The organism is Plantibacter elymi (nom. nud.) (assembly GCF_900177795.1).
Lineage (GTDB): Bacteria > Actinomycetota > Actinomycetes > Actinomycetales > Microbacteriaceae > Plantibacter > Plantibacter elymi.
The window spans coordinates 1-55810 of the sequence record NZ_FXWJ01000005.1; the positions used below are offsets into that span (position 1 = coordinate 1).

Genomic DNA, 55810 nt, shown 5'->3' on the forward strand with positions numbered 1-55810 from the left:
GTGGAGTACACGTCGACACCGGTGGAGACCTGCTCGGAGAACTCGCCCTTCAGGTGGTGCGCGAGACCGGTCGCGAACTCCACGACCTCCTGCCCACGGGTGATCTCGCCCAACGCGTCGGACACGACCTTGCCGTGCTCTTCGGTGATGATCTCCGCCAGCTCACCCTTCTTCGCCTCGAGCAGCTCACGGAACTTGAACACGATCTGCTGACGCTTCGCGAGCGGCAGGTCGCGCCAGGCGGGGAATGCCGCGGCGGCGGATGCGACGGCGTGGTCGATCTCCGACTGGTCCGCGAGCGCGACGTTCTTGGTCGCGACACCGAGTGCCGGGTCGTAGACCGGGGCGGTGCGACCCGAGGTGGACGGGGCCTCGGCTCCGTCGATCCAGTGCGGGACGACCGGCAGCGAACCGGCGTCGGTGGTGGGGGTGGTGCTCGTGGCGGTGGTGGTCATGCGGAGGGCTCCTGGGCGTCGTGGGGTGCAGGGGTGCTGGGTGCTGGTCGTGCCGGGACGGGTGCCGGGAGTCCCGACACCGAGTCCCAGAACGAGTCCGGGTCGCCGCTCATGCGCGCAGCTCGTCGAGGGCGGCATCGATGATTGCGATGCCCGAGGCGACCTCGTCGGCGGTCACGACGGCGGGCGGGACGACGTGGATGCGGTTCTCGCTGATGAACGGCAGGAGGCCGGCCTCGAGCAGGTATGACTTGAACCGACCCATCGCCGCCGCATCGAGCGGTGCGCGGGTGTCGCGGTCCTCGACGAGCTCGACCGCCCAGAACACGCCGCTGCCGCGAACCTCGCCGATGAGCTCGTGGCGCTCGGCGAGGGAGCGGAGCGCGGGCCCGATGTGGTCGGCGCCGATCGCCTTGGCGTGTTCGACGACGCCTTCCTCAGCCATCGCGGTGAGCGTCGCGACGACACTCGCGGCGGCGAGCGGGTGGCCGGAGTACGTGAGCCCACCGGGGAACACCTGCTCGTCGAAGACGCGGGCGATGTGCTCGGAGACGATGACGCCACCGAGCGGCACGTAGCCGGAGTTGACGCCCTTCGCGAAGGTGATGAGGTCGGGGCGCACGTCGAACGCGTCGAACGCGAACCACTCACCGGTGCGGGCGAAGCCGGCCATGACCTCGTCGAGGATGAGCATGATGCCGTAGCGGTCGGCGATCGCGCGGACCCCCGCGAGGTAGCCGGGCGGCGGGGTCAGGATGCCGGCGGTGCCCGGAACGGTCTCGAGGAGGATCGCGGCGATCGAGGTGGGGCCTTCCGCCTGGACGGTGCGCTCGAGGTGGCGGAGGGCGCGCTCCGACTCCTCCTCCGGCGTCGTCGCCCAGAACTCGGTGCGGTAGAGATACGGGCCGAACACGTGCACGTGACCGCGCGCGTACTCGTTGGGGATGCGGCGCCAGTCGCCCGTCGCCACGATGGCCGCGCCCGTGTTGCCGTGGTACGAGCGGTAGGTCGAGATGACCTTGTCGCGGCCGGTGGCGATGCGCGCCATGCGGATCGCGTTCTCGTTCGCGTCGGCGCCGCCATTGGTGAAGAAGACCTTCTCGAAGCCCTCGGGCGCACGCTCGAGGATGAGCCGCGCCGCCTCGGCACGGGTCGCGTTCGCCGCAGCGGGCGCGATCGTCGTGAGCTGCGCCGCCTGCTCCTGGATCGCCGCGACCACCTTCGGGTGCTGGTACCCGAGGTTCACGTTGACCAGCTGGCTGGAGAAGTCGAGGTAGTGGCGTCCGTCGTGGTCCCACACGGTGCTGCCGAGCCCACCCGCGATGGGGAGCGGCTTGAGCGTGCTCTGGGCGGACCAGGAGTGCAGCACGCGCTGGGTGTCGGCGTCGCGGACGCCGGCGTTGTCGAGGCCGGAGAGGAAGTCATTGATCACTCCTGCAGCCTGGCAAGCGACGCGACCGATGTACATGGCGGGATCGGTGATAGCTTCGGCACATGTCCACCACTTCAGTGATCGCTGGCGAGGTCGGCCGTGCATCCTCCAACGTGTCCCTGCGCACGCTCATGGCCGAACCGGTCTTCAAGCTCGGCCTCGTCGTCGCAGGAGACGCCGACGTCCTCGACCGCGACATCGCCTGGGTGCACAGCTCCGACCTCGGCGACCCGACGCCCTGGCTGGAGCCCGGTCAGCTACTCCTCACCGACGGCATGCAGTTCACCGGCGAGATGAGCGACGAGCTCGCCGACCGCCGCGCCGACGAGTACGTCCGCCGCCTCTCCGCCCGGGGCGTGCTCGCGCTCGGGTTCGCCACCGGGATCATCCACGCCGACATCCCGCAGCGGCTCGTCGAGGCATGCGAGCGTCACGGGTTCACTCTGCTCGAGGTGGGGGAGCGGACCCCGTTCATCGGCATCATCCGGTTCGTCGCCGACGCAGTCGCAGCCGCGCGCGTGGCGTCGCTCGAGTGGTCGCTCGCCGCCCAGCGTGCGGTCGCGAGGGCGGCGCTCCGACCCGACGGCCTGACGGCGATCCTCGCGGAACTGGGGCAGCAGCTCGGCTGCTGGGTCGCGCTCTACGACGCGCTCGGCAACCGGGTCACCACGAGGACGCGCGAGCCGGTGCCGGAGGGCGTGGAGGCCGCTGTCGCCGAGGTGCTGCGCCGCGGATCCCGAGCCGGCCTGCACCTCGCGGACGGAGCGGAGGGCGCGACGCTGCTGACGCTCGGTCGCCGGGGCGAGCTGCGGGGCATCCTCGCCGTCGGCTCCAGCGTGCCGCTCGACCACGCCGAGCACGACCTCGTCTCCAGCGTCATCGGCCTCGCGAGCATCGCCCTCGAGCAGCACAGCGCCCTCGACCTCGCACGCCGGCAGCTGCGCTCCGGGCTCCTCGAGCTGCTGCTCTCCGGGGACCGCGCCGTCGCCGAGCGCACCGCCCAGCGGCTCTGGGGGCCGCTGCCGCCCGACCCGATCCGCGTCGCCGTGGTCGACATCCCCGTGGGTGAGCTGGGCTTCCTCTCGGAACTCGACGTGCAGGCCGCGGCGCATGGCGGCAAGCTGTTCTTCGCCGAGCAGGACGAACGGATCGTCATCGTGTCGAGCGACGCGGACACCGGACTCTGGGACGCCGTCGTCGGCCGCCACGGGCTGTCGGGTGGGGTGTCGGCGATGACGAGCTGGGAGGGTTTGCGGAACGGGCTGGCCGAGGCGGAGCGGGCGCGCGCGTCGGCCGGGGAGACGCCGCGGCTCGTGCGATACGAGGCGCTCGCCGAGCAGGGGTTGCTCGGGTTGCTGAGCGCCTCGGGCGGGTCGGTGCTGGCGAACCGGCTGCTGGAGCCGTTGGGCGGGCTCGGAGCCGAGGCTCGGGCGGTCCACGTGGAGACGGCCCGGGCGTGGTTGGAGTCGAACTGCGTGACCGATCAGGCTGCTGGCCGACTCGGGATCCACCGGCAGACCCTCCGCGCGCGCATCACCACGCTGGAGTCGCTGCTCGACCTCGACCTCTCGCGCTTCGGCGACCGCGCCGAGCTGTGGAGCGCCCTCCAGCTCACCGACGGCTGACGGATTCGCGCGTCGTGCACCCTCGTTCCCAGAGCCACCCCTTCGGTCCCTGAGCTTGTCGAAGGGCGGTGGTCATCGGGGCGCGACTGCACTTCGACAGGCTCAGTGACCGGATGGGGCTCAGAGAGCGGGGGAGGGCCTCGGTGGGGGCTGTTGATCGACGAGCGTCAGTGCACGAGTTGGCTCACACGTTGCACTGAGACGCCGAAGACGGCCGCGGCGTCGCTCTGGCTGGCTCCCTTGGCGATGAGGCTCAGGACGGCCTCGCGGCGCTTCCGCGCTGCCTCGCGCACCTGCTGGCGTGCCTGCTCTTCAAGGGTGTTGGATTCGCTCCAGAGACCGACCGCCTCGTCCCGGACCGTCACAACGACGTCCCCGTCATAGTCATCGAGATCGAGCCACAGTGCCGCGACGTCGCGGGCCGCTGCAGCGATGTCCTTGAACCGCTTCGCTGAGCCCATGGCGACGATCCGGTGTCCCGCGCCTCGGGGGGAGTCGGTGGTGAGCGCGGGGATCTCGAACGTCCACCACTTGCCGTCGAGGTAGGTCACGACGTCGAGCGTCTTGGTCACGGTTGCTGCGGTCATGCGCGGGCCTCCTGATTGTCTGTCGGGGCGGTCGAGCGGTGCGGTGCTCTACTTCCACCCGCTCGGCGCATCCGGGAACATCTCGATGAGCTGCTTCACGATTCCGGCCGACGCCTCGTGATGTGGAATCGTCAGGTACTCGCGACCGTTCTCGGGATTCCCCCATTTCTCGTGGGAGCCCTTCTGCTGCCGGAGCAGCACCCAGCCTTTCGAGCTGAGGAACTTCACCACATCGCGGTACTTCTGTGGCCTCGGTATGATCGTACTCAAGCCCCCCATTGATTTCAAGATGAAGAGGGGTCTAGAGAGTTGATGCCACCGACGCAACTCGACCGTGCCCCAGACTGACGAGCCTCGCCCTCCTCGAAAGGCTAGCTCGCGACGTCATCGCACCTGATCGGGTGCGCACGCCCTGTGGACAACGGGAGTGATGCACGCCCTGTGGCGGACGTTCGGTTACCGAGCACAGCGCGGACACCGAGCTTGTCGAGGTGCGTACGAGGCACTTCGACAAGCTCAGTGTCCGGAAAGCGTTCCGCGGGTGAGGAGCGCGGTGAGCGGGTGCACCGTGTCCCGGTTTTCGCGCGCACCCCATTCCGGTCCCTGAGCTTGTCGAAGGGCGGTCGACATGGGGCGGGACCGCACTTCGACAGGCTCAGTGACCGGATGGCGGCGTCAGTGACCGGATGGCGGCGTCAGTGGCCGGACGGGGCGTCAGCGACCGGTGGTGCGAGCTCAGCGACCGGGGCCGACGCACCTACGCGATGCGGATGAGCTTCTTGTTGACGAACTCGTCCATCGCGGGCTTGCCCATCTCGCGGCCGGTGCCGGAGCGCTTGACGCCGCCGAAGGGCAGCTCCACCGCGTCGCCGAGGACGAGGTTGATCCACACCATGCCGGCGTCGATCCCGTCCGCGACCCGCAGCGCCTGCTCCTGGTCGGTCGTGTACACGTAGGAGCCGAGACCGAACGGGGTGTCGTTCGCGAGGCGCACGGCCTCCTCCTCGGACGCGACCCGGTACAGCGAGGCCACGGGACCGAAGAACTCCTCGTGGAACGCGTCCATCTCGGGCGTCACGTCGGTGAGCACGGCCGGCGGGAAGAAGTTCCCATCCGGTTCGCCCGATGCCAGGATCGTCGCGCCCTGCGCCTTCGCGCGGCCGAGCTGCTCGCCGAGTCGCTCGGTCGCGGCGGCCGACGACAGTGGGCCGAGCTGCGTGCTCTCCGCCATCGGGTCGGCCGGCGCGTTCGCGGTGAAGACCTCGGTGAACTTCGCGGCGAAGTCGTCGAACAGTTCGTCGATGATGATGAACCGCTTAGCGGCGTTGCAGGACTGACCGTTGTTGTCGATGCGGGCGTTGACGGCGTCCTGGACGGCGGCGTCGAGGTCGTCGGTCGACAGCAGGATGAACGGGTCGGACCCGCCGAGCTCGAGCACGACCTTCTTGAGGTGCTTGCCGGCCAGCTCGGCGACGGCGGAACCGGCGCGCTCCGAACCGGTGACCGAGACGCCCTGCACGCGCGGGTCGGCGATGACCGTCGCGATCTGGTCGTTCGTGGCGAAGATGTTCACGTACACGGAGTCGTGGGCGCCCAGCTCGGCTTCGGCGTCGTCGAAGATCTGCGCGATCGCCAGCGCCGACTCGGGGCACTGCGGGGCGTGCTTGAGGAGGATCGTGTTGCCGTTGACGACGTTCGGCCCGACGAACCGCGCCACCTGGTAGTACGGGAAGTTCCACGGCATGATGCCGAGCAGCACGCCCAGCGACGCACGACGGATGAACGCCGAGCCGGTGCCGTCGGACAGCTCGATCGGTTCGTCGGCGGAGAACGCCTCGCCGTTGTCGGCGTAGTACTGGTAGATCGCGGCGGCGAAGTCGACCTCACCGAGCGCCTGCTCGTAGGTCTTGCCCATCTCGCGGACGGCGATCTCGGCCAGCTGCTCGCGACGCTCCGTGTGCAGGGCGGCGACGCGGGCGATGAGCGCAGCGCGGTCGACGACGGGAGCGCGACGCGACCACTCCTCGTGGGCGGCGGACGCGGCGGTGATCGCCTGCTGCAGCTCCTCGTCCGTGATCGTCGGGTAGTCGCGGAGAGTCTCTCCGGTCGCGGGGTTGACGACGGCGTAGTCGCTCACTGGTGTGCTCCTTTGTCTGAGGTGCTGCTGGTGCGGTGCGGTGTCCGTTGCGGGCCGACGCGAGCTGTGCGGGTTCGACGTGAGCGGGACCACCACCTGCACCGTATCGAACCAGGCTCCGCCTGTCATGGGTTGGACTGCGGCTCCTGCGTCGAAACCCGGCTCAGGAGTCGAAGCCCAGCCCGACGGCGTCCATCGTGCGGAGCCAGAGCCCGCGCTTGCCCTCGTTGCGGTCGGCCCGGGCCATCTCCGACAGCGAGATGCGCGCGCCGATGAACGCGAGCGGGTCGGGCGGGAACGGCGTCGGCTTCTTCTGGACGAAGTCCATCGTCGTGCGCTCGGTCGGCGTGCCGGCGAGGAGGTCCAGCATGACGTTCGCGCCGTACCGCGTCGCCCCGACGCCGAGGCCGGTGAACCCGGCCGCGTGCGCGACCTTGCCGCCGTGCGCGGTCTCGAAGAAGGAGAAGAACCGCCCGCAGGTGTCGATCGCGCCGCCCCACTTATGGGAGAAGCCGAGGTCGGCGAGCTGCGGGTAGGTGTGGGCGAAGTGGGCGGCGAGCTTGAGGAAGGACTCCTCGCGCTGGTCGAACCGCGGCTCGACCCGCCCGCCGTAGTTGTAGACCGCGTCGTAGCCGCCGTACAGGATGCGGGTCGAGCCGTTCGCGTCGGTCGTGAGCCGCGAGTAGTGGAAGCGGTTGTCGAGGTCGGAGATGCCCTGCCGGCCCTTCCAACCCAGGCTCTCGAGCTGCTCGGCGGAGAGCGGGTTCGTCATGAGCGCGTAGTCGTAGACCGGCACCGTGTACTTCCGGGCACTCGGGATGAGGGCCTTGAAGACGTTGGTACCGAGGGCGACGTGCTTCGCGACGACCGAGCCGTGCGTCGTCGTGAGGGTGACCGACGTCGCGTCCGACCGGATCGAGCGGACGTGCGTGTACTCGTGGATCTCCACACCCAGGTCGAGGCAGACGCGTCGCAGCTCCCACGCCAGCTTGGCCGGGTTGACGAGCGCCGCACCGGTGGGCTCGAACAGGCCGGCCTGGAAGATCGGCGAGTGGACCTCCGCTTGCATCGCCTCGCGGTCGAGGAACCGGGCGCCGTGCTCCTCGGCGCTCTCCCGCAACCAGTCGACGTGGTGTGGGGCCGTCGCCGCCTGCAGCAGGCCCGTCTCCTCCCAGTCGCAGTCCATGCCGTACCGGGCGATGGTCTCGCCGATCTCGCGCAGGTTCTCGCGTCCCCGCTCCTCCAGGCGGTCGAACTCGTGCGGCAGGCGGCTCTTGCCGTTCGACGATCCGTGGGTGAGGCTCGGCTCGCAGAACCCGCCGTTGCGACCGGACGCCGCCCACGCGATGCGCCGGCCCTCGAGGAGCACGACCCGGCGGTCCGGGTCGCGCTCCTTCGCGAGCAGGGCGGTCCACAGGCCCGAGTACCCACCACCGACGATCGCCAGGTCCGTCTCGACGTCCGCTTCGAGGCGGGGGAGCGGAGCGGGCCGTGCCGGGTCGTCGAGCCAGTACGGCTCCGGTTCGGCCGACGCCAGCTGCTCCCGCAGGTGTGCGGTGTCGGCGAGCTCTTCGGCCAGTTCGTAGGTGGTTCTCATGGTGGGTCCCCTGTGGTGCGTGGTTCGGTGCGGTCGCGTGGTGCGCGGTCAGTCGGTGCGGGCGGCGTCGGTGCGTTCGGCGTCGGCACGCGGGGTTCCGGTGGATGCCCCGCCGGTCCCGAGCCCCGCGTCGCGCTTGGTGCTCCGCTGCACGAACAGCCAGATCACGACGCCCAGCGCGAGCAGCCCGAGCGCGATGCCGAGCTCGAGGAACCCGCCGTACCCCGTCGTGGAGAACCCGGTCGCGCCGACGATGAGGATGATCGCGAGGATGACCGACAGCACGACCGACAGCGGCACGAAGAAGCGCGGCAGGCGGATCGGGCGGACGGCGTCGGGGCGGTCCTTGCGCAGCAGGAAGAAGCCGGAGACGGCGAAGAAGTGCGTGAGGATGTAGCCGAGGTTGCCGGTCACGATGATCGCGAGCGGGTTCTGCAGCACGACGAGGATCACGACGTTCATGACGAGCATCACGTTGAGCGAGCGGAACGGCACACCGCGACGGTTCAGCACGCCGAGTGACGGGACGGTGACGCGCTCCTTGCCCATGTTGAACAGCACGCGCGAGGCGTCGGCCACCGAGGTGGTCATGATGAGCAGCAGCGAAGCGATGAGGCAGAGGACCATGACGTCCGCGGCGCCACCGACGAGCGAGGCGAAGCTGGCGACGAAGAAGGTCGCCGGGTTGTCGGCGATCGCCGCTTCACCCGCGTAGCCGCCGAGGGTCAGCGGGATGACGAAGAAGACGCCGAGGCAGAAGAGGACGGAGGCCTTGATCGCCTTGGTCGTGTCCTTCACCGAGTCGCGGTACTCCGGGGCGAAGGTCGCGCAGACCTCGATGCCGAAGGTGGTCCACGCCATGATGTACAGCCAGACGATCGCGGTGTGCAGGCCCTCGATGCCTTCGAGCTTCCAGGTGAGGTCGAGCGGTGCCCAGTCGGCGCTGAAGAGCGGGAAGACGATGAACACGAACAGCGGGATGAGCAGGATGCCCGCCGTGATGTAGACGAACGCCATCGTGACGCGGACGCCGATGACGTTGATGAGGTACATCACGCCGATGACGCCGAGCCCGACGAGGATCGGGAAGGTGATGGAGATCGGGCCGAGCTGGATCACCCAGTCCTCGTTCGGGAACCACTGCGCCTGGATGAGTGCACCGGTGACCGCACCGTAGGTGGCGAGGTTGGTGCCCCAGGGGAGCCAGTAGCCGACGCCCGTGATCGGTGCGACCCAGGGTGCACGCGACTTCCACGCTTCGGCCGCGTAGTGCGCGATGCCGCCTGAGGAGTTCGGGAACATGGTGGCGAGCTCGGTGTAGATCCAGTTCACGCCCATGGCGAGGATCATGGAGATCGCCCACAGGACGGCGGCCCCCCAGCCGCCGAGGCCGGTGATGGAGGCGCCGAGGGTGGCGATGAGCGCGGCTGGCATGGTCATCGCCATGGCGAAACCGTCGAACCAGCGCATCCGTTTGGGCAGGTGCGTGGTCTCGTCGGTGCTGGTGACGTGTTCGGTCGACATGGGCTCTTCTCGATTCGTGGGGACGGGACGTCGCTGTCTCGCTGCTGGTGCACTCAATGTGCCGAAGAATTGTTGTGACGACAAGATCGTGGCGGTCTCGTTGTTGTAATCGTAACTTTGACGAAACAATACTGCTTGTTCGAGGAATCGCAAGGTCCTAGGCTGATCCCACATTCTCCCGACGACATCCGCACGACGCTGTTCGGCGTCGTCGGCCCAGCCACGACACCAGGAGGTCCGGAATGACCACGTTGCCGACACCCACTCGCACCCAGCTCTTCATCGCCGGCGAGTTCACCGACGGATCCAGCTCGGAGCGCTCGGAGGTGATCAGCCCCGTCACCGGTGACGTCATCGCGTCGATCCCCGTCGCCGGCGCCGCCGAACTCGACGAGGCGGTGCGACGTGCGCACGAGGCGCAGCGGGAGTGGCGCAAGCTCGGCGTGTTCAAGCGCGCGGAGATCTGTCACCGGGTCGGCGACGCGATCAACGCCCGGGTGGAAGAGCTCGCTCGGCTGCAGACGCTGGAGCAGGGCAAGCCACTCGCCGAGTCGATCGCCGACATCGCCGAGGCCGCGCAGCTCTTCCACCTCCACGCCGAGGACGCCCTCCGCCTCTACGGCGAGACGCTGCCGTCGAGCGACATCGACAAGCGCATGTTCACCTGGCGCGCACCGGTCGGCGTCTGGGGCATCATCACGCCCTGGAACTTCCCGCTCCTCATGTTCAGCGAGTTCGTCGCCCCGGGCCTCGCGACCGGCAACGCCTGCATCGTCAAACCGCCGAGCAACACGCCCCTCGCGGTCCTCGCGGCGATGGACTGCCTCGTCGAGGCTGGCGTCCCGGCTGGGCTCGTCAGCGTCCTCCCCGGCGACGGCGCGTTCGGTTCGGAGCTCGTCTCCCACGACGGCATCGACGCGATCGGCTTCATCGGCTCGTCCGCCACCGGCGCGAAGATCGTCCGCACCGCCGGCCTCAAGCGCTCGCTCATGGAGTGCTCCGGCAACGGCCCGATCGTCGTCCTCGAGGACGCGAACATCGAACGCGCCGCGAAGGCCGCGGTCGACTCCGCCTTCTACAGCGGCGGGCAGGTCTGCTGTGCGACCGAGCGGCTCATCGTGCACCACAACGTCCACGACGCCTTCGTCGATGCGGCCCTCACCTACGCGAAGGCCACCGTGCGACTCGGCAACCCGTTCGACGAGGGGATCAACCTCGGCCCGCTCAACAACGAGGGCGTCGCCGCGAAGATGGACCGCCACCTCGACGAGGCCCGCGCGCTCGGCTTCGACATCCTGCTCGGCGGCGGTCGTGCCGCGGGCCACCCGACGGACCTCTACTACGACTTCACGATCGTCGACGGCGTCTCCGAGGACAGCCTGCTGTCGCGCGAGGAGTCGTTCGGTCCGGTCCTCCCCATCCTCACGGCGCAGGACGACGACGACATCCTCCGCATCGCCAACGCCGACGCGCTCGGCCTGCAGTCCGCGGTGTTCACCGAGAGCCTCTCGAAGGCCTACCGCTTCATGGAGGAGCTCGAGACCGGCCAGGTCATCGTGAACGACTCCAACGGCTGGTGGGACATCAATATGCCCTTCGGTGGCGCGGGCGGCAAGGGCACCGGCTGGGGTCGGATCGGCGGCATGTACACGCTGCACGACATGACCGACCTCCGCACCGGCGCGATCCACGTCCGCTAGTCGGACCGATCCGCCGATCGGTGACCTCCCTCGGTCCGCTCGATCGGCGACGCCTCGGTCGACCGCCCGCGTTCGGGTCGGTCGGTCGGTCGGGGCTCGTGGCTCGGGTGGGGCGGACACCGCACCCGAGCCGCACGGCTTCCCTCGCTACGCTTGCCAGATGACCATCCGCCCGCTGCCGGAGGAGCCACATGAACGACCTTGACGACATCGACCGTCGGCTGATCGCGATCCTGCAGCAGGACGGACGGAAGGCGTTCTCCGAGATCGCCACCGAGACCGGGCTGCCGGCGTCGTCCGTCCGCTATCGGATCCAGCGACTCGAGGACACCGGGATCCTGCAGATCGTCGGCATCGCGAACCCGCTGTCGATCGGCTTCGACCACCTGGCGCTCATCGGCATCCGCTGCGAGCCGGGGAGGGCGCGCGGGGTGTGCCAGGAGCTGTCGAAGCACGCGGAGACGAGCTACGTGGTGCTCACGAGCGGCGGCTTCGACGTGATGGTCGAGGCCGTGTGCCGCGACATGGACCACTACAAGACCTTCCTCCTCGACACCCTGCAGCCGACGCCCGGGGTGCGGTCGACCGAGACGTTCTTCGTGCTCGAAGCCCACAAGCTCGCCTACGGCTGGGGCGTCGGGTAGGTCGTCGGGCTGTGCCGACCCCGCTCGTCTCCGTCCTGCTCAGAGAGGTACCTCATGACCGACCATCTGCTCGCCCCCAACGCGGCGCTCCAGGGCGCCGACGTGGCGCTCGCCGACAACCCGCTGGCGCCCGAGGACGTCGTCTCGGGGTCGCCGCGCAGCGGCATCGTGTCGCTCGCGGCCGTCGGTGACACCGAGGTCGGTGTCTGGGAGCTGGGTGTCGGCGTCGTGCAGGACACCGAGATCGACGAGGTGTTCGTGGTCCTCTCGGGCGAGGCGACGGTCGACTTCACCGACGGCACCCCGTCGCTCGAGCTCCGTGCCGGCTCCATCGGCCGACTCGCCGCCGGCGCTCGCACCACCTGGACGGTCCGCGAGACCCTCCGCAAGGTCTACGTCGCCTGACCCGCCCGGCGCGGTCCTCCGGTCCCCGAGCTCAGCCTTCTCCGGTCCCTGAGCTCAGCCTTCTCCGGTCCCTGAGCTTGTCGAAGGGCTCCGGGCTGGCGTCTGCACGTCGGGTGATGTTCTCCGTGTGCACTTCGACAGGCTCAGTGACCGGTGGAGGGCTCAGTGACCGGGGTGGGTTCTCCGATCGGGTGTCTTCCTTCGGTCCCTGAGCTTGTCGAAGGGCCCCCGTGGTGGCCTCTGTTCGCCGGGTGGCGTTCTCCGTGTGCACTTCGACAGGCTCAGTGACCGGTGGAGGGCTCAGTGACCGGGGTTCGTTCTCCGATCGGGTGGCTTCTTTCGGTCCCTGAGCTTGTCGAAGGGCTCCGGGCTGGCTTCTGTTCGCCGGGTGGTGTTCTCGGTGTGCACTTCGACAGGCTCAGTGACCGGGGCTCCTTCTTCGACCGGGGTCCGTCACCGCGGCCCCAATAGGCTTGTCGCATGAACCTGCGCACCGTCGAGCTCGACCACACGGACCACGCCGCCCTCGACCTCTGGTGGGGTGCAGCGTCCCGCGGCTTCCTCTCGAAGCCCGAGACCGACGTGGCGGTGCGTGCCGAGCGGCGTCAGCTCCTCGTCGGCAGCTCGATCCTCGGGGTCTACGACGACACCGCGGCCGAACCGCTCGTCCCCGTCGGCACGCTCGGCTCCTTCCCGACCGCCCTGTCGATCCCTGGCGGCACCGTCCGTGCCCTGGCCATCACCGAGGTGACCGTCTCCACCTCCCACGAACGTCGCGGGATCGCCCGATCGCTGATGGAGAACCGACTTCACCACGCGAAGGCCACCGGTGCCGCAGTCGTCGCGCTCACCGCGAGTGAGGCGACCATCTACGGCCGCTACGGCTTCGCCCCGGCGACCTGGGAGTTCACGCACGAGGTCGACCCCAAGCGCGTCGCTTGGCGGGGTGCGCCGCCCGCCGGCCGCGTCCACACGCTCGACCCACGCTCGCTCGCCACCGTCGCACCCGGGCTGTTCGAGCGCTCCCGCGGCACCGGCGACATCGACCGCGGGGTCGCCTGGTGGAAGCAGGCCCTCCGTGAGGTGACCATCCGTCACTTCAGCCACGGTGAGGGTGACACGCTCGCCCTCCGCTACGACGACGCCGACGGCGAACCGCAGGGCTACGCGCTCTACCGCGTCGGCGAGGAGTGGGGCACGATCGTCGTCGACGACCTCGTCGCCACCACCCCGGAAGCCCGCTACGCGCTCTGGCGGCATCTCACCGGGATCAGCCTCACCACGAAGGTCACCTTCAACCAGGCGCCGACGGTCGAGGCCGTCCAGTGGCGACTCGTCGACCGTCGCGCCGTCAAGACCACCGCGCGAGCCGACTCCCTCTGGCTCCGCATCGTCGACGTGCCGACCGTGCTCGGTGCGCGCCGGTTCACCGTCCCTGGGGCGTCCGATCCTCGCGAGCACCTGCTCGACGTCGAGGACACCCTCGGGCTCGCAGGCGGTCGGTTCGCGCTCCGCATCGACGAGCACGGTGCCGCGGTCGCGGAACGCCTCGGCGACGTGCCGGAGTCGACCGACGACAACGACGCTGTGCGCCTCACCGTCAACGAGCTGTCGGCCGTCCTCCTCGGCGGCCCGCGCGTGTCGGCGCTCGCCGAAGCAGGGCTCATCACCGGGTCATCGGAGGCGGTCCGAGCGCTCGACCTCGCCTTCGCGACAGAGCAGGCGCCCTTCCTGCGGACGCACTTCTAGGGAGATCCTCGCACCGATTCCTCTGGTCGTTCAGGGCGCGATCGCTCAGGGCGCGGTCGCGCTGAGGAAGATCGCAGCGGCGGGGAGTCCGAGCAGGACGAACCAGCCGGTGATGAACGCGCCGACCAGGCCGGTCGCGAGTATGAAGCCGCCGATGGTGGCGGCTAGGGTGCGGAAGAGCTGGCGTTGCTCGGCCGGGATACTGCGGCGCAGGGTGCGGGGGAGTGCCGCGAGCTGCGGGCGTGGGGTGCGGATGGAGCCGGTGGAGGCAGGGTGCTGCAGGGTCGTCATCGGGGTCGGGTGGTTCCTGGTCGGGTTCGGGCGGGAGGTGCGTCTCGGTGTCCTGACCCGTCGGCGAGGATCTGCATCTCGAGGTGCAGATTTGTTATACACCGCGATGTGACCGCGTGCAACTCAAGCGGCGCCGCGCCTCGCCGATAGAGTGACATCCGTCGAGCAGAGGGGAGTGTCGCATGAAGATCGTCGTCGCAGGAGGCAGCGGGATGGTCGGGCGACACGTCGTCTCGGTAGCCCAGGAGCGCGGACACGGGGTGGTCGCGCTGTCGCGTGGCACCGGGGTCGACCTCGCCACCGGAGCCGGGCTCGCCCAGCAGTTGGAGGCCGCCGACGTCGTCATCGATGTGACGTCGACGGCCACGCAATCCGCCCAGCAGTCGCGCCAGTTCTTCGGGGCGGTCACCCGCAACCTGCTCGAGGCCGAGGGCACTGCCGGCGTGCCCCACCACGTCGCGCTGTCGATCGTCGGAAGCGACAAGGCGCCCTTCGGCTACTACGCGGGCAAGGCGCTGCAGGAGGAGCTCGTCAGCACCGGACGCATCCCGTGGACGATCCTCCGGGCGACGCAGTTCCACGAGTTCGCGCAGCAGATGGTCGAGCGGTTCCGCTTCGGGCCGGTCACGATGGTGCCGACGATGACCTCGCAGCCGGTCGCCGCGCGCGAGGTCGCCGAGCGCCTGGTGGAGCTGGCGGAGGGCGAGCCGCAGGGTCGTCCGGCCGATCTCGCGGGCCCCGAGGAACTGCGGATGACCTCGATGGTCAAGACCTACACGGCGGCCACGGGCATCCATGGCCCGGTCGTGCAGATCCCGCTGCCCGGCGGCTTCGGCAAGGCGATGCGCGACGGCACGACCATCGCCGGGCCAGATGCGCAGCGCGGCGTGCAGACGTTCGCGCAGTGGATCGACGGGATCAGCGCGACTCGCTGAGTCGCAACTGTCTGTCGGGCTCGATGGAGCGCTGCGGCCCGTAACCAGCTAGGAAGCCGGGCTGTACCAGTCGACCTGCGACCGCACTGACAGGGGATACTTCGCGTCGAGCTGCGGGTCGACGACGGCCCGGACGAGACCGTTGAAGAACGCCCCGCCGGCACCCCAGTAGGCGGGGATGATGAGCCAGCCGAGCCAACCGAATGCGCTGAGGGCGCCGCTCAACATGAGTGCGACCGTCCCGAAGGTGACCAAGATGCCGATGCCCCGGAACGCCAGCACGTAGCCACGCGCGGTGTTGTCGCGTCGCTCCTGCTCGTCGCGCTTGCGGATGTCGAGTCCATCCACGGACTCCTCGAACGATTTGGCCTGGACTCGGACGAACAATTCGCCGACGGTGACACCGAGTGCGTCCGCGATGAGCGCGATCGTCTCCAGGCTCGCGTCGTTGCCGGCTTCGAGTCGTTGAATGGTGCGTGCGGTGACACCGCTCTCGGTCGCCAGTCGCTCCTGCGTCCAACCCTTGGCGCGCCGGAGCTCTCCGATTCGTGTCTCGTTCATGTGCAGTCCTTTCCTGGAGGTCGATGAAGTAACCGTAGGAAGCAGTCGACGGACAGCACCACGACATCGACCCGACGATCACCCGACATCGACCCGACAGTTGAATTGCGAGAGGACGTGAGGCTCCTACGGCCGCACTCCATGCGACCTCAACAAAATATAACACATGTTGTATTTCAGATGTTTGGCGGCGATCGGGGCTCAGTGCGGCCTGCTGGCGTCAGCTCCGCTGAGCCGCCCGGATGTCCTGCAGGAGTCGAGGCGTACGCCACTCGCCGATCCGCTTGAACCACACGGACGGTGGGTAGGCGAGCCGGATGACGAAGTAGTTCACGTATTCGATGACGCCGAAGAGCCAGACGAACGGGATGCCGATGGCCGCGAAGGGGTGGGTGGGGAACCAGACGATGATGCCGACGAGTCCGGCGAGCAGCAGTGCCGCGTCGAGCACACGGAAGCCGCGATAGGTGGCGGCCAGTCCAGGAGGCATGGTGCCCTGCTTGACCCACCGCCGGGCGAGCAACCAGTAGACGCCGGCCTGCACGAGGATCACCAGCAGCGGTACGAGGGCCGACCAGAACGCGAGCGCATCGGTCGGCTGTTCGAGCAACGGGAGCGCCGAGACGAACGCGACCCAGATGAACACGACGGCGGCGAACAGCTCGCCGAGTCCGAGGCTCAGGTACCGGCCCCGGAGGGTCGTCCGGCGATCGTCGGTCATGTCACCAGCCTAAACACGGTGTGCCGGGCCGGTCGAGTGGGCTCGACAGGCCTTCAGGCGTTTAGAACGTGACGGTCGGCAGCGTCATGATCTCAGCGCCGTCCTCGGTGATCGCGATGGTGTGCTCGCTGTGGGCCGTGCGGCTGCCGGTCACGCTGCGGAGGGTCCAGCCGTCGGCGTCGGTGACGAGCTTGTCGGTGTCGGCCATGACCCACGGCTCGATCGCGAGGAGGAGGCCCGGGCGCAGCTTGTAGCCGCGGCCGGCGCGACCGTCGTTCGAGACGTGCGGGTCCTGGTGCATCGTCGTGCCGATGCCGTGGCCGCCGAACTCCATGTTGACCGGGTAGCCGGCGCCACGCAGCACGGTGCCGATCGCGAAGGAGATGTCGCCGATCTTCGCACCAGGCTTGGCGGCGGCGATGCCGGCGGCGAGGGCCTCCTGGGTGGTCTCGATGAGCGCGAGGTCCTCGGGAGTCGCCGAGCCGACGACGAAGCTGATGGCCGAGTCGGCGGCGATCCCGTCGAGCAGGACGGCGAGGTCGAGGGTGAGGAGGTCGCCGTCGGCCAGCGTGTAGTCGCGGGGGAGGCCGTGGAGGACGGCGTCGTTGACGGCGGTGCAGATGTAGTGGCCGAAGGGGCCGCGACCGAAGGAGGGGGCGTAGTCGACGTAGCAGGAGACGGCGCCGGCCTCGAGGATCATCGCCTTCGCCCAGCGGTCGATCTCCAAGAGATTCGTGCCTACCGTCACGCGGTGCTTGAGCGTGTGGAGGATGTTCGCGACGAGCTCGCCGGTGCGACGTGCCTTCGCGACCTCGGTGGGGGTGAAGATCTCGATCATGCGGGGCCCTTCCATCGGCGTGCTGCGTTCGTGGTGCGGTGGTGTTCGTGCCGCGAACGGCGCTCGACCAATAACTATACCGGTCAAACTATCCCGTACTACACTGGGCGCATGGTCCGCCTCCCGCTCACCCCCTCCGATGTCGAACGCGGTCAGCGCCTCGGTGCGCTCCTGCGCGAGGCCCGCGGTGAGCGATCGATGCTCGACATCGCCCTCGATGCCGGCCTCTCGCCGGAGACGCTGCGGAAGATCGAGTCCGGCCGGGTCGCGACGCCGGCGTTCTCAACGATCGCCGCCATCGCCGAGGTGCTCGGCCTCTCCCTCGACGAGGTCTGGGCGACGATCAGCCCGACCCGGCGGGACGCTGCCCCGTCCGGCGAACGCCTGCGCGAGCGACTCGTCTCCTAGGTCTCCGGTCGCTCCCGCTCCCTGAGCCTGTCGAAGGGCCCACGCAATCCCGCGGCAGTATCCGCCCGACGTGCCGCGCCGGTCCCTGAGCCTGTCGAAGGGCCCACGCAATCGCGCGGCCGTGTCTGCTCGACGCACCACACCGGTCCCTGAGCTTGTCGAAGGGCGCAGGAACCGGACGTCCGCGCGGCAGCAGGACACTCGCGTCCCATGTGTCCTGTTGCAGGGCGGTTCTCCTGCTGTCAGGAGGACGATCGCTACTGCGTGTCGCTCGTCGTCGGTTGGACCGGGCGGGTGAAGACGTTCTCGCTGATCTTCGTCCAGTCCTCGGCGGGATCGAGCGCGGTGTCGACGACGGCGTCGGAGAGCACCGTGTATTCGTTGACGCTGTCGCTCATGCTGACGCGGTCACCGCTACCGCAGGCTCGGAACGGCTGGGTCTCCGCGAACACGATGATGCAGATCCGAGATTGCCCCTGCTCGGTCGCCGACGCGAGGAAGATCTCCGTGTCGCCTTGGACGGCGACGAGTCGGGTCGATTCGGCGTCGATGGCGAGCGGGTCGTCGCTGCCGGCTCCGGTGGTGCTCGAGGGGAGACGATCCTTGTCGGCCTGGTCGCCTTCGAGGTCGGCGTAGCTCGTCACCCCTCCGGTGCATGCGCTCAGCCCGGCGGCGAGTGTGAGTGCGATGAGTCCTGATGCGATGCGTCGATGCATGTGACGTCCCCCGATGTCGATTCCCGACAGCCTACGACTCCTGCTCCCGGACGCCAGCCGCGACGGCTGACTCGCGGCTGGCGAGGGCGATGGCGACGATCCCGAGGAAGACGGGGCCGACGACACGGACCCACCCGTCGAGGATGACGATGATCGGGATGAAGAGGGACACGTTCGAACCCGCCGCCACGACGATGATCTGCTGGACGACCCACGATGCTGCGGTCACCGCCACGACCCACAGCGGCGCGAGGTTCCAGGGGCGGGCCACGATTCCGGCGCGCGCGATCTGCGTCGTCGCGATGGCCGCGAGCACGAACTGGATGAGCAGGTCGATGTAACCGAAGCTGAGGAAGGTCTCGACGGCGGCCGGGATCGTCGCCAGGCCGCGGACGAACGAGCTGATCGTCATCCAGACGCCGAGCGCGATGAGGGCGCCGGTGCCGAGCGGGCGCTTCGCGGTCACGCTGCTGGAACGGTCCGAGCCGATCGCGAACAGGGCGATCGAGAAGACGGACAAGAACGTCGCGAGGATGCCACCGGTCGGCCCGAGGAACGACCCGATCTGGACGAGTGGGCCGAGGAGGACCGACCCGACCAGGAGCGCTCCGGCGACGATCCACACCTGCTTGGACCCTGACGTGACTGCATTCGTTTCCCCCATGGGCGCCCAGTCTACGGACGGCCCTGTTTCGCCTCGTGGGTCCCCGGTCCGTGAGCCCGTCGAAGGACGCGCACCTGTCCTCGGTCCCTGAGCTGCGCCGCACTGAGCCTGCCGAAGTGTCGAAGGGCGCGCACCCCTTTCTGGTCCCTGAGCCTGTCGAAGGGCGCTCACCCCTTCCTGGTCCCTGAGCCTGTCGAAGGGCCTGCACGCAGGACCCGAGCTGTGTAGCGTGGCACGGATGACCGAGGAGCAAGCCGACCCGCACACCACCGGTTTCGTCGACGTGGACGGCGGAGCGTCGATCTTCGTCGAGGAGTCCGGCACCCCCGACGGCGTTCCCGCGCTCTGGTTGCACGGCGGCCCCGGCGGGTCGCTGGGCTCCGGTTGGTACCGATCGCACTTCGACCTGTCGCGGTACCGCCTCATCGGTATCGACCAGCGCGGGAGCGGCCGCAGCATCCCGAACATCGTGGACGCGCGCGACCAGCTCGACGAGCACACGACCCAGCGTCTGATCGCCGACATCGAGCAGGTGCGTGAGGCGCTGGGTGTGGAGCGCTGGGTCGTGGCGGGGGTCTCGTGGGGCACGACCCTCGCGCTCGCCTACGCGCAGGAGCATCCCGACCGGGTGATCGCGCTCGCCCTCGTCGCAGTGACGACCACGAGTCGCGACGAGGTCGACTGGATCACCGAGGGCGTCGGCCGCGTCTTCCCCGAGGAGTGGGCCCGGTTCGAAGCCGACAGCGACCGGCGGGACGGCGAGTGGGTCGTCGAGGCCTACGCGCGTCGTCTCCGCGAGGGCGACGCGACGGACCGCACACGCGCCGCGACCGCCTGGGACCGCTGGGAGAGCGCGCACGTGTCGCTCGACCACCCGGAACGCGTCGGCCAGTTATTCGCCGACGCGACCGTGCGCGAGGCGTTCGCGACGCTCGTCACCCACTACTGGAGTCACGACGGCTTCCTCACCGGCGACCGGGCGGTGCTGTCACGGATGGACCGGATCGCGCACCTCCCCGGAGCGCTGGTCCACGGCCGACGTGACATCAGCGGACCGGCCGCGACCGCCTGGCGCCTCCATCAGCTGTGGCCGGCGAGCGAACTGACGATCGTCGAGACCGAGGGCCACGGCGGCGCCGAGGAGAGCGCCGTGCTGCGTGCGGCGCTGGACCGCTTCGCGGCGCCGGGTCCCTGAGCCCAGCCCCGCTCGCTGAGCGCATCGCCGTTCCCTGAGCTTGTCGAAGGGTCCTCGGGTCCGGCTGTCCGGCACTAAGGCTTCAGCCGGGTTGGGTGCCCCTCGTGTGCACTTCGACAGGCTCAGTGACCGTAATTCGGTTCTGGGTCCCTGGTTCGGCGGTCGCGCTGCTCGCGCCCACCCTTCCGGTCCCTGAGCTTGTCGAAGGGCACCCCGGACTCACCACCTCCCAGCCGTGACAGCGGCGCATGGCACACTCGACCCATGGAACCCGAGGTCGTGATCCGTGTGGCCACGCCGGCCGACGCCGCCGGGCTCGCCGAGCTGAAGCTGCTGATGTCACCGCCGGCCGCCTCACTCGCCGACTGGGAACGGGCGCTGTTCGCCCATGACCTCGTCTCGTGGATCGCGGTCGACCCCGACTCCCGGGTGTGCATGGTCGCCGAGGTCGACGATCGGGTCGTCGGCATGGCATGGCTCGTCGTGTTCTCCCGCGCACCCAACATCGGCGCACTCCGCCGACTGACGGGCGACGTGCAGAGTGTCTTCGTCCGCCCGGAGTTCCGCGGTCGCGGCATCGCCGGCCGTCTCGTCGACGGACTCCTCGACGCCGCACGAGCTCGCGACATCGGCCGGGTCTCCGTCAGCTCGAACGACGCGGGAGCGCCGCTTTACCGCCGCGCCGGGTTCGAAGAAGCGCCGCTGCTCCTCGAATGGCGGGCCGACCCACCGGGCCACTGAACGACGAATCGCCCCGAATGGTCGCGCCAGGAGATCCTGGACGACCACTCGAGGCGATTCGCGATGCGCCGTGACTTACATGTCGCGGTAGCGCTTGGCCTCGGCGATGAGTTCACGCAGCTTGTCGGCGTCGACGTCGGGGCCGTAGCCGGGGGTGTCGCGCTGGATGCGCCATCCCTCGGAGAGCGCGCCGATGTCGAGCGGCTCGAACCCGAAGGAGTCGATGAGTGCGGCGACCGTGGCCTTCGCGTCGGCGTCGTCACCGGCGATGACGAGGGCCCGGCGGTTCGGGGTGCCGGACGGCTTGCCCTTGGTGGTGAGGTCGGCCGCGTAGATGTGGTTGAACGCCTTCACGACCTTCGACTCCGGGAGGTGCGCCTGCAGCATCTCGGCCGTGGTGGTGGTCTCCTCGTCGAGCTCGGCGATGTGGCCGTCGCGCTCGGGGTAGTAGTTGTTCGTGTCGATGACGACCTTGCCCGCGAGCGGCGCGACGGGGACGGTGTCGATCGCGTGCAGCGGGATGGTGACGATCACGATGTCGCCACGCTCGGCCGCGTCGAGGGCGGTGCCGGCCGTGGCGTGCTCGCCGAGCTCCGAGACGAGGTCGGTGAGCGTCTCCGGTCCGCGCGAGTTGGACACGATGACGTCGTGACCCTGCGCCACCGTGAGGCGAGCGAGCTGAGAGCCGATGTTTCCTGAACCGATGATTCCGATGGTTGTCATGTTCAGGGGAACGGCGGGTGTGGGGTTGGGCATTCCTGCTCCCGGTGATTCTCAGCGGACGTTCAACCGCGATTCCCGAGCTGCGTCCCAGTGCCGTGCCGTGCGTCTGGTCAGTCCGGAGCCGCGACGCCGAGGAGCGCGCCGATCGCCACGTCGAGTCGGGCGCGGACCTCGTCCTCCGGCTCGGGGGCGTAGGTGAGCTGGGAGGCGACGCCGCCCGCGAGCGCCCAGACGGCCCAGGCGGCGGTGTCGGGATCGACCCACGCGGGGATCTCGCCCTCAGCACGCCCGCGTGCCACGAGCGAGGCGATGAGGCCGCGGAGTCGGGTGTCGCTCTCGGTGATGGCGGCGGCGATGTCCGGGTCGATCAACGCGACCTGCGCGAACACCTCGCCCTGGCGGTGTGCGGCTCGGCGCGGTCTGTCGAGTGGGAGGACGCCGATGAACAGGTCGACGAGCCACCCGCGCAGGTTCGGGCGGCCCGGTTCGCCGGGTGGCAGGGGTGCCGAGGTGTCGCGGAGTCGGGTGAACGCCGCCGTCACCATCCGCTGCTTGCTCGGGAAGGCCTTCTGCACGGAACCGAGCGAGCAGTCGTCCTCACTCGCGACGGCGCGGAACGACAGTGCGCCCAGGCCGGACCGCGCGACGATCCGCAGCGCCGCATCGGCGAGTTGGGTTTGGCGCTCGGTCAGGTCCACGTTCTCAGGGTAGGGCTGGGGCGTCGGTCGTCGCTGCGCCGTCCGACCGCGAGGACGTTCGTCGCCCGAGGAGCACCGCGTAGCCGAGCATGACGACGCAGGCCGCGCCGAGTCCGATGAGTGACCGGCTGTCGGTCGCGTCACCGCCGATGAAGCTGACGAAGTTCCAAGCGGCGTGCCAGGCGATCGCGGGCCAGAGGCTGCCGGTGAGCACGAGGAGTTGGGCGGCGACGAGGCCGAACAGGGCTGCGAACGCCACCTGCATGATGGAGGATCCGACGTCCGCACCGCCCGCGAGGTTCGCCAGGTGCAGGACACCGAAGAAGACGGAACTGCCCACGATCGCCGTGCGGGTGCTGCGTGCGCGGAGGATCGCGAACACGATGCCGCGGAACCAGGTCTCCTCGTTCAGCGCGACGGCGACGACGAGGACCCCGCATGCCGCGACGGTCGGTGCGTCGACCCGGACGCCCTGGGTGCCGAGGATGATCAGGACGGTGGCTGCCGCCGGGGCGAACCAGAGTGCGGCGCGCGCTCGCCGCGGACGCCGGAAGCCGTAGTCGCGGACTCGAGGCGGCGACAGGCGCATGACGACCAGGCCGAGGATCGCGGAGACGGCGGCCCCGGCGGCGAGCGTGAGGGCTGCTCCGGCCTCGCTCGCCCCGGAGAGTTGCGCTGCTGCTGACGCGCCGGCCGTGAACACCACGGGGACGAGGGCGAAGGCGATGGCGGCGAGCCATGCTGTGCGCACGCGCCAGCTCGCGGTGGGGTGGTCGCCAGGCGGTCCTTGCTCGGGGGAGGGGGCCGGTGCCGAGGCTGAGTCGGGGAGGGAGTGCATGCCCAGAGAATACACATGTATTCCGAGCGGCGTGACTACCGGATGCGGTCGCGTACGGGGCGGCTCGCCCAAGCCGTCACTGAGTTCCCTTCGGTCACCGAGCTCCCCCGCCGGTCACTGAGCTTGTCGAAGTGCGCCCTTCGACCGGCTCAGTAACCGGGCTCGGCCGTCGCAACGCCCGCCTCACTCCACCGGCGGCAGCAGCTCGAACGCCAGCGGTTCGGTCGCGACCCCGTTCACCTGCAGCGCGATCCCGTGCGCACCCGGGTGGTAGCGACGGGTGGTGATCGCGCGGAACGAGTGCTCCCGCGTGAGGAGGATGTGCTCGCCGGGGGCCAGCTCGGTCGTCGTCAGCTTGAACGTCTTCGTCGTCTGCGAGCCGTTCGCCTTCTGGTGGTGGACGACGTAGTCGATCGCCAAGCGGGCCGTGTCGGTACCGGTGTTGCGGACGGTCGCGACGAATCGGACCGTGCCGCCGAACGGGATGTGCGCGCTGTCGACCGCGAAGCCCTCGACCTCCGTCGTCGCCGCGCCGAAGCCGAGGGCAGCGAGGGCGCCCGGGTTGCCGCGCTTCACGAGGGTACGCAGCGCGTGGCGGACGAGCGTCGGAGTGTTGGCGTCGGGGTCGGCGAGCCAGCGGCCGGCAGTTACGACGACGAGGTCGGGGTCGTCGCGGCTGAGGTCGTTGAGGTGATTGGCGACGGACCGGCGCACGTATTCGCTCGGGTCGCGGTAGAGGGCGTCGAGGATCGGGACGGTGACGCCCGGGTTCGCGACGATCTCCCGCACGCGCACGGCCCACGGCAGGTAGGGGCGGGTTCCTTCGCTGGCGAGGCGGCGGATGTGCTCGTTGTCGGAGATTGTCCAGTCGAGGACGATGGCGAGCGCGCGGTCGACGTCGTGGCGGAGCAGGGTGCGGATGGCGAACTCGGCGCTGAGGCGCTCGGTGAGTTCGGCGAGGAGCCGCAAGGCGTCGTCGAAGGCATCGGGGGTGCCCTCGTCGACAGCACGGGCCGCGACGGCGCTCGTCACCGGCCAGATCAGCCAGCCGGTGAACGCGGGGTTCGTCGCCTGGGCGGTACGGATGACGCCGGCGAGCGTCGCGTAGTCGCCCGGGACGTCCTGGAGCAGGGCGTCGCGCAGGAGGTCCGCGCGTTCGCGGAGAGCGAGGCCGTCGAGTCGCTCGGCAGCGTGGGCCGTGGCGACGAACGGGTTGCTCGGCGCGGTCTCCTGAAGCGAGCGGGTGAGGGTGCGGGCGACGGCGGTGCCGAGGAGCTCGTCTGCGAAGGGCATACGGCGATCATGGCGTGTGCCGCTGACAGGTTTGCCGCTGGGCCTGGGCTGAGTCGCCCGAATATGTTCCGTTTTCGCGCTATCTGCGACAGATCTGGGCGACTCAAGGTGCCTGGGCGTCGCCACCCGTGCTGAGTCGCCCGAAACTGTTCCAATCTCGCCCGATTCGCAACACATCAGGGCAACTCAAGGTGCCTGGGTGCCGCCGTCTCGGGAGTCAGCTGGGGTTGCCGTGAGTCGCCCGAAACTGTTCCAATATCGCCCGTTTTCCGACACATCCGGGCAACTCAGCGCGACGGCACGTTCTGCCTCCGTTCACCCGGTCGCGATAGCCTGGCGCGCATGACTGCATCGCTGACTGCCCTGGCCGAAGAACTCACGCGTCGGGGCCTCGTCGCCTCTCCGGAGATCGAGGACACCTTCGTCTACGGGCTCGCCCGCTTCGACGCGATCGATGCCGAGGTCATGCTCAACGTCGACCCCGAGCCCGAAGAGCAGGAGGGCGAGCCGGAGCCGGCGGCGCTCGCCGACTTGGCGCAGCGGGTGCTGTCGACGCCTGTGGCGGAATGGAAGGTGCTGCTCGACCGCGTGGCGTCGGAGATCGAAGAGGCCGTCGAGTCGGACGAGGTCATCGAGACCGCCGACCTGCGTGACGACCTCGTGCTGCGCTCGGTGATCGTCTTCATCGACGCCGTGCTGCTCTCGTTCGACGCGCCGAAGCAGTTCCCCGACAGCTCGGTGCTCGTGCAGCTCGACGCCGACCTCGCGTTCGAGGCCGTCGAGGTCGAGCCCGACGAGGACGACGAAGAGGGTGTCGAGTCGATCAAGTTCTCGACCGTCGAGGAGCTCGTGCGCCGCCTCTCGATGTGAGTGCGGCTGCCCCGATCCCTAAGCGTGCCGGAGGCCTGACATGGGCACGGTGACACATGCTCTCCGGCAACCGATCCTCTGGGTGCTGCTCGCCATCGCCGCCGCCTACGTGACGGTGGTACTGCTGTTCGACGCGTTCTTCGAGGGCAGCTGCCAGGAGTCCTATCCCGCCCGGTGCCCGGTAATGGAACTGGAACCCGCAGCATTGGTCGTCACAGCGCTCCTGCTCCTCGGTATCGCGGCTGTCGCAGGCGTCTTGACTCGTCGGCCCCGTTCGCGCGCTCAAGCCGCCCTCCTGCTCGCGTTGTTCGCTGCATCGATCGTCCTGAGCGTCGCGGGGTTCCACCTCTCGTTGAGCCCGGCCTGGGAGATCCGCTACTGATCTCTACTGATCGCTGCTTCTCCGCTGGTAGCGGTTCGATCAATTCCGGCCATTCGACGACAAGACCCCACGAACCGGCCGGAGCGGGTTGGTGGGGTCCTGAGCGACGACGGGCGAAGTGACTACTCGTTGAGGTCCATGCTCGAGGCGGAGCACGACGCCGATGCGTACGCGCCGGTCGAGGTGTTCTCTGCGAGCACCTTGCCGTCGACGGTGATCTTGCAGGAGATTTCACCCGCGTCGTCGGCGCCGTTCATCGCCATGACGTAGAAGGAGCTGTAGTCGAAGGTGCCACCGGCCTTGATGGTGAACTCCTTGGTGAAGGGGAGCGCCTGGTCGTTGGCCTGCTCGGTGCCGCTGTTGCCGTCGGTGAACGTCATGTACGTGATCGACGATGCGGCGGACGTGCCGGTCACCTCGTAGACCACGGTGACGTCGCGGTCGGCTTCAGCGGACGACTCGGCCTGCGCGGTCTTGATGCCTTCGCTCACGGCGCCGGCGAACCCGGCGGTGTAGGTGATCGCGAGGATGATGCTGAGGATCATCGCGATGAGCGACAGGACCGTGCCCGCGATGGCGAGGCCCTTCGACTTGTTCTTGAGGAAGAGAGCGATGATGCCGAGCACCAGGCCGACGAAGGCGAGGAAACCGGAGACGAAGTTCACGAACGGGATGAACGCGCCGATGAGCGCGACGACGCCGATGATGAGGGCGGCGAGTCCGAGGCCGTTGCCGGTCTTCGCGGGCGGCGGCGTCGGCTGGCCGAAACCGGGCTGGCCGTAGGGTGCCTGGCCATAGGGCTGCTGGCCCTGGGGTGCCTGGCCGTACGGCTGCTGACCGTAGGGCTCCTGCGGTGACGGAGGCTGCTCGGGGTAGGACATGGTGATGGTGCCTTTCTGCGGTGTTGACGGCCGGCGTGCTGGCGTCGGTCGGTGGTGCGGGGAAGCGAGTGGGAGGGCGCCTGGTCAGCGCTGCGTGCGCGACCAGGATGCCCGGCGGGTCAGTAGGGGTACGCGATGAGGCGCCGGTTGGCGGTGTCGACCTGGGACTGCATGGTGCAGAGGTCGATGATCCACCACACGAAGGCGGCAAGGATCGCGACGAAGCCGATGCCGAAGACGCTCAGCGCCCAGCCACCCCACCAGAGGGCGATGAAGCCGATGCCGGCCCCGACGTTGCCCAGATAGAACTGGTGCGCACCGAAGCCGCCGAGGAGGATCGCCAGCAGGTAGCCGGTGCCGCTCTCCTTGAGCGGACGGGCATACGGGACCGGTGCCGGGTAGGGCTGGTGGTTGTAGGGCATGGGCGCATACGCGGCCGGAGCAGCGGGCGCTCCGTACTGCGGTGGTGCGGGAAGCATCGACCTCGGCCCGGTCGGAGCGAGCGGTGCGACGGCCGAGGTCCAGGCGGTGCCGTCCCAGTACTGCTGCTGACCGGGTCGCTGCGGGTTCGGGTACCAACCAGCCGGGATGTGTCCGGGCTGCTGCGGAACGAGCGTCATCGAGGTGCTTTCGGAGAGGGCATGCACCGGCGGGAAATTCAGCGGGCAGGCGGCGAAGTCAGGTTCACGCCGTGAGGCCCCCTGTGTGTTCAGTCTGATGTCCGCACTGTGGGGGACATCAGTCCCAATGTAGGGCACGCGACCAACTTCGTGGAGGGGGGTATCCCCTGGTCTGGCCTCGGATCGCGTGTTCGTCGTCGCGGTGCGGGGCGACTGTTTCCTGCAGCGCTCGGAGCCCGTCGCTGCATGAGCGTTTCACCGTGCCGACAGGGTCATTTTGACTAGGTGAGAGAAGGTTTGGAAGTACGCTCTCGTCGCGCCACACTGGCCCGATCGTCATGACCGATTGGAGAACCATGCCCCACGCCGCCACCGAGCGTTCGACGCCTCACATCAGTACCCCTGCGCGTCGTTCGCGGCTCAGAAAGCGCGAGATCCTCCTGCTGATCGGCGCGGGTGTCGTCGACATCGCCACCCGTGTCGTGCTGGCGCGACTGACGGCCGATTTCGCGCCACAGCTGGTCGCGCTCTTCGTGAGCTTCGTGATGTACGGATTCTGACCCTGTGTGGTGAGACGGTGAAACATTCGCTACCACCGGCTACTCCCACACGGTGATCGCGACATCGGCTGACGTCTCGGTGAACTGCGTGACCTTCACTGCTGCGTAGCGACCCGTTTCCAGTCGCAGACACGTGGTGGGTTCGGCGAGCAGATGTGGCTCGAGGCTCGTCGTCTCGGCCCAGCCGGTCGCCGCCGCACAGGCTTCGAAGGAGGCTGGCCCATCATTGAGCACCAGTGCAGAAACGCCGTACCCGAGTCGGATGTTCGTGCCGTCGTACCAGATGGTGTCGGAGTACGGGGAGTTGTCTCCGCGACTGAAGTTCGGCAGGGTCGAATTCAGGTCGAGGCGGTCACCCTTCTTCGCAAGCGTGACTGAAGCTGCCGCCCGGATGTCATGTGCGTCCTCCGGGTCGACTTCGAACGGTACGAGCTGGCGGAGGTCACTGTTCTCCGATTTCAGGTCGGAGATCATCTCCTGGCGTGCCTCTGCTGTCGCCTCGGCGGCGGTGAGTTGCTCGGAGAGAGATGCGATCCGACCATCGCGGTCTGCGATGGTTGCCAGGGTTGGAATGAGCGAAATGGTCGCGGTGGTGGCGGTAAGGATTGTCGCACCGAGCGCAATGAGCGCTGTGCGATGTTGAAGGCGGCCGGTTGAGCGACCCATGCGGGTCAGTGAGGAAGTCATTCGACCATCTTTGCTCCGCACCGTGTCACTGAATGCCTAGACACGCTCATCTAGAGTATTAAACGATAGTCGTTGCGTTACGCGGCAATCTCTCGTTGCGTCCTCCTTCGCGGAGCCGCCCTACTTGTTCTCCGTCACCCCATCGACACCCGACGCGGAGCACGCCACCGACGCATACGCGCCGGTCGACGTCTGCTCGGCAACGACGTCACCATCGACCGTGATCTTGCAGGTGACGGACCCGGTGTCCTCGGCGCCGTTGGTCGCGACGAGTGAGAACGCGGTGAAGTCAGTGTCGCTGCCGGCCTTGACCGTGAGCTCCTTGATGAACGGGAGCGCCTGACCGGTGGACTGCTCCGTGCCGTTGGTGCCCGCCGTGTAGGTGGAGTAGACGATCGAGGCGTCGGTGGCGGTGCCGTTGACCTCGTAGACGACGGAGATCTCCTTGTTGGCGGCCTCGGAGGACTTCGCTTCGGCGGTCTTCACGGCGTCGCCGATGAGCCCGGCGAATCCAGCCGTGTACGTGATCGCGAGGATGATGCTCAGGACGATCGCGATGGCCGAGACGATCGTGCCGGCGACGGCGAAGCCCTTCTTCCGGTTCTTCAGGCACAGCGCGATGATGCCGAGCACGAGGCCGACGAGTCCGACGAACCCGGCGACGTAGTTCAGGATCGGGATGAACGCACCGATGAGCGCGAACCCGCCGACGATGAGGGCGGCGATGCCGAGTCCGTTGCCACGCTTGCCGGTCTTCACCGGAGCCGGGCCGGGCACCGGCAACGGGTAGGGCTGGCTCTGGGCTGGCGGCTGGTTCGAAGTGGACATGCGCGTGGTGCCTCTCTGCTGCGTTGGTTCCACCGTACCGAGGTCGACGCCGTGGTTCACTGCCGTCTTCGGTTCGTGGTCCATGCCGACAGCGAAGGGGCGGGGCATGTCAGCCCCGCCCCGTCGCTTGCCGACGCTCGGCGCTACCGGCTCGCGTCGCGCACGAGGGCCGTGTCGACGAACTGCTCGAAGCGCACGATGAGCCCACCGCGGACGACGAAGTGGTGGGCCACCCGGGCGTTCAGCTCCTTGCCCGTGTCGCGGTGCGTCGCCGTGTACCGCGCGAGCACCACGACGTTCTCGCCGTCGACCACATAGGTGTCGTCGTGCGCGGTCCAGTCGGCCCAGTCCGCACCGAGTCGTTCCATCACGTTGCTCGTGACGCCCTCCGGCGTCCGGTACGTTCCGGCGAGCGGGAAGCCGGCCATCTCGGTCCACTCGACATCGGGGGCGAGGGTCGCGCGCAGTGCGTCGAGGTCGCCTGCGGCAGAAGCGAGGTACTGCCTCCGCACGACGTCCCGTGGTGCCGAGGACGGCTCGGTCGCGGAGGTCTCGTTCAGCCCCATGTCATCTCACCCTTCGCGACCTTCGGGCCGATCTGGGCGGCGATGAGCATGCCCGAGGACGGGTACTGCTCGACGAGCGCCTGCGTCGCGGCCGCACCATCGGCGGACGCTGCGACGATCGTCTCGAACGCCTGCAGGTACGAGCGCGTGTAGTCGATGGCGGTCGCGTCGTTCGCGGTGTCGGGGAGGCGATGGCCGGCGATCACGAGCTGCGGGTCGAGAGCCTGCATCTCGTCGAGGAGCTCGATCCAGGCTGCGCGGAGTTCCGGCGTCGCCGTGTCTGCGGTCCACACATGCTCCTGCTGGAAGAGGAGGACGCCACCGAGGATGGCCCGGTGCTCCGTGTTCCAGAGGTACTGGCGGTCCGGGAGGGCGGCTGAAGAGCCCTTGAGCTCGAGGCGCTGGCCGTCAACGACGAGTGCGTCGCCGCTGAGCGGGGTGAGGGGGACGAGCCGGGTGGGCAGGTTCGCGCCGAGGGAGGCCCAGGCGGTCAGCTTGCCGTCGAACGACGCGTTGATGTGCTCGATGACGACGGGGGTGGCGACGAGCGCTGCGTCGGGGAACGCGTCCGCGACGACCTCGAGGCCGAAGTAGAAGTCGGGGTCGGCGTGGCTGACGAACACCGTGGTGAGTGTCTTACCGGAGTCGAGGATGGCCGCGACGAGGCGGTGGCCGTCGGCACGCGTGAAACCGGCGTCGACGAGGAGTGCCTCGGTTTCGCCGGTCACGAGGACGGCGGACTTGTTCTTCGAACCGGCAGGGAAGTCGAGGTCGAAGACGTCGAAGTTGAGCGTCATGGTGGTGGATCCTTCGGTTGGACGAGGCTCGGTGCGCCCGAGTCGATGCCGCGGTGCGGCGTACATGACGGTACAACAAAAGCTGACTCGTCAGCTATTCCCGATCCTCAGACAAAGATCTCCCGACCGATCGGCGGCCTGTCCCCGGCGTCTACTGTGGAGACGTGACGACTGAGAACGAGTTCGCTTCGGCGAAGGACGCCGCGAGTGATGCGCGCATCCTGGTGTTCGGTCGTCTGTTGGGCGCGGCCAACGGCCTCGAGTACCTGCTGGGCAAGGAGCTCGAGGAGCAGACGGGCCTCAGCCATTCGCTGTTCGAGCTGTTGCTGATCGTCGGTCGGGCCGGAGTCGGCGGGCTGTCGGTGCGGGACATCGCCCAGGCGAAGGTCGTCACGTCCGGTGGGGCGACGCGGCTCGTGCATCGCGCCGTCGAGCAGGGGCTGGTGAGTCGCCGGGCCTCTGCCGAGGATGGCCGGGTGCAGCTCATCGAGTTGACGGCGGAGGGTGAGCGGGCGGTCGTCGAGGCTGCTGGTCTGCATGCTCGGAACATCGAGCGTCTCATGCTGTCCGTCCTGCCGGCTGAGAACCGCGCGGTCTTCGAGGAGTCGGTGAAGACGTTGAGCAAGCACGCCTCGGGTGCTCTGCCGGTGATGCCGTAGGGCATGTCGGCTCGTGTCCGACCCGTTGGTTTCGGTGCCTGCCCTCTGGCTCGCCGAGCACCCGCTTGGCTAGGCTCGCCGCATGAGTAGCGATGTCCCTCTCGTCCCGGGCGAAGACGCCTTCCCGCTCCACATCTTCGACGCCCTCGGCTTGGATCCGGTGGTGTTCAAGGACCGCATCGGTGGGTCGGTGATGGTGATCGAGAAGCGTCCCGAGAACGGGCCGGTGACGATTCTCACCTCCGGGGTGTCACGGCTCGCGACCGACTCAGGTGAGCGGATCGAGCTCTCTGTCGAGGTCGTCGACGGTCAGCAGGGTGCCGCGATGGTCGCGCTGCGCATCGTGATCAACGAGATCGCGACCAACCGCCGGGTGCCCCCGGTGCTCGCCCCGTGGCGCAACGGCACGCCGTTCCTCAACGGGACGGAGATCTCCGCGCTCCTGGTGACGCCGTCGCGCTGGGGAGCGTCGTTCGACGAGATCCGGAACGAGGCCGGCCAGGTGGTCGGGCACGTGCGAACGCTGCGGTTGCTCACGGACGGTGAGGCCGCGGTCGCGGGGGAGCGTGGGTGGGATGCGCTCGTTACCGAGGTGGGGTCGGTGGATGCGTTGTTGGATGTGGAGCGGGCGGAGCAGTTCGGCAATCCGGGCGTGCAATAGCTCACCGCTCTCATCGATTGCCGCTGGTAGATTGACCGAATGGCGGACCCCTCACTGCGCGACGAGCTCGCCGATTTCGTGGCCGAGCGTGATTGGGCGCAGTTCCATACGCCGGAGAACCTTGCGAAGAGTATCTCCATCGAGGCAGCCGAGCTCCTCGAGTGCTTCCAGTGGGGACCGGATGCCGACACCGGTCGCGTGCGCGACGAGTTGGCCGATGTCCTCACCTACTGCTTGTTGTTGACGGATCGGCTCGGTCTCGATGCGGAGACCATCGTCCGCGACAAGCTCGAACGTACGCGGGAGAAATACCCGGTGGAGAAGGCGCGGGGGCGGTCTGCGAAGTATGACGAACTTTGAGATCACGAGTCTCGACTTCACAACGACCGAGGTAAAGCTCTGGGCGGCGGGCGATCGGCGGTTCAGCGATTGGCCTGTCGTGTATCTGTTGGATGGGCCGGTCGGGTCGTCCAAGGTTCCTTCGGCCTCGCGACGGAGGCGGGTCGGAGTCGCCGCCGAGCGTGATGTCTATGTCGGTGAGTCGCTCAACGTCGCTGCGCGTATGCGTCAGCACTTCGAGTCCACAGCGAAGGAACATCTCACCGGCCTTCGGGTGATCGTGGATGAGACATTCAACAAGTCGGTTTGTCTCGATCTCGAATCCTTCCTCATCCGCATGCTCGCCGGGGACGGCGCCTACCAGGTGCTCAATCGCAACGACGGCATCGTCGATGCCAACTATTTCGATCGCGACCGCTACCGCGAGTCCTTCGAGGACGTCTTCGATCGACTCAGGGCGGATGGTGTCTTCACTCGATCCCTTCCCGAGATCGAGAACAGCGACCTCTTCAAGCTGTCGCCGTTCAAAGCGCTCACACCTGATCAGACCATCGCTGTCGAAGGCGTGCTCGAGGGGCTCTTCGAAGACCTCACCCGGTCGCAACGAAGTACGACCGTCGTTCAAGGCGATCCCGGCACAGGCAAGACGGTCGTCGCGATCTACCTGCTGAAACTGATCGCTGACATCCGAGGCTCAGCTGCCCTCGACGAACCTGACGATGACACGCTTTTCTCGTCGTTCTTCACCGAGCGTCACCGCGAGCTGCTGCAGGGTTTCAAGGTCGGGATCGTTGTCCCGCAGCAGTCATTGCGCGCTTCGATCAAGCAGGTGTTCCGCAAGACGCCAGGCCTGCACCCGGACATGGTGATGACCGCGTTCGATGTGGGGGCATCCGACGAGGAATTCGATCTCCTCGTCGTCGATGAGGCGCACCGGCTCAATCGGCGTGCGAACCAACCATCCGCGGCACAGAACAAACAGTTCCGCGAAATCACGACCACATTGTTCGGCGCGGATGACAAGTCGAGGACTCAGCTCGACTGGATCATCGCGAAGAGCGCGCACCAGATCTTCCTGCTCGACGCCGGACAGAGTGTCCGTCCCGCGGATGTCCCCGCTGAGCACCTGCACGAGCTGGTCGCCAGAGCGCAGTCTGCTGATCGTTACGCCGGCCTTGCCTCGCAGATGCGTGTGCGCGCGGGGTCGGGTTACGTGGATTACGTCCGGAACATCCTCGGAAACCAGGTGGAGATCGAGCTGGCGCCGGACTTCGGCGAGTACGACCTCAGGTTGTTCGACGACCTCGCTGAGATGCGAGAGGAGATCCGCCAGCGGGACGCCGAGTTCGGACTCGCGCGAATGGTCGCGGGCTACGCCTGGGAGTGGAAGACGAAGAACGACAAGGACGCGTACGACATTGTGATCGACGATGTCTCCATGCGCTGGAACGGCACGCAGACCGACTGGATCGCGTCGCCGAAGGCGCTCGAGGAGGTCGGCTCGATCCACACAGTTCAGGGATACGACCTGAACTACGCAGGAGTGATCATCGGACCAGACCTGCGGTACGACGCTGAGACGAACCGCATCGTCTTCCATCGAGAGTCCTACTTCGACAAGAAAGGCAAGGAGAACAACCCGGCTCTCGGCCTGACCTACTCAGACGACGATCTCCTGCGGTACGTCACGAACATCTACACGGTGCTGTTGACGCGCGGTATTCGCGGGACGTACGTGTACGTGAGTGATCCTCCGCTAAAGGCCCATCTGGCGCGCGTCATCTCGTCAACGTCGCCAGCGACATAGCCGGCTATCTGGTGCCCCACCGTGAACATCGCGGCGACAGTGTGGCCAGTGCCCGGCATGTGAGTAGACAAGTGACGATGTATGCCCTTGCAGCTACCTTCTGAGTATGGAGGCGAAGAGTTGGGCGACCACCGCGGGCACACGCCGGAGCATGCGGAGCAATCGGGGGCGTGACACGAAGCCCGAGATCGCGGTGCGACGGTTGGTCCACGCCCAAGGCCTGCGATACCGAGTCAGCGCGCGGCCTGAACCGGATCTCCGGCGAACAGCCGACTTGTTGTTCACCCGTGCTCGCGTCGCTGTCTTCATAGACGGCTGCTACTGGCACGGATGTCCGGTCCATTACACCGCGCCCGTTGCGAATGGTCGATTCTGGGCCGAGAAGGTGGCGCGCAACCGAGAGCGGGATGGTGAAACCACAGCGGTACTGAAGTCACGTGATTGGACGGTGCTCCATTTCTGGGAGCACGAATCGGCCCATCTGGTGGCAGATGAAATCGTGGCCACGGTCCGGAACAGGCGGACTGTAGAGCTCGGCAGTGCTCGACGAGCTACTAAAGCCGGTGAAGTGACTCGGACGGATCAGAGTTGATCCGCAAGCACAGCTGCGACGGCTTGACCGAGAGGAATGGGTACGGCGTTTCCGATCTGCCGAGCGATGGCGGTCTTCGATCCTACGAACTTGTGGTCGTCAGGGAACCCCTGGAGCACGGCGGCCTCGTAGTGTGTGATCGCGCGGTCGGCAGACGGGTGCAGGTAGCGACCCTTCTCCGGCTTGAAGAACTCCGTGCGAATTGTCACCGAAGGACGGTCGACTCGCAGTCGCCCCATTACGTCGCCTGAGCCGGACTTGTGCTTCTTCCAGCAGTCGGCCAGCAACTCGTCCGGGAGGTCGAATCGGTTGCCACCAGCGGGGATGGCCGCAAACCTGGCACGGGACAGCTCCCCGTAGCGACGTCCTAGATGGAGCTCTTTCGAGGTGAACGGCCCGGCGAAGATTTTGCCAGCGAATGAAGTCTCGTCTGTATGGGGAAGGTCGATCCCGTCTGTTTCGATCAGGATCTCCGAGAATGCCTCGCCGACCGTCCGATGACGTCCGACATGCGTCGCGGCAGGGAACCCTGGAAAACCGAGGTCGCGACGGTACCCGATGATCACCGTGCGTTTGCGCGCCTGGAATGCGCCGAAATCGGCGGCATTGAAAATCTCATACTCGAACGCGTAGTCCTCCAAGATGCCCCCTGGGGACGTCGCCTCCTGAAAGTCTCGGAACTGCTTCGACTTTGCGAACGCAGCTACGTTCTCGACGACGAAGTACTTGGGCTTTGCTCGAACAATCGTCTCGGCGTAGTACTGCCACAACGAGTTCCGATCGTCCTCTTCGTCCTGCTTGCCGAGCGTGGAGAATCCTTGACAGGGAGGACCTCCCACGATGACGTCAACCTCGGGAACCGTCTCCGTCGCCAGCCAGTCTTGGATACTGCCGGGATAAACGATCCCTTCCCCGAATGTCGCCTCGTAGGATGCTGCTGCAGCCAGGTCCATCTCAACGGCCCGTACGGTCTTGAAGCGCTCGGAGGCGGCATGGAAGCCCGCAGTAAGTCCGCCAGCCCCGGCGAAGAGGTCGAGGACGCGGATCGGGTCAGTGCTCACTCTGGTCAGTGTAGCCGGCGGGGGCGACATCGTCGGATCGCGTAGCACGCGTGTTCGCCCCAGGATCGCGGCGACAGGAGCCGGGCATGCCTTGCGCGGGTGTGATCCGGCATCGATGGGTCGTAGGGCAGTCGAAGTGCCCAGGGATAGCTCGTTAACGGAACGAGACCATCGAGCATTGGGTCACCGTCTCGGACTAAAGTGATCGCAGAGTCAGGACAACGGGGTGGGGCAATGTCAGAATTTTATCCTATGTTCGCCAGTTGGGCGAAGAGTTTCGGGGTTGAACAAGCGACGAACAGGGCGAGGTCGCTGGTCCGCCTGTCGGGCGGCGAGGTGGCCGTGGTTGAAGAGATGGCGCTCAGATATCAAGCCGACGTCGCGAAGATTGAGTCCGGCGGACCCGCGATCATAGCCGCAGGCAAGCCCGCCTGGTATAGCGGGCCATCGGACGGTTCGATCTATTGGCCACCGGTCGGCGACTTTTTCGTGAACGAGGAGAATTGGCCAGCAAAAAGAATGGCGGACCTCAACCGAGCGAGCAACATAGTTGTCGCCCACACGCCGCGGACAGATTCTGCCACATTCAATTCGAGGGGTTTGGTGGTTGGGTATGTCCAGAGCGGCAAGACCACGAACTTCATTTCGGTCATCGCGAAAATGGCCGATGAAAACTATCGACTGATAATTGTGCTCTCCGGTGTTCACAATGGTCTGCGCAAGCAGACGCAACAAAGACTGTCACGTCAACTCAGCGAGACCCTGCCCGAGAAGTGGAAGCTACTGACCGACGAGACACGAGACTTTCACGCTCCGCCTGGAAACCCTTTGGCAACTCTCACACCGGACCAGACGGCGGTTGCTGTTGTAAAGAAAAATGCGGCAGTTCTTACAAGGCTTGTGAAGTGGCTGGAGCTGCAGCCATCCCAACAAGCTCTCCGCGCACTCCCGGTTCTGATTATTGACGACGAGGCGGACCAAGCTTCAGTCGCGACGAAATCAATCAACCCCCTGATTAGACGTCTTCTCAAATTGGCAAAAAAGTGCACCTACATCGGGTACACAGCCACTCCGTTCGCGAACGTATTCATTGATCCTGCGTCAGAAGATTTGTACCCCAAGGACTTCATCCTTAACTTGCCTCGACCGGAGGGGTACTTCGGTCCAGAGAAGATTTTTGGTCGGGATATCGTGGAGGGCGAGGACGATGAACCAGATGCAGCTGGGAGAGATATGATTCGAGTTGTCCCTCCGGAGACGCTCAACCTATTGCGCCCCTCTAGCGTCGCCGAAGTTTCTGGATTCGCGCCCTCGCTCACCAGCGAGCTAAAGGACGCGATCATCTGGTTTTGGCTCGCGACTGCCATCCGCAGGCACCGGGGCGATGTTGGCCACAGCACGATGTTGATGCATGTCTCTGAAAGGATCACCGTTCAGGAGGCGTACCGACAGCCTCTCCTCGAGTATCGTGATCAGATTCTCACCGGCGTGAAGGGTCAGGATGCCGACATTCTCCAGCAAATCAGACGGGTATGGGATCGAGAAGCTGTCGCCGTGCCGCGGCCTGACGCGCCACTGGATGTCGCGCTATTTGAGCAAATTCTGCACGGCTTACCACCAGTCATTGAATCGGTTCACGTGATTGTGGACAATTATCGGAGCAAGGATCGGCTCAATTACGGCGACGAGCCGCAAATCGCGATTGCCGTTGGTGGAAACACTCTTTCTCGAGGCCTGACGCTGGAAGGGCTAGTGGTGAGCTTCTTCGTACGAACGGCCAGAGCCTACGACACGTTGCTCCAGATGGGGCGGTGGTTTGGCTATCGTCCAGGATACGAAGATCTACCCCGTATTTGGATGACGGAAGAGCTTCGACTTAACTTCCGCCATCTCGCTTCTGTGGAAGCAGAGATGCGCGCCGACATCGAGGGGTATCAGCGAGTTGGTCTAACTCCCATGGACCTTGCCGTAAAGATACGCACCCATCCGGCTCTGCAAATCACCGCTAAGATGGGAGCCGCTCAACCTCAATTCATCTCGTTTGCTGGTCGTCGTTTACAGACCCGATTCTTCAAGTCCGAGGATCCTGAGTGGCTGGGTGCGAATAGAGTTGCAGCGGACAAGCTAATCAGGTCCGCGCTCAAGTATGGGCAAGAGGATGTTGAGGCGTCGCGTCGACTCGTTAGGGACGTTCCGGCCAGAATAATTCTTGACTTTTTCGAGAGTTACAGTGTTCACGAAGACTCACCTGATCTCGACCCAGCCTTGATTCGTAAATACATTGAGACTCAGACTTCATCTGGCGGTGGGCTTGATTATTGGACGATTGCTATTATGGAGAGTGACGCTGGTCAGGTACCTCTGGGGGGCATAAATGTGAGGGGCGTGACGCGCTCAAAGCTTGATGACGGTCGGCCGGGAAGGGCTGATATCAAGACACTGATGAGCAGGCGGGATCGCGTTCTTGATCTCGATGTGCGAGCTACCGAGGCCGGCACGTTAACTGAGCCGGAGCTCATGGCCCTTCGGAATAGTGATGCTCTGCACAAGAGCCGAGGTCTGCTCGTCGTCTACCCCATCGAGCCGATGAGTCCACCGATGGACCAAAGCAGGGATCGCGTACCTCTGGATGCTCAGGACTGGGTGGTCGGGATCGGAATCGTGTTCCCTGGCGAGGCCTCCGCGGGAACCCGCTTGAGTGCCACCCATCTAGCCGTCCCCCTCGACGATGTCGCACTGCTCGACGAGGCAGAGGCATACGAGACGGACACCGAGGAACCGTTCGATGCCTAGTCTGCAACTGACGACGATCAAGGCGGCCTGGGAGATGCTGGAGATTCCCACCGTATCTGAGCTGGTTGCTTTCCCTTTGCCAGTAGGCGGTCCAGACATCCGGCTTGCTGTCGACAGGAGGGGCGGCCGGCACCTCCTCGTGCAAGTGCAGGACGATACCGTGCAAGTCGGCCCGGGGACACACCTGGTCGAGGCTGTGAGGTCACTTGCATTCGCCGGGGGTGTGCACAGCTATTTGGACATCTCGGTATCGGACCATCGGCTCATGGACGAGTTCGACATGCTCGTGCTGGACGTATTGAACGGGCCTGATTTGCCATCCGCGCGCCGCATCCATGCGGCCTTGGAACGCTGGCGAACGTTGTTCCAGATCCTGGCTCGCCGCACGATGTCCCGTGAACAACTTCTGGGCTTGGCGGGGGAGTTGGCAATGCTCCGCTTGTTGCTAGAGCGGCGCCCGGAACTAGTTCGAGCTTGGAGAGGGCCCTTTGGTGCTCCGCATGACTTCGTGCTCGAAGGCGGGTGTTTTGAGGTCAAGTCCACCACGTTGGACTCGAAAACAGTCACGATCCACGGGCTAGAGCAGCTTGAACCCTATCCTGATCGACCACTGTTCCTCGTGGTATCGGTATTTGAGGAGGTAGATTTCGGACCCACGATGTCCGAACTCGTGGACGCGGTGAGAGACCTTGCGTGCGACCGCGTCGCGATCGACGAGGCACTTCGGCAAGCAGGCTGGTCCTCTTCGGCTCCTGACCTGAAATTCCTTGCCCGAGGCACCTTCGTTGTTCGAGTCTCGGACCTAACCCCACGTTTACGTCCAGCGACGTCAGGTGGAGTGCCAGTTGGAGTGGTCCACGCCGACTACAAAGTGGACGTGGAACGATTGGAGTCGATGTCCGAGTCGTTGACCTTGGAGTCGATCCTGGGGGATGTATTGGCATGACTGGTAGATGGTGGTCCCAACCGTTCGCAGAGGAGGGGTCTGCTACCGCGGACGGTATTCTGCGACAGCTCGGTCGACCAGGGCTCGACGAGCTTACGGTGCTGGTGCGCGAGGCCGCACAGAACAGCTGGGACGCACGGATTGGGACGTCGATCGAGTTCGGAGTTAGGATATGGCGCCTCGCTGATCGTCACGCGGCCTGGGCTGACGCCATGGGTTCCGGCGTTTCACAGCTGTCGGTAGATGAGCTCGGTAGTGTCTTTCAACCGGACTCCTATCTCATCTGCCTATCCGACCGCGGAACTGCCGGTTTGGGAGGACCAGTAAGGGCAAGCGTGCAACCGCTGCCAGGCGAGGAGAATGACTTTGTTCAATTCCTTCGGAATGTGGGCGAGCCTCGAGACACCCTCCTTGGGGGCGGAACATACGGATTTGGTAAGGGGATCCTCTACAGAGTCAGCCGTGTCAACACCATTCTCGTCGATACCCAGGCTCTAGTCGAAGGCAAGGTCCAGCGTCGTGTCATGGCTGCCTCGCTGGGGCAGCGATTCGATAGCGGCGGTGTACGTTTCACCGGTCGCCATTGGTGGGGGAGTATTGCAGAGGACGGAATACCTGACCCTCTGATTGACGATGAAGCGCACCATATAGGCAGGATCCTTGGCCTTCGCGGTTTTGATGGTGATGAGACTGGCACTGATGTGTACATTTTGGGTGCCGATTTCGGTGTGACCGTAGATGAAATAGATGATGACTCGGTCGAGCGGAGCCCGGAGGAGGCCGCTAGCTTCATCGCATCGGCAATTTCATGGAATCTATGGCCGAAGATGGTCGGCGATCCGGAGGAGATACGCTTCCGGGTTGAGCTGGAAGACAAGCCGGTGACGATTCCCAGTCCCAGTTCTGATGTTCAGCTACTCCCTTTTACGCGGGCGCTCCAATCGTTGCGATTAGGTCGTGGCCAAACCTACCTGCGGCCAAAGTTCGGGGAGGTCGGCAGGTTTGCAGTCGAGAGTGTCGTGGTTCCTCTCGGGGCTGAAGGATCGACCGACCCGGCTGCTAGGGCCTTCCAAGGCGCGAGTCATCACGTAGCACGGATGCGGGACACTGAGCTGGTGGTCGACTATCTGGAAGGTCCGGTGCCCTCCGACGTGTTGTTGCAGTATGGTGCCGTCTTTCGAGCGTCTCCGGAGGCCGACGAAGAATTTGCCAGCGCAGAGCCGCCCACACACGACAATTGGGTCGAACAAGGTTTAGCTCCGCCAGCGCTCGCCATCGTTCGGGGCGCACGTCACTGGATCCGGGGCAAGCTGCGATCTCTATACGAACCCTCGGGTGTCGAGGTCGATGGGATCGGGGGCCTCGGCGGGCTTTCGAGCCGCCTCGCGAGTTTGGCGCCAGCGCTGGAAGCGGGGGGCGCGGGTTGGGTCTCCGCCCGGACGCCCAACAAGGGAAATGCGGCGAGGCGAGGTGGTTCCATCCGTGTCGGACCGCCCAAGATCGAAGTACGCGATCAGTCGGCGGTCGTCGTAAGTGAGGTAAGCCTCGAGGTCGTCGATCGTCAGCGCAGACTGACCTGCGTTCCCTCAGTCGTGGTCGACGGCAGTCGGGAGGGTAGAGCGCCGGCAGGTCTTCGAGCCCCAAGAGTCCTTCGATGGGAGACCTGCAGTGGCGTGGCCCTGTCCTCGGGCGACACCTTAGATGTGGATGCGTCCTCACCCAAGTGTCTCATTGTCGTGACCGAGCTACTTCCTGACGCGGTCACGCGAATCGACGTACGGGAATCTGGGCTGCATGCGTGATCTGAGGCCGTATTTCGTTCCTGCCGAGGAGCTTGTGGTGGCTACGCCTTGGGCGCTCGCGGGCAAGGTTCTCCCTGATTTTCTCGAGGGGTGGGATCCCCAGACCGATCTGGAACTTTCCTGCGCTATCGCGGTAGAAGTGGATGAGTTCCTTACTATGGCTCGGCTACCCGCTGACACGCGCCTAAGACTCACTGTGTCCTGGTCCAGCTCAACGTCAGGCATGAGCGACTGGGTCTATCTGGAAGATCTCAGGCGAGCGCAGACTGTCGACGCACTTCTACCCGGAGAACGTATTGGCGGAACTGTTGTACTACGCACGACCATCACTCTGGCAGAAGACCGCCAACCCATGGGCCCGGGAGAGGTTCACCGAGCCGGCTCTGTCCTCTGGGAGAGGCTGCAGTCGGTCCGTTTGCATGGTGAGGGCTCGATGTTTCCCATCGGAGTGGCCGACTTCGCAGGTACGCCGTACGGTGCGAATGCGAGCTGGTATCTCCAAACCTCGGAAGATTTGTCCGCTCCTTTCCTGGGCACTTTTCTTCTTCTGGTCAACTCTCGAGACGAAGCGTTGATCGCGGCGATCAATCAGAAGAAGACCTCCCCGTTAGGTCAACAATTGCTCAGTAACCTGGAGGCGGGGGTGGCGATGATAATGATCGAGTTGGCATTGGGTCACGAGGGCGCCGATCTCGGCTCCTATTCCGACGATTCCGTCGGAAGCGTGCTGAGTCGATATCTAACTATGGCCCATGAGGAAGGCTTGACCTCAGCCGTTAGGGCGGATGATCCAGGTCGCTTTCGGTCGCTCGCGGAGAGCATCGTGCGGGCTCACGGCTACGGCAGGACATTTGAATGAAGGCTCTTTTGCCAAGGCTGCCAGCTGGTCTTGCCGCTAGTCTGTTCGACGACGGGGTGGCTAACCTGAAGCCGTCACTTTCCCACCCGGCTCAGGTCTATGCGCCTGTTGGCGGTGCGCGTGCTGATGAGCACAAGCTCGCGGAAGCGCGAACGATGCTGTTTGAGGTTGCTGTTGCGTTTGGCTTCCCGGATGTTCCTCCAGATGCAGGTCGCATTGCATTTGATCGTGCTGCTGCTGCTGTGATCGTTATTGCATTTGACTTGACTTGGGCCGAGGCGGGAGCTCGCGATGTTTGGTCCTTCGTGTCCCTCGTGCTTATGCCCGATATCACGCGGTGGCGTTTTAGCGATAGTGTCAACCGCGAGCGCTGGATTGCGACAGACCTCACGAGACACATGTGGAGTCGCCTATGGTGGCAGGGGACCATTTTCGGTAATGACGACGATCTACTACGTGCTCTCTCCGAAAGCGACCTGAACCAGCTACTGGAGAGACGTTCCATCGGGGGTGACCCCAACCTGGTACGCAGCTTGGGGAGGGCCGTGGTGCAGAGCGAGCGTCAAGTTACTCGTCGCGAGCTCATCCGCGAATCGACTGCGCGGATTCGACGAAGGTTGGCTTTCATCGACGCGAGGACGCTGAGCCAGCTGCAGCTGGATGCAATGTGCGCGGCGATCGTCGACGAAAGCGCAAGCGCGATCCTGGACTGGAAAGCTGCGTCAACCGAGGCAGTATCTCTGTGAGGGGTTGTTGACAGCATCCCTCTGTGGCTCTGTGGCTCTGTGGCTCTGTGGCTCTGTGGCTCTGTGACGTGCTTCGTCACAGGTCTGTAGGGTTTGCTGAGGTCGACAACACACCCTTGGGCTAACCGCCTTTGGCTTGCGTGACGGCTTGGTCCGAGCAGGATCGAAACGTGGTTTGAGGTCGCTAGGCCGTTGGCCCACCTACCCACTCGATGAAAGGCCGCAACCGTGGACGCTTCTGAACTCAACTCCATCGTCGGTCAGGGGCTGGAGCAGCTTGGATTGGGGCTTCTCCCCGTCGTCGAGGGCGCCTTTGCCGAGGCAGTTCCAGGGGTCGAGTGGACTCGGATCCTCGAGGAGAAGGACCGCGCAGCCGGGGGCGGGCATGGGCGGTACTCGGCGACCGACGTGTCGCTCATGCTTCGGGCGATGACCGAGCGGATCGGGGAGCTGGGGTACCCGTTCGACCGCGTGCTGTCGCGGAGCGCTCGCGGGTATGCGAGTGAGCTTCGGGAGGTCCGGAACGCCTGGGCGCATAACGCAGGGTTTACGGAGCAGTCGGCGTATCGGGCATTGGATTCGATGCAGTTATTGCTGGAGAGTGTTGGGGCGGCGGAGCAGGCTGCGGTTGTGGGGGAGTTGAAGGGGCGGGTGTTGAGCCCTTCGACAGGGTCGGGGACCGAGACGGGTGCGTTGACGAAGACGGCGAACGAAGACGAGATGGGCCCTTCGACAGGCTCAGGGACCGGAGCGGTTGCGTCGACAGGGTTGGCCGACGGTCGCGAAGCGGAAGATGGGCAGAGCGCCGCAGGCTCCATTTCGGTTGACGGCGCCGCCGGCTCCTTGTCTGCCGAAGGCACCGCATCCGCTGCAGGCCCCGCATCCGTCTCCATCCGCGTCAGCGCGACGCCGACGCTCAGCTACGCGATGGCGCACTGCAGCATCGCGGTGATCGACGAGATCGTCCTCGAGAACCACGGTGGGGAACGCCGGGCGGCGTCCGTCGAGATCGACGTCGTCACCGCCGACGGTGCCCTCGCCGACACCAAGGTGCTCCTCGCCGACCTCGGCGAAGACCGCACCACCCTCCTGCGCAGCCCCGAGGTCCTCCTCGACCCACGCCGCATGCTCCTCGTCGACGAACAGCGCCCCGGCGTCATCCGCGTCACCGTGCGCGACGCCGCAGGCACCCAGCTCGGCACCGTCGAGAGCCCCGTCACCGTGCTCGCGTCCAACCAGTGGATCGCCGCACCCATGCAGCTCGGCCTCGAACTCCTCGCCGCCCACGTGCAACCCAACGCTCTCGTCGTCAGCGAGCTCATGCTCGAGGTCTCCGACCTCCTCGACCAGCAGACCGGCAACAGCTCCCTCGCCACCTACCAACTCGACGACCCCGCCCGCATCGACGCCATCGTCGCCGCCGTCTGGGACGCCGCCCGCGCCCGCGACATCCGCTACGCCGAACCACCCGCCAGCTGGGGCCAGAGCGGCCAGAAGGTCCGCACCCCCGAGGAAGTCCTCACCAGCCACCTCGGCACCTGCCTCGACACCACCATCCTGCTCGCGTCCGTCCTCGAAGCCATCGGCATCCACCCCCTGCTCTGGCTGCTCAAGGACCACATCTTCCTCGGCTACTGGCGCGTCCAGACCACCCTCGACGTCGTCGCCAGCACCGACGTCTCCGAAGCCGTCAACTCCCTCGAACTCGGCCGCATCGGCGTCGTCGAGACCACCATGCTCACCGGCACCTCCGCCACCTTCGCCGACGCCTCCCGCCGGCCCCACACCGACCACCTCGCCGGCTCACTCGACGACTTCATCGGCGTCACCGACGTGGTCCAGGCTCGCCTCCGCAAGATCTACCCGCTGCCCAGCCGCCGCATCAACGCCGAGGGCGAACCCGTCGTCACCCTCTACCAGGCACCCGAAGCCCGCGCCCTCACGCAGGACGCCCCTGCCACCGCCGAGTCGACCGCCGCCGGCCACGGCCCCGACGTCCCGAAGCGCGTCTCCACCTGGAAGAACGCCCTCCTCGACCTCAGCCTCCGCAACAAGCTCATCAACTACACCGACCGATCCGGCTTCGAGCTCGCCGTCCCCGGTCCGGCGCTCGGCCGCCTCGAGGACAGCATCAATCACGGCACCCCCCTCACCCTGGTCGCCTCCGACAGCGTCGCCACGATCGACCAGCAGCGCGGCATCCGCTTCGGCCGCGACCTCGACGAAAGCGACCGCATCACCTTCCTCGAGGACAAGAAGAGCGCCTTCATCGACGTCACCGAGGCCGCCTACCCGACGAAGCTCCGCGCCCTCGCCTACAAGGCCAAGACGATCGTCGAGGAGACCGGCGCCAACAACCTCTACCTCGCGTTCGGCATGCTGAGCTGGCGCTTCGGCGACCGCGACCTCCGCTCACCCCTCGTGCTCGTGCCGGTCACGCTCACGACCACGAGCCGTGGCTCCTCCTACCGCCTCACCCTCGACGAGTCGGGCTCCTCCACGCCCAACTACTGCCTGCTCGAGAAGCTGCGGCTGAGCTTCGGTCTGGAGATCCCCGGACTCGCGAACCCCGTCGAGGACGGCTCCGGCATCGACCTCCCGGCCGCGTTCACCGCCGTGCGTCAGGCGATCCTCGACGCCGGCCTGCCGTTCCGCGTGGAGGAGACGGCGTCGCTGTCGATCCTCCAGTTCGCGAAGTACCGGCTGTGGAAGGACCTCGACGAGAACTGGGAGACCCTCGCCTCCAACAGCCTCGTCGACCACCTCATCAACTCGCCGCTCGAGGCCTACGCCGACCCCACGCCCGCGCAGACCGACACCGACCTCGACCGCCTCGGCCTCGACTGCCCGGTCGCCGCCGACTCCTCCCAGCTCGACGCCGTCGCCGAAGCGGTCGCCGGCCGCACCTTCGTGCTCGAAGGCCCTCCGGGCACCGGCAAGTCGCAGACCATCACCAACCTCCTCGCCCGCTCGCTCGCCGAGGGCAAGAAGGTCCTCTTCGTCGCCGAGAAGCGTGCGGCGCTCAACGTCGTCAAGCAGCGACTCGAAGACGTCGGACTCGGTGCGTTCTCGCTCGACCTCCACGACAAGGGCGCGCGGCCCAACGTCGTCCGCGCGCAAATCAAGACCGGCCTCGACCTCCGCACGAAGGCCGACATCGACGCGCTGAGCACCAACCGCGAGCTGTCCGAGTCCGGCCTCCGCACCCTCACCCGCTACGCCGACCGCCTCCACGAGGTCAACGCCGCCGGCTTCTCGCTCTACTCCGCGCGGAGTCGCCTGCTCGCGATGGACCACGACCTCGTCCCGATGGCGATGCCCGAGCAGCTCGTCGCCGCCGGAACGTCCGAGGCCTTCGAGCAGCTGCGGCAGGTGTTCCGCGACCTCCCCGAGCGCTCCGACCTCGCACGCCCGAGCACGACCCACCCGTGGGCGTTCCTCGACGGCCCGTCGGCTCCCGGGCTCGACGCCGCGACCGTGCAGCAGGCCGCACGCGCGCTGGACGCCGCTCTGGCTGCGACCCTCGACGCCGGCCTCCCGATCGACGCCCTGCGCCTCGCGACGCGCCCCGACCTCCTCGGCCTCTGGTCGACCGCGGTCGCCGCACCGCGCCTGCCGATCGGCGCGCTGATGGCTGGAACCAGGCCCGAGGACTTCACCCGGCTCGACGACGCCCTCGCGGCCGCCGAACAGCTCCGCGACGCCCAGGCCGAGTGGCGCTCGGCCTTCATGCCCGCCATCCTCGACCGCGACATCGCCGGCCCGCTCCACGCCGCCGAGCAGGCTGCCGCGTCGAGCTTCTTCGGTCGCAAGAAGCGGCTCCGGGCCGCGCTCGCCCGGCTGAGCGACGTGCTCGCCGTCGACGCGACCTCGTTCAAGGTCAAGCAGCTCGTGCCGCAGCTCACCGAGGCGAAGGCGGCGCAGGACCGCCTCGTCCAGCTGCGCGGCACGCTCCGCTCGACCGCCCTGCCGCTCGTCGGCGACCGTTGGAACCCGCTCGTCGAGCCGACCCAGCCCGTGCGCGAACTCCTCGGCTGGTACCGCTGGCTGTCGGAGGGCTTCCGCCTGCCTGGCACGCCCGACGACGCGTTCATCACCGCGGTCCGCGACCACTACGCCACGACCCAGCCGTCGCAGCAGGCGGCTCAGGCGCTGACGACGCTCGCGAGCACCTGGAGCGACTTCCTTCGCATCGCGTCGGTCAGCACCGAGCGCCTGTCGGCGTGGGCGGGTGGCGAGGGCTTCCTGCAGGCCTGGTGGTCGACGCGCGACGCCCGCCGTCTCGACGCCGCCGAGCCCGTCGTCCTCGAACGGTGGCTCGACCTCGTGCGGGTCATCGAACCGCTCCGCACCCATGGGCTCGACGACGTCCGCGCTGCGATCCTCGCCGGTCGCATCGAGACCGAGGACGCGACGCTCGCCTTCGAGAAGGGCCTCGCACAGGCGTCGATCGACGAGCGCGAGCGCACCACCACGCTCGACGCCTTCGACGCCACCGCGCACAACCGCAGCGTCACCCGCTTCACCACGAGCGTGAAGGCCGTGCGCGAGGAGTTGCCGCGGGCGATCCCGGCGTCGGTGCTCGGCTTGCGGACGTTCAGTTCGCAGTCGGAGAGCGGTCAGGTCGGCGGGCTGCGTCGACAGATCGACCGCCAGCGCGGTGGCATGAGCGTCCGTGCGCTGCTCGAGAACTTCGGCGAGCTCATCACCCAGATCATGCCGTGCACGCTCGCGAGCCCGGAGTCGGTCGCGCGCTTCTTCCCGGCCGCCGCCGAGCTGTTCGACATCGTCGTGTTCGATGAGGCGTCGCAGATCCGGGTCGCCGACGCGATCGGCGCGATGGGGCGTTCGCGCTCGGTCGTGGTCGTGGGCGACAGCAAGCAGATGCCGCCGACGACCTTCGCCGAGGCTGGCGCGACGATCGACGACGACGCCGACTACACGAGCGAGGTGCTGCAGGACGAGGAGTCGATCCTCTCCGAGTGCGTGCAGGCGCGGGTGCCCAGCAAGTGGCTGTCGTGGCACTACCGCAGCCAGGACGAGTCGCTCATCGCGTTCTCGAACCACCACTACTACGACAGCCAGTTGTCGTCGTTCCCGGCGCCGTTCGCGGGTGCGGGCGACGGTGGGGTCGCGGGTCACGGGCTGGCGTTCGTGCGGCTGGACGGGCAGTTCGAGCGGGGTGGCCGCGGCAAGTCGTTGCGGACCAACCCGGTGGAGGCTCAGGCGATCGTCGAGGAGATCTCGCGCCGCTTCGAAGCATCGCCGGAGGAGACGCCGTCGCTCGGGGTCATCACGTTCAACGCGCAGCAGCGGACGTTGATCGAGGACCTGCTGCGCGACAGCGCCGACCCGCGGATCGCGCTGGCGCTCGACGAGCAGGACGGGCTCTTCGTCAAGAACCTGGAGAACGTGCAGGGCGACGAGCGCGACACGATCCTGTTCTCGATCGCGTTCAGTGCGAACGAGAAGGGCGTGATCCCGTTGAACTTCGGTCCGCTCACGCGGGCGGGTGGCGAGCGGCGGTTGAACGTCGCGGTGACGCGGGCGCGGCGACAGGTGGTGCTGTTCGCGAGCTTCGACCCGTCGGAGCTGCGGGCGGAGCAGACCTCGTCGATCGGCATCAAACACCTGAAGGCGTACCTGGAGCTGGCGCAGCGGGGGAGCGAAGCAGCCGGCGAGGACGGGCGTCGTCAGGCGATCATCGACCGCCACCGCGACGAGATCGCCGACGAGCTGCGCTACGCCGGGCATGCGGTGCGGACGGACGTGGGGTTGTCTGACTTCCGGGTCGACATCAGCATCGCGACTGAAGCGGAGCCGGACCGACCGCTGGTGGCGGTGCTGCTCGATGGCGCGTCGTGGCGTGAGCGTCGGACGGTCGCGGACCGTGACGGACTGCCGGTCGAGGTGCTGAGCGGCCTGATGCGGTGGCCGGGCGTCGAGCGCGTGTGGTTGCCGGAGTGGTTGCACCACCGTGTGGAGGTGCTGGACCGGTTGGTCGCGGCGGTGGAGGCTGCGGCCGAGCGGGTTGCCGCGGGGAGTGCGGTGGCGGAGGTATCGGGTGTTGCGGAGTCGGATCCGGCTGATACGTCGGTTGCCGATGATGCGGACGCCGCCCCCGAAGATTCGGATGCACCCGCGCCTGCTCGCAGTGCCCGAGTGCGCGAGTGGTCGGAGCGGCTGGCGTCGCTGGAGACCCTGTCGGAGTTCCGCGACCGCAAGGTCGGTGCGGCGCAGCCCGTCGAGGCGGCGCCGGTAGCGGATACGTCCGCGCGCCACCCGGAGCTCTCGGAGTACCAGCCCTGGGACGCTCCCACGCTGGGCACGATCGAGGTACTCGACCGCTTGCCCGGGCGGCAGTCGGTCGTGGCGGTGCAGGGCGCGATCCGTGCTGCGGTCGAGGCTGAGGGGCCGATCCACGTGACGCGTCTGGCGAAGCTGGTCGCGGGTGCGTTCGGTCTCGACCGGGTAGCGGGTTCGCGGGCGAAGTCGATCCTCGACAAGGTCCCGGCCGAACTGTTGGGCCGCTCCGACGAGCCGTTCGCCTGGCCGACGTCGATCGACCCACTCACTTGGCGCGGAGCCCGTCAGTCCTCGGCGGAAGCGGCGCGTGCGATCGAGCACATCTCCCTGGTGGAGATCGCGAACGCGATGGCGATCGCCGCGGAGGAGTCCGCCGGCCTCTCGCCCGACGAACTCCGCCGAGAGACCCTGGCGATCTTCGGCGGCAAGCGCGTCACCACCGCGATCGGAGCCCGCCTCGACGAGGCGTTGGAGTTCGGGTTGGCCTCGGGGAGGTTGGCGCGCAGCGGCCCGGACACTATCGTCGCCAAGTAAGCCGACTGTTTAGGATCGCTGCGCCCGCCGGATGGGGGTGTTGATCCCGGTTCGATTCCATCCGGCAGCTCGGCCTATTCGAAGAAGTCGGCGTCGATCTCGACTGCGTGATAGAGGTGCTTCACCTGCACACCTACTCGGTACTTGATCATGAGATCGACGAGGCGTTCGCCGTCGATCAAGATAATTCTCGACGGGACTGCATCGGCGTACGTTGCGGCAGACGGCGTGAAGGCTGATGTGGTGAGGAAGACACCCCTGCTCGCGCCGAAGCCGTGGAGCGCTCCAACGAAGGCCTGGATGGTCTCCCGACTGATGTTGTTGCCGGCCTTGTAACGTTTCGCCTGAACATAGATCCGCTCAAGCCCTAGAGCATCCTGGTTGATGACGCCATCCACGCCGCCGTCTCCGGAGCCCCCGATGCGTTTGCCCCGCTGTTCCGCGCCTCCGTACCCCATCGCGAGAAGCAGATCGACCACGGCCTGTTCGAAGAAATCAGGGTGACTTTCACGGAGTCGTGAGAGCAGTTCTTGTCCGACTTCCGCCTCGATGCGAGAAACACCCGTTTCGATCTGTTCGATCGGATCCAATGAAGCGATCTCGGCAGTGGCCTGGGGATCTGTCGCGGGACTGGTTGTTCCCGACTTCGACGCAGGCCAGAATGGCGCGAATATCTCGCGCGCACTCGCGTAATCCAATCCATCGGGATAGCGAGCGAGTGCCCGGTGGCCTTCGTCATTGATTACATAGTGGCCCCGCATCGGGCGATCGATCCAAGATGCCTTCGTGAGGTGACTCAACGCCCAGCCGATTCGCTGCTCAGCACGGGATGAACCGGACGACAACGTCTCGGCGCGCGCTTCGGGAGAAAGGCCGGATGCTTCCGCGACAGCGTCGAAGATGTCCTTGCGGTGGCGAGTCTGTCCGTCGGCGAGAATTCGTAGGGTCGGAGTGACGAATGCCGGCCAGATTGGTACAAGAGAAGCGTCGTCGCCACTGTCGAGAGTCATGGCCTCCACCTTGCCCTATCTGCACTGAGATGCTGGGGGGCATCCCCTTCGATCATCTGCGTTCTGTCGATCATCGCTTTGAGTTGTCGTCAGGCTTCTTCTCGTCGCCTCGTCGACGGAGCATCCGCTCGGACATGCCGCCCAGCAGCGTCCCCGCTGCGACGCGAGCGCGGTCGACTCCTTCATTCCCGAGGCGGACCGCTGCGCCGACACCGGCTGCGCCGGTCTCGAGAGCGCTGTCGCGAACGTCGGCAGCCGCCTCGCCCCATCGCTTCACGTGCAGTGCCTCATGGTCACTCTCGATACCCAGTCGGCTTTCGAATTCCACGATGGCAGCCGATGCATGGTTGCTCGAATGAACGACCTTGCGAGCGGAGAACGGGTTCAACAACACCTTCCCATTCGCCAGCGTTGCTGCCGCGTTGATTCGAACGAGGAGGGCTTCGGTGGTCTTCGCGATGCGGTTCAAGCGGTTCCTTCGTGCGGCCTGCAGCCCCACCCGGTGAGCGTCGAGCTCTGCAGGTGAACCATCCAGCACCCGGTCGAGTTCGAGGATGGCGATGCCGTCCTGCAGCTGGAAGCATCGAGCGAGAACGGCGAGCCATTCGCCCACGGATGACTCGGCGGCCTTTGCCAGGACGGCGAGGTCGTCGACGTTCCCTTCCCGCTCCAACTTCTCCGCAATGGCGTCGAGCTGCAGCAGTGAATACGCCTGAGTGCGAGCGACAATGCCGGAAGAGTTCTGAATCTTCGACCAACCGGTCTCAGACACCCGTCCGGAATGCTCCCGGATCGTCATGGCCTCTTCGATCATGAGGTCGACGCCGATCATGTCGGCGAGAACAGAGTCTCGCTGACCGCGGAGGAGATCGTCGACCTTGGCGTCGATCTTCGCGAGGTAGTCAGTGATTTCATCCATGGCCTGCTGCATTGCGATCTGCGTCATGATGCCTGCCGCGCCAGCCAGGATCGCAGGGTTCGCGACGAGCGTTGCCGGACCCTTCACGAACTGGATGATCCCGTTGATCTTCCCGCCGTCCATCAATACGGCGCGACTGACGCCCGGAGACGAACCCTTCATCAGCGGGTACTTCTGCAGAGCCTTCGCGGATTCCTTCGTCAGCTTTACCCACCGGCCGGAGCCTGCGGCGATGTGAGATCCCACCTGAGCGGCGGTCGCGGCATGCCCCATAGCAGGACGAAGGCGCTCAAGCCCGAGGTGCTTTGACGTCAATCCCTCTGCTGTGATGAACCGTTCGACAGCAGCTGGATCGCCGATGACGGCCAGACCATCTTCGTCTGCGATCAGTTCGATCTCGTCACTCATGGGGTGATCCTTTGGTTGTGGGTTGGGCTCGTCAGTCAACCTAGACCGCCCGAGTACCGATGTCGCGAAGCACCGCGGCCGACGCGCGGACGCCGTCCATCGCGCCCTGGATGGTGGCTGGGTCGCCGCCCGAGACCGCTGTCGTCAGCGTGTCGAGGTTGGTCTGCAGTCCGACGAGGGCGGGTGCCCACTCGGCGGCGATCGACGCCGGCACGTCCAGCGATTCCAGCTGACCGAGGTTGAAGCTGATCTCAGCCGTGTTCGAGATCAACCGCCACGTGCCGCCCTCGGCCATGGTGGTGACCATGTCGTCGAGGTCTTTGTCGATGTCGGCGGTGTGCTTGCTCGCGCCCGCTTGGAAGGCGGCGACATCGACCACGGCCGGCGCAGCGGGCTCGGCGATGGGCTCGACCGTCGCTGTCGGAACGGGTGTCGGCGTTGCTGTCGGCGTCTGGGTTGCCGTCTGTGCGATGGCAACCGGCTCGGTCCGTCCACCGTTGATCGCGTTCGAGACACCACCGACAAGCAGGAGCGAACCGACGACAGCGCCAGCGATGATCCAACCCTTCGCCTTGCCACTCATGCCGGACGCGGTGCCTGGCTGTGCGGCGTACGGCGACGGAACCGGTGCGGCGGTGAACGCGGGCGGCGCGGACTTTTGCAGCTGGAGCGGCTGGTTGACGAGCGGAGCGGTCGCCGCCTGCTGCGGAGGTGTGACCGCGGCGGGCGCGGTGTGGGTGGTCCATGCGGCACCGTCCCAGTAGCGCTGCTGCGTCGGGTCCGCGTAGTCGGGGTACCAGCCGGCGGGCGTGACAGAGGGCGGGGTGGTCGAGCTCATGGGAACGGTCCTTGCATCGGGTCAACGCGACCCGCAGCAGCATCGGATCATCGACGGCAGGTGACGGACCCGCGAACCGGGCCAAGCACAGTCTGGCGGGGGAGGGGCGGGGGTCATCAGTCCCAGAATGGGTCACGCGCCCGAGTTGTGGGAGGGTAGCGGAAGGTGGATCGACGAGCCCGGCATCTGCCGGCCAGCATCGACCACTCCGACTCGACCCGATGGAGAGTGACCTCCGCATGTCCGAAGCGCAACCCGAAACGGATTCCGGGGGAGACGCACCCGCGCCGATGAAGTTCACGCAGACGACGGCGGGACGGTTTCTGATCGCATGCTCGATCATCGCGGCGATCGTTGCGATCGTCGTCGTCAGCGTTGTCGTCGGCGGATCGCGTCCTCCAGCAGTCGTGCAACCAAACAGCCAGTCGTCGGTGCAGTCGCCGCCAGCTGACGCTCCTCCGCTGCAGACTGCGGATGATCCCATAGAACAGGCACGCGAGGTGGTTGGCGGCTCGTATTCCTCCGAACGAGTGCAGCAGGCGACTGCCGCGGCGCTGGTCGCGACCGGTACGCCGGTGACGACCGACAACTTTTCCAGAGCTTGGAGTTCGGTCCTCGCTGCCACCGACAAGCTCGCCATCGAGCCGATGGACGTCATGTTGTGCGTGCCAGAGCTCGCTTCCTCCGAATCGGGCCTCACCTTTCCAGAGGTCGCTGCGCTCTGTGCCAGTGAGATCTATCTCGGCAAGCGGTAAGGGGGAGGGCGACCGGCGATCGACTTCGAGTAGATCCGCCGGCGGCGGGGTTCGTGTGGCCGTCGATGGCCTAGCGCGCAAGCTGACCCTGCAGCGTTCCGGCAGTGCGGCGAGCGACCGGTCGCTCGCCGCACTGTCACGTGTCGGTGACGCTCAGATGAGTCGTCTCACCGCGTGGGAGCACCGCCCTCGGAACTCGCCCCTCGTTCGGCGTTTTGTTCCGTCGGCGCGGCATCACGCTCTCGCGTCGGCGGACCTGATCGCGCAGCGATGATCGCCAGGAGCGTCAGTGCCCCAGCCATGGCGATGCCGATGTCGGGGGTGCCGTCTTCGCCGACTGAGGTCGTCAGGGCGAAGGCCGCGAAGATGATCGAGATGACGATCAGCATCCGCCTGATCTGTTCCGGAGACATCCTCATGACATCGCGTAGAACTGGTTCTCGAACCCCACCATGAACGTGCCACCGAGTGCGGGGCCGAGGGCGGTCACGACGGTTGCACGCACCGTCCACTTGATCGATTGGTACTCGGCATTGCGGAGGCCCGCGTAGTAGGCCTTCCGCGCTGCCTCGGTTCCCATCGCATGCGCGGACCCACCCATGGCGATCACGGCGATGATGATCGCGATGACGGGAACGGCTTGAGTATCGGCGTCGCTCGGGCTGACGTCGACCAGAGCCTCGTCTTCCGATACCTGTGTCGTGGCGCTCGACGAGTGAGCTGGATCCTCGTCGGTCAGCTGCGTCGCTCCCGCGCTCATTGCGCTGGTGATGGTCAGGGCTGCCGCCAGGCTGAGGCCCGTGCAGGTACTGACCATGCTGCGCTTCATCGTGTTCATGCTCACTCCCTTTGACTTCATCGACCGATTTGGCCGTGGCAAGAATGTAGAATGTTAAATTCCATCTCGGAACCCCTCACTTCTGAGGACGCACGACCGCATCTCGCAGCGAGGGGAGGAGTCTGGTGAGTAAGCCCTGGTGCATCTTCACGGTGGCCGTGGCGTGCGCCATCATGCTCACTTGGTTGGTTCAAGCGGTTCTCTGGCAGGAGCTCCCGCGGCCCATCATCAGCGCGGTCTATGTGGCCATCATCATTTCGGCAGGCCTGGGTTCAAGGATGCTCCGGGAGCATCTCCTCGCGGGGCATCGCGTCGACAAGTCGGGAGGTGTGGTGCGCGACCGGAACGTCGCGTCTCGTGTTGGCACCTTCAACGATCTCCTGGTCGTCTGCCTCGGGCTCGGCGGAATCTTCCTGCTCAGCGGCAACACCATCGCCGGACTCGGCTGCATCGGCGTGGTCATCATCGCGATCATCAGCGTCGAGACACGGGCGGCGCTGCTCAGACGTCGTCAGCCCGCGAACCGTTGAGATCAGGATCCGCGACCACCTCGACCTTGAAGCCCGCCTCGTTCTCAAGCCAGCCCGCGTAGTGCTGCTCGCCACCGGCGTGCGGATAGCGATCCGCATACAGCGGCCGCCAGCCGTGCTCGGGGCCCGCCGCCATGATCGCGTCGACAGCCTCCCGCGTGCCGCCGCGGAACGCGAGATGGTTCACGCCCGGCCGTCGCCGATCGTGCGACTCGGCGCTGAGGTTCGGCGACGCCGTCAGCGTGAGGTAGGTGTCGCCGGCCTCCCAAGACTCGCCGCCCGGCCATTCGCTCTCCTGGGAGAACCCGACGCGCGACAGCAGCCAGGCCCAGCTCGCACGCTCCGCCTCGACGTCCGCGAGCCACACCTCGACGTGATGCAACCCGGGGCCGGCCGGCACCGACGGACGCTCCCGCTGCAGCGCGTCAGCTCCGTCCTGCAGTCGCTCGAGCGTCCCCGCCACCGCGACCCGAGCCAGTGTATGAGGCCGCGCGAGCACGTCGATGTTGCGCGCGATCCGCACGTCCTCGAGCGGCACCAGCACCAGCCGCGGGTCGGCCCGCGGCGCCGTGTACCTCGGGAACAACGCCAGCAGCTCCCCGCCCACGATCAGCGACGCCGCCAGATGGTAGTCGTTCACCCGATGCGCCCGGTGGAACCGCACGCCCGCCGTCGCCTCGACCACCCCGAGCGCGACATCCGGCGCGAAGCCCGCGTGAGCGGCGATCCACGACTCGTC

At 66.6% G+C, this 55810-nt stretch carries 55 protein-coding genes and 2 pseudogenes (1 of these 57 cut by a window edge); 26 read left to right on the top strand and 31 right to left on the bottom strand.

Features of this window, described 5'->3' with window-relative positions; all coding sequences use genetic code 11:
• Nucleotides 1-455: aldehyde dehydrogenase family protein (locus CCK91_RS15200; protein WP_119863567.1), on the bottom strand; the 455-nt coding region annotated here is incomplete at its 3' end.
• A gap of 109 nt (nt 456-564) precedes the next feature.
• A complete protein-coding gene (locus CCK91_RS15205; protein ID WP_369821907.1) occupies nt 565-1887 on the bottom strand; it encodes an aspartate aminotransferase family protein in 1323 nt (440 codons plus the stop codon).
• A 62-nt stretch (nt 1888-1949) separates the two neighbouring features.
• Here CCK91_RS15205 and CCK91_RS15210 point away from each other — a divergent pair, with 62 nt between their 5' ends.
• Nucleotides 1950-3512 (top strand): PucR family transcriptional regulator, encoded by a 1563-nt coding sequence (locus CCK91_RS15210; protein ID WP_086474735.1) that lies wholly within the window; start codon nt 1950-1952, stop codon nt 3510-3512.
• A gap of 167 nt (nt 3513-3679) precedes the next feature.
• Here CCK91_RS15210 and CCK91_RS15215 read toward each other — a convergent pair whose 3' ends face one another.
• The 5 genes from CCK91_RS15215 to CCK91_RS15235 all read right to left on the bottom strand — a co-directional run bounded on the left by CCK91_RS15215 (nt 3680) and on the right by CCK91_RS15235 (nt 9357).
• Nucleotides 3680-4099 carry a helix-turn-helix domain-containing protein gene (locus tag CCK91_RS15215; protein WP_086474736.1) on the bottom strand — a complete coding sequence of 140 codons (420 nt, stop codon included), beginning with the start codon at nt 4097-4099 and terminating at the stop codon, nt 3680-3682.
• A gap of 48 nt (nt 4100-4147) precedes the next feature.
• Nucleotides 4148-4369: a type II toxin-antitoxin system HicA family toxin gene (locus tag CCK91_RS15220; protein ID WP_242664571.1), complete on the bottom strand. Its 222-nt coding sequence runs from the start codon at nt 4367-4369 to the stop codon at nt 4148-4150.
• A 487-nt stretch (nt 4370-4856) separates the two neighbouring features.
• Nucleotides 4857-6236 carry an NAD-dependent succinate-semialdehyde dehydrogenase gene (locus CCK91_RS15225; RefSeq protein WP_086474738.1) on the bottom strand — a complete coding sequence of 460 codons (1380 nt, stop codon included), beginning with the start codon at nt 6234-6236 and terminating at the stop codon, nt 4857-4859.
• 163 nt (nt 6237-6399) lie between these two features.
• Nucleotides 6400-7833 (bottom strand): NAD(P)/FAD-dependent oxidoreductase, encoded by a 1434-nt coding sequence (locus CCK91_RS15230; RefSeq protein ID WP_086474739.1) that lies wholly within the window; start codon nt 7831-7833, stop codon nt 6400-6402.
• A 48-nt stretch (nt 7834-7881) separates the two neighbouring features.
• On the bottom strand, nt 7882-9357 hold the full coding sequence (locus CCK91_RS15235) for an APC family permease (protein WP_086474740.1): 1476 nt from the start codon (nt 9355-9357) through the stop codon (nt 7882-7884).
• Nucleotides 9358-9599: 242 nt separating this feature from the next.
• Between CCK91_RS15235 and CCK91_RS15240 the strand changes: the two genes are divergently transcribed.
• The 4 genes from CCK91_RS15240 (at nt 9600) to CCK91_RS15255 (ending at nt 13855) form a co-directional block, all read left to right on the top strand.
• Nucleotides 9600-11057, top strand: a complete 1458-nt coding sequence (locus CCK91_RS15240; protein WP_086474741.1) for an aldehyde dehydrogenase family protein — start codon at nt 9600-9602, stop codon at nt 11055-11057.
• 191 nt (nt 11058-11248) lie between these two features.
• A complete protein-coding gene (locus CCK91_RS15245; RefSeq protein WP_086474742.1) occupies nt 11249-11701 on the top strand; it encodes an Lrp/AsnC family transcriptional regulator in 453 nt (150 codons plus the stop codon).
• A 54-nt stretch (nt 11702-11755) separates the two neighbouring features.
• Nucleotides 11756-12106 carry a cupin domain-containing protein gene (locus CCK91_RS15250; RefSeq protein ID WP_086474743.1) on the top strand — a complete coding sequence of 117 codons (351 nt, stop codon included), beginning with the start codon at nt 11756-11758 and terminating at the stop codon, nt 12104-12106.
• 480 nt (nt 12107-12586) lie between these two features.
• Nucleotides 12587-13855, top strand: coding sequence for a GNAT family N-acetyltransferase (locus tag CCK91_RS15255; RefSeq protein WP_086474744.1), 1269 nt, complete (start codon nt 12587-12589; stop codon nt 13853-13855).
• A 45-nt stretch (nt 13856-13900) separates the two neighbouring features.
• On the opposite strand, the gene CCK91_RS15260 is transcribed toward CCK91_RS15255, so the two are convergent.
• Nucleotides 13901-14146, bottom strand: coding sequence for a hypothetical protein (locus CCK91_RS15260; protein WP_086474745.1), 246 nt, complete (start codon nt 14144-14146; stop codon nt 13901-13903).
• A gap of 182 nt (nt 14147-14328) precedes the next feature.
• Between CCK91_RS15260 and CCK91_RS15265 the strand changes: the two genes are divergently transcribed.
• Nucleotides 14329-15081: an SDR family oxidoreductase gene (locus tag CCK91_RS15265; RefSeq protein WP_086474746.1), complete on the top strand. Its 753-nt coding sequence runs from the start codon at nt 14329-14331 to the stop codon at nt 15079-15081.
• 48 nt (nt 15082-15129) lie between these two features.
• On the opposite strand, the gene CCK91_RS15270 is transcribed toward CCK91_RS15265, so the two are convergent.
• The 3 genes from CCK91_RS15270 to map all read right to left on the bottom strand — a co-directional run bounded on the left by CCK91_RS15270 (nt 15130) and on the right by map (nt 17201).
• Nucleotides 15130-15642 (bottom strand): helix-turn-helix domain-containing protein, encoded by a 513-nt coding sequence (locus tag CCK91_RS15270; protein ID WP_086474747.1) that lies wholly within the window; start codon nt 15640-15642, stop codon nt 15130-15132.
• Between the two features lie 220 nt (nt 15643-15862).
• A complete protein-coding gene (locus CCK91_RS15275) occupies nt 15863-16363 on the bottom strand; it encodes a hypothetical protein (RefSeq protein WP_086474748.1) in 501 nt (166 codons plus the stop codon).
• Nucleotides 16364-16424: 61 nt separating this feature from the next.
• Entirely contained in the window at nt 16425-17201 is a 777-nt protein-coding gene (map, locus tag CCK91_RS15280; protein WP_086474749.1) for a type I methionyl aminopeptidase, read from the bottom strand.
• 111 nt (nt 17202-17312) lie between these two features.
• Between map and CCK91_RS15285 the strand changes: the two genes are divergently transcribed.
• On the top strand, nt 17313-17609 hold the full coding sequence (locus tag CCK91_RS15285) for a helix-turn-helix domain-containing protein (protein WP_086474750.1): 297 nt from the start codon (nt 17313-17315) through the stop codon (nt 17607-17609).
• A 257-nt stretch (nt 17610-17866) separates the two neighbouring features.
• Here the strand turns inward: CCK91_RS15285 and CCK91_RS15290 are convergent, their stop codons facing one another.
• The gene (locus tag CCK91_RS15290) at nt 17867-18325 is read right to left on the bottom strand and encodes a hypothetical protein (RefSeq protein WP_086474751.1); all 459 of its coding nucleotides are present in this window, start codon (nt 18323-18325) and stop codon (nt 17867-17869) included.
• A gap of 31 nt (nt 18326-18356) precedes the next feature.
• On the bottom strand, nt 18357-18989 hold the full coding sequence (locus CCK91_RS15295) for a hypothetical protein (protein ID WP_133060010.1): 633 nt from the start codon (nt 18987-18989) through the stop codon (nt 18357-18359).
• A gap of 238 nt (nt 18990-19227) precedes the next feature.
• Here CCK91_RS15295 and CCK91_RS15300 point away from each other — a divergent pair, with 238 nt between their 5' ends.
• The gene (locus CCK91_RS15300) at nt 19228-20184 is read left to right on the top strand and encodes an alpha/beta fold hydrolase (RefSeq protein WP_086474753.1); all 957 of its coding nucleotides are present in this window, start codon (nt 19228-19230) and stop codon (nt 20182-20184) included.
• Nucleotides 20185-20448: 264 nt separating this feature from the next.
• Entirely contained in the window at nt 20449-20925 is a 477-nt protein-coding gene (locus CCK91_RS15305) for a GNAT family N-acetyltransferase (RefSeq protein ID WP_086474754.1), read from the top strand.
• Nucleotides 20926-21000: 75 nt separating this feature from the next.
• Here CCK91_RS15305 and CCK91_RS15310 read toward each other — a convergent pair whose 3' ends face one another.
• From CCK91_RS15310 to CCK91_RS15325, 4 genes are all read right to left on the bottom strand, one after another.
• Nucleotides 21001-21681 carry an NADPH-dependent F420 reductase gene (locus CCK91_RS15310; protein WP_369821908.1) on the bottom strand — a complete coding sequence of 227 codons (681 nt, stop codon included), beginning with the start codon at nt 21679-21681 and terminating at the stop codon, nt 21001-21003.
• Between the two features lie 77 nt (nt 21682-21758).
• Entirely contained in the window at nt 21759-22346 is a 588-nt protein-coding gene (locus CCK91_RS15315; protein WP_086474756.1) for a TetR/AcrR family transcriptional regulator, read from the bottom strand.
• 4 nt (nt 22347-22350) lie between these two features.
• Nucleotides 22351-23184, bottom strand: coding sequence for a CPBP family intramembrane glutamic endopeptidase (locus CCK91_RS15320; RefSeq protein ID WP_086474757.1), 834 nt, complete (start codon nt 23182-23184; stop codon nt 22351-22353).
• Nucleotides 23185-23367: 183 nt separating this feature from the next.
• On the bottom strand, nt 23368-24477 hold the full coding sequence (locus CCK91_RS15325) for a DNA alkylation repair protein (protein WP_086474758.1): 1110 nt from the start codon (nt 24475-24477) through the stop codon (nt 23368-23370).
• A 342-nt stretch (nt 24478-24819) separates the two neighbouring features.
• Here CCK91_RS15325 and CCK91_RS15330 point away from each other — a divergent pair, with 342 nt between their 5' ends.
• Together CCK91_RS15330 and CCK91_RS15335 are read left to right on the top strand one after the other, a co-directional pair.
• Nucleotides 24820-25347, top strand: a complete 528-nt coding sequence (locus CCK91_RS15330; protein ID WP_086474759.1) for a hypothetical protein — start codon at nt 24820-24822, stop codon at nt 25345-25347.
• Nucleotides 25348-25387: 40 nt separating this feature from the next.
• Nucleotides 25388-25729 carry a hypothetical protein gene (locus CCK91_RS15335; RefSeq protein WP_086474760.1) on the top strand — a complete coding sequence of 114 codons (342 nt, stop codon included), beginning with the start codon at nt 25388-25390 and terminating at the stop codon, nt 25727-25729.
• A 122-nt stretch (nt 25730-25851) separates the two neighbouring features.
• Here the strand turns inward: CCK91_RS15335 and CCK91_RS15340 are convergent, their stop codons facing one another.
• Together CCK91_RS15340 and CCK91_RS15345 are read right to left on the bottom strand one after the other, a co-directional pair.
• Nucleotides 25852-26610, bottom strand: coding sequence for an MmpS family transport accessory protein (locus CCK91_RS15340; protein WP_086474761.1), 759 nt, complete (start codon nt 26608-26610; stop codon nt 25852-25854).
• Nucleotides 26611-26729: 119 nt separating this feature from the next.
• Entirely contained in the window at nt 26730-27230 is a 501-nt protein-coding gene (locus tag CCK91_RS15345; RefSeq protein WP_086474762.1) for a DUF2510 domain-containing protein, read from the bottom strand.
• A gap of 356 nt (nt 27231-27586) precedes the next feature.
• Between CCK91_RS15345 and CCK91_RS15350 the strand changes: the two genes are divergently transcribed.
• Entirely contained in the window at nt 27587-27790 is a 204-nt protein-coding gene (locus tag CCK91_RS15350) for a hypothetical protein (RefSeq protein WP_086474763.1), read from the top strand.
• Between the two features lie 39 nt (nt 27791-27829).
• Here CCK91_RS15350 and CCK91_RS15355 read toward each other — a convergent pair whose 3' ends face one another.
• The 4 genes from CCK91_RS15355 to CCK91_RS15370 all read right to left on the bottom strand — a co-directional run bounded on the left by CCK91_RS15355 (nt 27830) and on the right by CCK91_RS15370 (nt 30668).
• Nucleotides 27830-28477, bottom strand: coding sequence for a hypothetical protein (locus CCK91_RS15355; RefSeq protein WP_133060011.1), 648 nt, complete (start codon nt 28475-28477; stop codon nt 27830-27832).
• A gap of 120 nt (nt 28478-28597) precedes the next feature.
• The gene (locus CCK91_RS15360) at nt 28598-29305 is read right to left on the bottom strand and encodes a DUF4190 domain-containing protein (protein ID WP_165767065.1); all 708 of its coding nucleotides are present in this window, start codon (nt 29303-29305) and stop codon (nt 28598-28600) included.
• A gap of 143 nt (nt 29306-29448) precedes the next feature.
• Nucleotides 29449-29871 (bottom strand): nuclear transport factor 2 family protein, encoded by a 423-nt coding sequence (locus CCK91_RS15365; RefSeq protein ID WP_086474766.1) that lies wholly within the window; start codon nt 29869-29871, stop codon nt 29449-29451.
• Complete coding sequence (locus tag CCK91_RS15370) at nt 29862-30668, bottom strand: MBL fold metallo-hydrolase (RefSeq protein WP_086474767.1); 807 nt, start codon at nt 30666-30668, stop codon at nt 29862-29864. Before CCK91_RS15370 ends, CCK91_RS15365 begins: the two co-directional genes overlap by 10 nt.
• A gap of 164 nt (nt 30669-30832) precedes the next feature.
• Here CCK91_RS15370 and CCK91_RS15375 point away from each other — a divergent pair, with 164 nt between their 5' ends.
• The 5 genes from CCK91_RS15375 to CCK91_RS15395 all read left to right on the top strand — a co-directional run bounded on the left by CCK91_RS15375 (nt 30833) and on the right by CCK91_RS15395 (nt 34726).
• Nucleotides 30833-31327 (top strand): MarR family winged helix-turn-helix transcriptional regulator, encoded by a 495-nt coding sequence (locus tag CCK91_RS15375; protein ID WP_086474768.1) that lies wholly within the window; start codon nt 30833-30835, stop codon nt 31325-31327.
• Between the two features lie 82 nt (nt 31328-31409).
• Nucleotides 31410-31988: a suppressor of fused domain protein gene (locus CCK91_RS15380; protein ID WP_086474769.1), complete on the top strand. Its 579-nt coding sequence runs from the start codon at nt 31410-31412 to the stop codon at nt 31986-31988.
• 39 nt (nt 31989-32027) lie between these two features.
• Nucleotides 32028-32348, top strand: a complete 321-nt coding sequence (locus CCK91_RS15385; protein ID WP_086474770.1) for a nucleotide pyrophosphohydrolase — start codon at nt 32028-32030, stop codon at nt 32346-32348.
• Nucleotides 32335-34134, top strand: coding sequence for a DUF2075 domain-containing protein (locus tag CCK91_RS15390; protein WP_086474771.1), 1800 nt, complete (start codon nt 32335-32337; stop codon nt 34132-34134). The genes CCK91_RS15385 and CCK91_RS15390 overlap by 14 nt, the downstream gene beginning before the upstream one ends.
• 106 nt (nt 34135-34240) lie before the next feature.
• Complete coding sequence (locus CCK91_RS15395) at nt 34241-34726, top strand: very short patch repair endonuclease (protein ID WP_086474772.1); 486 nt, start codon at nt 34241-34243, stop codon at nt 34724-34726.
• Here CCK91_RS15395 and CCK91_RS15400 read toward each other — a convergent pair.
• Nucleotides 34717-35787 carry a DNA cytosine methyltransferase gene (locus tag CCK91_RS15400; protein ID WP_086474773.1) on the bottom strand — a complete coding sequence of 357 codons (1071 nt, stop codon included), beginning with the start codon at nt 35785-35787 and terminating at the stop codon, nt 34717-34719. The genes CCK91_RS15395 and CCK91_RS15400 overlap by 10 nt on opposite strands.
• A 252-nt stretch (nt 35788-36039) precedes the next feature.
• Here CCK91_RS15400 and CCK91_RS15405 point away from each other — a divergent pair, with 252 nt between their 5' ends.
• The 7 genes and pseudogenes from CCK91_RS15405 (at nt 36040) to CCK91_RS15425 (ending at nt 49773) form a co-directional block, all read left to right on the top strand.
• Nucleotides 36040-38580: a Z1 domain-containing protein gene (locus CCK91_RS15405; RefSeq protein ID WP_165767066.1), complete on the top strand. Its 2541-nt coding sequence runs from the start codon at nt 36040-36042 to the stop codon at nt 38578-38580.
• Complete coding sequence (locus tag CCK91_RS15410) at nt 38573-39526, top strand: PD-(D/E)XK motif protein (protein WP_165767067.1); 954 nt, start codon at nt 38573-38575, stop codon at nt 39524-39526. The genes CCK91_RS15405 and CCK91_RS15410 overlap by 8 nt, the downstream gene beginning before the upstream one ends.
• Nucleotides 39527-39861: 335 nt before the next feature.
• The gene (locus tag CCK91_RS19505) at nt 39862-41328 is read left to right on the top strand and encodes a hypothetical protein (RefSeq protein ID WP_133060012.1); all 1467 of its coding nucleotides are present in this window, start codon (nt 39862-39864) and stop codon (nt 41326-41328) included.
• A gap of 223 nt (nt 41329-41551) precedes the next feature.
• Nucleotides 41552-42187, top strand: a complete 636-nt coding sequence (locus tag CCK91_RS15415; RefSeq protein WP_133060013.1) for a hypothetical protein — start codon at nt 41552-41554, stop codon at nt 42185-42187.
• A complete protein-coding gene (locus CCK91_RS15420; RefSeq protein ID WP_133060014.1) occupies nt 42184-42933 on the top strand; it encodes a DUF6339 family protein in 750 nt (249 codons plus the stop codon). Before CCK91_RS15415 ends, CCK91_RS15420 begins: the two co-directional genes overlap by 4 nt.
• A gap of 228 nt (nt 42934-43161) precedes the next feature.
• Nucleotides 43162-43530, top strand: a pseudogene (locus tag CCK91_RS20140) (Swt1 family HEPN domain-containing protein); the annotation flags it as partial.
• 246 nt (nt 43531-43776) lie between these two features.
• The gene (locus tag CCK91_RS15425; RefSeq protein WP_242664572.1) at nt 43777-49773 is read left to right on the top strand and encodes a DUF4011 domain-containing protein; all 5997 of its coding nucleotides are present in this window, start codon (nt 43777-43779) and stop codon (nt 49771-49773) included.
• Between the two features lie 74 nt (nt 49774-49847).
• Here the strand turns inward: CCK91_RS15425 and CCK91_RS15430 are convergent, their stop codons facing one another.
• From CCK91_RS15430 to CCK91_RS15440, 3 genes are all read right to left on the bottom strand, one after another.
• Nucleotides 49848-50783 (bottom strand): restriction endonuclease, encoded by a 936-nt coding sequence (locus CCK91_RS15430; protein WP_086474779.1) that lies wholly within the window; start codon nt 50781-50783, stop codon nt 49848-49850.
• A 70-nt stretch (nt 50784-50853) separates the two neighbouring features.
• Nucleotides 50854-52110, bottom strand: a complete 1257-nt coding sequence (locus CCK91_RS15435) for a hypothetical protein (RefSeq protein WP_086474780.1) — start codon at nt 52108-52110, stop codon at nt 50854-50856.
• 40 nt (nt 52111-52150) lie between these two features.
• Nucleotides 52151-52948, bottom strand: coding sequence for a DUF2510 domain-containing protein (locus CCK91_RS15440; protein WP_086474781.1), 798 nt, complete (start codon nt 52946-52948; stop codon nt 52151-52153).
• Nucleotides 52949-53187: 239 nt separating this feature from the next.
• Between CCK91_RS15440 and CCK91_RS15445 the strand changes: the two genes are divergently transcribed.
• On the top strand, nt 53188-53703 hold the full coding sequence (locus tag CCK91_RS15445) for a hypothetical protein (protein ID WP_133060015.1): 516 nt from the start codon (nt 53188-53190) through the stop codon (nt 53701-53703).
• A 167-nt stretch (nt 53704-53870) separates the two neighbouring features.
• Here the strand turns inward: CCK91_RS15445 and CCK91_RS15450 are convergent, their stop codons facing one another.
• Complete coding sequence (locus tag CCK91_RS15450; protein ID WP_133060016.1) at nt 53871-54122, bottom strand: hypothetical protein; 252 nt, start codon at nt 54120-54122, stop codon at nt 53871-53873.
• Nucleotides 54119-54541 carry a hypothetical protein gene (locus tag CCK91_RS15455; protein WP_086474784.1) on the bottom strand — a complete coding sequence of 141 codons (423 nt, stop codon included), beginning with the start codon at nt 54539-54541 and terminating at the stop codon, nt 54119-54121. The genes CCK91_RS15450 and CCK91_RS15455 overlap by 4 nt, the downstream gene beginning before the upstream one ends.
• Nucleotides 54542-54666: 125 nt before the next feature.
• On the opposite strand from CCK91_RS15455, the gene CCK91_RS15460 reads away from it, so the two are divergent.
• Nucleotides 54667-55071, top strand: coding sequence for a hypothetical protein (locus CCK91_RS15460; RefSeq protein ID WP_165767068.1), 405 nt, complete (start codon nt 54667-54669; stop codon nt 55069-55071).
• Here the strand turns inward: CCK91_RS15460 and CCK91_RS19975 are convergent.
• A complete protein-coding gene (locus tag CCK91_RS19975; RefSeq protein WP_242664599.1) occupies nt 55043-55471 on the bottom strand; it encodes a VOC family protein in 429 nt (142 codons plus the stop codon). The genes CCK91_RS15460 and CCK91_RS19975 overlap by 29 nt on opposite strands.
• A 45-nt stretch (nt 55472-55516) precedes the next feature.
• A pseudogene (locus CCK91_RS19980) lies at nt 55517-55810 on the bottom strand (LysR family transcriptional regulator); its annotated part runs 567 nt beyond the window's last position; the annotation flags it as partial.

Bases quoted from the DNA above. Each gene is read 5' to 3' on its own strand.
- CCK91_RS15210 (WP_086474735.1), top strand. From the start codon at position 1,950: ATGTCCACCACTTCAGTGATCGCTGGCGAGGTCGGCCGTGCATCCTCC.
- CCK91_RS15215 (WP_086474736.1), bottom strand. From the start codon at position 4,099: ATGACCGCAGCAACCGTGACCAAGACGCTCGACGTCGTGACCTACCTC.
- CCK91_RS15230 (WP_086474739.1), bottom strand. From the start codon at position 7,833: ATGAGAACCACCTACGAACTGGCCGAAGAGCTCGCCGACACCGCACAC.
- CCK91_RS15235 (WP_086474740.1), bottom strand. From the start codon at position 9,357: ATGTCGACCGAACACGTCACCAGCACCGACGAGACCACGCACCTGCCC.
- CCK91_RS15240 (WP_086474741.1), top strand. From the start codon at position 9,600: ATGACCACGTTGCCGACACCCACTCGCACCCAGCTCTTCATCGCCGGC.
- CCK91_RS15245 (WP_086474742.1), top strand. From the start codon at position 11,249: ATGAACGACCTTGACGACATCGACCGTCGGCTGATCGCGATCCTGCAG.
- CCK91_RS15250 (WP_086474743.1), top strand. From the start codon at position 11,756: ATGACCGACCATCTGCTCGCCCCCAACGCGGCGCTCCAGGGCGCCGAC.
- CCK91_RS15255 (WP_086474744.1), top strand. From the start codon at position 12,587: ATGAACCTGCGCACCGTCGAGCTCGACCACACGGACCACGCCGCCCTC.
- CCK91_RS15260 (WP_086474745.1), bottom strand. From the start codon at position 14,146: ATGACGACCCTGCAGCACCCTGCCTCCACCGGCTCCATCCGCACCCCA.
- CCK91_RS15265 (WP_086474746.1), top strand. From the start codon at position 14,329: ATGAAGATCGTCGTCGCAGGAGGCAGCGGGATGGTCGGGCGACACGTC.
- CCK91_RS15270 (WP_086474747.1), bottom strand. From the start codon at position 15,642: ATGAACGAGACACGAATCGGAGAGCTCCGGCGCGCCAAGGGTTGGACG.
- CCK91_RS15275 (WP_086474748.1), bottom strand. From the start codon at position 16,363: ATGACCGACGATCGCCGGACGACCCTCCGGGGCCGGTACCTGAGCCTC.
- map (WP_086474749.1), bottom strand. From the start codon at position 17,201: ATGATCGAGATCTTCACCCCCACCGAGGTCGCGAAGGCACGTCGCACC.
- CCK91_RS15285 (WP_086474750.1), top strand. From the start codon at position 17,313: ATGGTCCGCCTCCCGCTCACCCCCTCCGATGTCGAACGCGGTCAGCGC.
- CCK91_RS15290 (WP_086474751.1), bottom strand. From the start codon at position 18,325: ATGCATCGACGCATCGCATCAGGACTCATCGCACTCACACTCGCCGCC.
- CCK91_RS15295 (WP_133060010.1), bottom strand. From the start codon at position 18,989: ATGGGGGAAACGAATGCAGTCACGTCAGGGTCCAAGCAGGTGTGGATC.
- CCK91_RS15300 (WP_086474753.1), top strand. From the start codon at position 19,228: ATGACCGAGGAGCAAGCCGACCCGCACACCACCGGTTTCGTCGACGTG.
- CCK91_RS15305 (WP_086474754.1), top strand. From the start codon at position 20,449: ATGGAACCCGAGGTCGTGATCCGTGTGGCCACGCCGGCCGACGCCGCC.
- CCK91_RS15310 (WP_369821908.1), bottom strand. From the start codon at position 21,681: ATGCCCAACCCCACACCCGCCGTTCCCCTGAACATGACAACCATCGGA.
- CCK91_RS15320 (WP_086474757.1), bottom strand. From the start codon at position 23,184: ATGCACTCCCTCCCCGACTCAGCCTCGGCACCGGCCCCCTCCCCCGAG.
- CCK91_RS15325 (WP_086474758.1), bottom strand. From the start codon at position 24,477: ATGCCCTTCGCAGACGAGCTCCTCGGCACCGCCGTCGCCCGCACCCTC.
- CCK91_RS15330 (WP_086474759.1), top strand. From the start codon at position 24,820: ATGACTGCATCGCTGACTGCCCTGGCCGAAGAACTCACGCGTCGGGGC.
- CCK91_RS15335 (WP_086474760.1), top strand. From the start codon at position 25,388: ATGGGCACGGTGACACATGCTCTCCGGCAACCGATCCTCTGGGTGCTG.
- CCK91_RS15340 (WP_086474761.1), bottom strand. From the start codon at position 26,610: ATGTCCTACCCCGAGCAGCCTCCGTCACCGCAGGAGCCCTACGGTCAG.
- CCK91_RS15345 (WP_086474762.1), bottom strand. From the start codon at position 27,230: ATGACGCTCGTTCCGCAGCAGCCCGGACACATCCCGGCTGGTTGGTAC.
- CCK91_RS15350 (WP_086474763.1), top strand. From the start codon at position 27,587: ATGCCCCACGCCGCCACCGAGCGTTCGACGCCTCACATCAGTACCCCT.
- CCK91_RS15355 (WP_133060011.1), bottom strand. From the start codon at position 28,477: ATGACTTCCTCACTGACCCGCATGGGTCGCTCAACCGGCCGCCTTCAA.
- CCK91_RS15360 (WP_165767065.1), bottom strand. From the start codon at position 29,305: ATGTCCACTTCGAACCAGCCGCCAGCCCAGAGCCAGCCCTACCCGTTG.
- CCK91_RS15365 (WP_086474766.1), bottom strand. From the start codon at position 29,871: ATGGGGCTGAACGAGACCTCCGCGACCGAGCCGTCCTCGGCACCACGG.
- CCK91_RS15370 (WP_086474767.1), bottom strand. From the start codon at position 30,668: ATGACGCTCAACTTCGACGTCTTCGACCTCGACTTCCCTGCCGGTTCG.
- CCK91_RS15380 (WP_086474769.1), top strand. From the start codon at position 31,410: ATGAGTAGCGATGTCCCTCTCGTCCCGGGCGAAGACGCCTTCCCGCTC.
- CCK91_RS15385 (WP_086474770.1), top strand. From the start codon at position 32,028: ATGGCGGACCCCTCACTGCGCGACGAGCTCGCCGATTTCGTGGCCGAG.
- CCK91_RS15390 (WP_086474771.1), top strand. From the start codon at position 32,335: ATGACGAACTTTGAGATCACGAGTCTCGACTTCACAACGACCGAGGTA.
- CCK91_RS15395 (WP_086474772.1), top strand. From the start codon at position 34,241: ATGGAGGCGAAGAGTTGGGCGACCACCGCGGGCACACGCCGGAGCATG.
- CCK91_RS15405 (WP_165767066.1), top strand. From the start codon at position 36,040: ATGTTCGCCAGTTGGGCGAAGAGTTTCGGGGTTGAACAAGCGACGAAC.
- CCK91_RS15410 (WP_165767067.1), top strand. From the start codon at position 38,573: ATGCCTAGTCTGCAACTGACGACGATCAAGGCGGCCTGGGAGATGCTG.
- CCK91_RS15415 (WP_133060013.1), top strand. From the start codon at position 41,552: ATGAGCGACTGGGTCTATCTGGAAGATCTCAGGCGAGCGCAGACTGTC.
- CCK91_RS15420 (WP_133060014.1), top strand. From the start codon at position 42,184: ATGAAGGCTCTTTTGCCAAGGCTGCCAGCTGGTCTTGCCGCTAGTCTG.
- CCK91_RS15430 (WP_086474779.1), bottom strand. From the start codon at position 50,783: ATGACTCTCGACAGTGGCGACGACGCTTCTCTTGTACCAATCTGGCCG.
- CCK91_RS15435 (WP_086474780.1), bottom strand. From the start codon at position 52,110: ATGAGTGACGAGATCGAACTGATCGCAGACGAAGATGGTCTGGCCGTC.
- CCK91_RS15440 (WP_086474781.1), bottom strand. From the start codon at position 52,948: ATGAGCTCGACCACCCCGCCCTCTGTCACGCCCGCCGGCTGGTACCCC.
- CCK91_RS15445 (WP_133060015.1), top strand. From the start codon at position 53,188: ATGTCCGAAGCGCAACCCGAAACGGATTCCGGGGGAGACGCACCCGCG.
- CCK91_RS15450 (WP_133060016.1), bottom strand. From the start codon at position 54,122: ATGAGGATGTCTCCGGAACAGATCAGGCGGATGCTGATCGTCATCTCG.
- CCK91_RS15455 (WP_086474784.1), bottom strand. From the start codon at position 54,541: ATGAACACGATGAAGCGCAGCATGGTCAGTACCTGCACGGGCCTCAGC.